This is a genomic window from Bradyrhizobium sp. CCBAU 21365 (genome assembly GCF_015291305.1).
Classification (GTDB): domain Bacteria; phylum Pseudomonadota; class Alphaproteobacteria; order Rhizobiales; family Xanthobacteraceae; genus Bradyrhizobium; species Bradyrhizobium elkanii.
In genome coordinates this window covers 6,062,431-6,117,221 of record NZ_CP030036.1, presented here as the reverse complement: position 1 = coordinate 6,117,221, position 54,791 = coordinate 6,062,431, and the positions used below count along the sequence as shown (strand labels likewise).

Genomic DNA, 54,791 nt, shown 5'->3' with positions numbered 1-54,791 from the left:
TCGACGACGGCAAGAAGCAGATCGGCTCGGGCGTGGTCGCGATCGTCGGCGTCACCGAGGACGGCAAGGCCGGCATCGTGGTCGGCGTCACCGCCGATCTGACCGCGCGGTTCAACGCGGTCGAGCTCGTGCGCAAGGGCTCCGAAGTGCTCGGCGGCAAGGGCGGCGGCGGCCGCCCCGACATGGCGCAGGCCGGCGGCCCCGACGGGGCCAAGGCCAATGCCGCACTGTCGGCGATCGAGCAGGCCATGAGTCAACAGGCATCGGCCGGCGCCTGACGGAGAGGCTGATGGTGGCGACGGCTCCGCTCAAGCCCACGATCAACGATCCCAGGCTGCGCGACCGTCTCTACGATCTGCTCGAACGCCATGACCTGCCGCATTCGGGCGGCTCGCATTTTGTTCGGCTCGTCATCGCGGTCATCGCCGTCGACGTGCTTGCGGCGATCCTGGGGTCGGTGCCAGAGATCGACGCGCAGGTCGGCTGGCTGCTCAGGGCGATCGAAATCGCGGCGGTCATCGCATTCGCGCTGGAATATGCCGCGCGCCTCTGGAGCGTGGTCGGTCACTCGCTGCGCGACATGACGCCGGCGCGGGCGCGGCTGGAATACGCCTTCTCGACGCTCGGCGTGATCGACCTGCTGGCCTTCCTGCCGTCGGCCGTCGCGCTTGCGGTTGGTGACAAGACCGCGCTGGTGCTGTTCGGCATGCTGCCGTTCCTCAAGCTGGTGCGCTATTCGACCGCAATGCGCTCGCTGCTGGCGGCGCTGCATGCCGAGCGGCGCACGCTGTTCGGCTGCGTGGTGATCCTGACCGGCGCGGTGCTGCTGTTCGCCTCGTTGCTCTATGCCATCGAGCACAAGGTGCAGCCGGACAAGTTCGGCACCATGCCGCAGGCGATGTGGTGGGCGATCGTGACGCTCGGCACCGTCGGTTACGGCGACGTCGTCCCGATCACGCCGCTCGGCCGGACCGTCACGGTGGTCGCGATCGTGGTCGGCTTTGCGATGATCGCGCTGCCGGTCGCGATCATCTCGACCGCGTTCGCCGACGAGGTCCGGCGCCGCGACTTCGTCGTGACCTGGGGCATGCTGGCGCGGGTGCCGCTGTTCTCGCATCTCAACGCCGCCGATATTTCCGACATCATGCGCCTGCTGCGGTCGCAAACCATCGAGGCCGGCGAGGTCCTGGTGCGGCGCGGCGATGCGGCGTCATCGATGTATTTCATCACCGCGGGCGAGGTCGAGATCGACCTGCCGAGCCAGCTTGTGCGGCTTTCCGACGGCGCGTTCTTCGGCGAGATCGCGCTGCTGCGGCGGACCAGCCGCTCCGGCACGGTGACGGCGACGCGCAAGACCAAGCTCCTGGTGCTCGATGCGCAGGACTTCCATGCCCTGATCGCGCGCATGCCGGCGCTCGCCGCCCATGTCCGGGAGACCGCCGAGGCGCGGCTCGCCGACCCGATCGCGGCCGGCGGCGACCTGGCCGCCGCAGAGATCGCCCAGGCGCCGTGCGAGACAGACGGCGGCATCCGCGATTAAAGCGGGATCAGTTTTGGTTGAATCGGCTTGGCGCGGCCTCGGTTCACCTCTCCCAAGGGAGAGGTGACCTTTCGACGCCGTTCCAACTCAACCTAATCTCATCAGGCTTTAGGCTCAGTCTCTCCGCAGGAACACGTAATCCGCCGAGTAGGCCGCGCCCTTCAGCGCGCCTGGTTTGTCGCAGGCGCCGCTGAGCTCGCCGCCCGAGGTGTTGATCCGCTGCACGGTTGCGACGCCGGAGAGCAGGCCGTTGCCGCGGTGGGCGATCACATCGAGCTTCAGCCAGGGAATATCGGCGGCGGTGGTGCCGGGCGCGCTGCCGGCGGTGCGGGCGGTCACGGCGCTGCCGTCGACATGCTCCCAGTTCGGACCCGCATAATGCCGGCCGACCGTGCGGTCCTCGGCAATCAGGGTGGCGACCGGTTCGCGGAACGACCAGGCGAGCTTGCCGTCGGTGACCGGCTTGCACTCATAGACCTGCACGCCCTCGGCATGGACCGACAGGACCGGGGACTCGCCGGGCGCCGCGACGGCGTCGGGCAGGGGACCGGCAGCAAATGCCGCCGACCCGGTGAGCGAGAACGATGCGAGCACGACGGCTCTGACAAGGGCCATGGTCATGCTCGCACCTGTCTTCCCAGGATGACGGCCTCAGGCCGCGATCGCCTTCACGAGGTTGTCGGACACCTTGTCGAGGAATCCGGTGGTCGAGAGCCAGCGCTGGTCGGCGCCGACCAGCAGCGCCAGGTCCTTGGTCATGTAGCCCTCTTCGACGGTGGCGACGCAGACCTTCTCCAGGGTGGTGGCGAACTTCGCCAGCGCCTCGTTGTTGTCGAGCTTGGCGCGATGGGCGAGGCCACGGGTCCAGGCGAAGATCGACGCGATCGAGTTGGTCGAGGTCTCCTTGCCCTTCTGGTGCTCGCGGTAGTGGCGGGTCACGGTGCCGTGGGCGGCCTCGGCTTCCACGGTCTTGCCGTCCGGGGTGAGCAGCACCGAGGTCATCAGGCCGAGCGAGCCGTAGCCCTGGGCCACGGTGTCGGACTGCACGTCGCCGTCATAGTTCTTGCAGGCCCAGACATAGCCGCCGGACCATTTCAGCGCCGAGGCCACCATGTCGTCGATCAGGCGGTGCTCGTAGGTCAGGCCCTTGGCGTCGAATTCCTTCTTGAACTCGCGGTCGAAGACGTCCTGGAAGATGTCCTTGAAGCGGCCGTCATAGACCTTCAGAATCGTGTTCTTGGTCGACAGATAGACCGGGTAGTTGCGCATCAGGCCGTAGTTGAACGAGGCGCGGGCGAAATCGGTGATGGAGTCGTCGAGATTGTACATCTCCATCGCGACGCCGGCGCCGGGCGCCTTGAACACTTCCTTCTCGATCACGGTGCCGTCCTCGCCGACGAACTTCAGCGACAGCGTGCCCTTGCCGGGGAACTTGATGTCGGTGGCGCGGTACTGGTCGCCATAGGCATGGCGGCCGATGATGATCGGCTTGGTCCAGCCGGGAACCAGGCGCGGCACGTTCTTGCAGATGATCGGCTCGCGGAAGATGCAGCCGCCGAGGATGTTGCGGATGGTGCCGTTCGGCGACTTCCACATCTGCTTCAGGCCGAACTCCTTCACCCGGGCCTCGTCGGGGGTAATGGTGGCGCATTTGACGCCGACGCCGACCTTCTTGATGGCTTCGGCGGCGTCGATGGTCACCTGGTCGTTGGTCTCATCGCGGTATTCCATGCCCAGATCGAAATAGAGCAGTTCGACATCCAGGAACGGGTTGATCAGCTTGTCCTTGATGTACTGCCAGATGATCCGGGTCATCTCGTCGCCATCGAGCTCGACGACGGGGTTGGATACCTTGATTTTTGCCATGACGGGGAGGCCCTCTTGGGAACGGCGCGCTTTTGACGGCGGGGGTGGAAAATACGCCTGCGCTATAGCACCGCCCGCCGACGGGCGAAAGCGCACCGGTTATGCACTTTCAGCCCATCTTTTCACCGAGAACCGCCATTCTGGACGGACCAGAATGGAGCCTCCCGGCCTGGTTTTTTGACGGGTTTTCTTCATGCGAACCGGTGCCCGCTTCGCTTGAAAACCCTCTAAAATGCGACCTGCGTCGCGGTGCCGGCCACGATGTACCAGGTCACGAACAGGCCCGCGATCAGGGCCCCCGGCAGGCTCGATCCGGTCCGCCGCCAGGTGAAGGTCGCGATCACGGCGACGATCGCGAGCAGCGGCACGAACTGGATCGCGACGATGGTCGAGAGCGGCACGAAACCGGGGTCCGGGACCGGGTTGAACAGCTTCCCCGTCAGCCACAGCGTGCCGTATTGCAGCACCAGCAACACGATGAAACCGAACGTCAGCGCCAGGATGTTGGTCAGGTACAGCGCCCCGCGCGGCGCATCCATGGTCGAGAAATTCCGGTGCAGCACGTGCAGCGCCACGACGAAAAACGCCGTGAACGGAATCAGATAGATCAGGAAGATGAGGAATTGCTTCGCGCTCATCAACTTGAGTGCGACGATCCAGAAGCGGAAGTCGATCTTGAAGGCGAGATCGGCGAGCCACAGCGCGGCGTAGCCGACCGCGACCGAAGCCAGCGCGATCACGACGGATTGACCGACGAGGCCGGTCCGGCTGGTGCGCTTCGGGGCGAACCGCATCAGGGCGAGCGTGATCAGGCCGTTGATGATGGCCCAGACCAGGATCTGGTTGGTGATGCCCTGCGGCAGGAACGCGCTCGGGGTGACGAAAGTGCCGCCCAGCGCAAAGGCCGGGTAATAGGTCAGCGCCGGGATGAAGGCGGACAGGATGAACGCCGTGGTCCAGCGCCGGCCGCTCGCGGCCTGATGTGGCGGCATGGTGCCGTCGGCAACCGCCGGCAGCCGCAGGCGGGAGAACATCCTGGCCTCCAGCAAACCGTCGAACGTCCCGATGACCAGGGCGATGAAACCGACGAGGGCGATGAGCGTGCCGATTTCCTTGCGGAACCAGATCTGGTCGTCGACCGGCCGCGGCGTGCCGCCCTTCAATGTCTTGGCGAACCAGTCGAGGCTGTAGCCGATCGCCTCATGCGAGATGTGCTCGGCCGGATGGGTCAACGCCGGGGTGTACAGCACCCGCGCGGTGCCGTCGGCCGGATCGCCATAGACCTTGCCCGGCTCGACCGCGCCTTGCGTGCCGAACAGCGCCCAGAGCTTTGGGCTCTTGGTGACGTCGCGGGCGAGCTGGACGCTCCACATCAGGTCGGGGAATTCCTCGTACTGCGCGAACACCAGCGCGGTGTTGCGCGGCCAGCTCACGGTGCCCTCGGCAGCGAATGGCTTGCCGGTGGACGAGCCCTCGAGCACCATCGACTTGTAGTCGTTGGGCATTGCTGCCGCGGCGGCGAGCACGGTCCAGCCGCCCATCGAATGGCCCTCGAGCCCGATATTCTCCTTGTCGACGAATTGGAGGCTGCGCAGATAGGCAAGGCCGTCAGGTCCGCCAAAACCGTTGGCGAAGGAGGGCGGGTCGCTATAGCCGTGGCCGGTCTGGTCGAGCGCGAGCACCACGTAGCCGCGGCGGGCGAACTCGATGGCGAAGCCGTCCTGGGTCTCGCGCGAATTGATATAGCCGTGGACGGCGAGGATGCCGGGCGCCGGAATCTGCGGCGTGGCATTCGGTGGGATGTAGAGCAGGGCGCTCATGGTATTGCCCTTGGCGCCCTTGAAGCGCACATCCTCGATCCGGATGCCGCCGGCGGTCTGCGTGAAGTGGGCGAGCAGGCCCCCCGCCACGATCAAGATCAGGCCCAAAATCGCCAGCGTCCATCTGCCCCGCATCGTCGTCCCCCCAAGGTGCCTCGCCGTTCAACCGGCGTCTCAAGCGTGCCTTTACAGCTTCGCTTTGGTTGTGGTTGATAGCCTATCCGAAGGCCAAGTGCGCGCAAGCGGCAGCCTTCGCTTCGTGCGATTGGGACTCCGATTGAGGATTCGCAAACGCCGCTAACCCTGTTATCTCCTTGGAGAAAATGGTCCCGCGCAAAACCGGTGCAAAGCTGGTCGATGCGGTCTTGGGCCCCTGCATGAGATTTTGAATCAGCCTCCTCGGAAGCTGATTCAAAATCTTCAGACGTTGAATCAGAAAGTGAAGTGAGATGTCCGGCACCGACAAGACCAAGGCAGGGCACGACCTTGCCGGTCCCGTCGTCATCCTGGTCGAGCCGCAGCTTGGCGAGAACATCGGCATGGCCGCGCGCGCGATGGGCAACTTCGCGCTGTCGAGGATGCGCATCGTGAACCCGCGCGACGGCTGGCCGAACATTGCCGCCCAGCGCGCCGCCGCCGGCGCCGACCACATCATCGGTTCCGTCGAGCTGTTCGACACCGTCGAGCAGGCGATCGCCGATCTCACGCTGGTGTTTGCAACCACCGCCCGGGCCCACGACCAGGCCAAGCCGGTGGTCGGGCCGGAAGGCGCGGCGAGTGCGATCGTCGGTCATGTCGCATCCGGCGGCGGCGCCGGCATTCTGTTCGGGCGCGAGCGCGCCGGCCTGACCAATGAAGAGGTCGCGCTCGCCAACCGCATCATCACCTTCCCGGTGAATCCGGGCTTCGCCTCGCTCAATCTGGCGCAGGCGGTGCTGTTGATGGGCTACGAGTGGTTCAAGCTCTCGACCGCCGGCGCGCTGCCGTTCGCGATGCCCGAGCGGTCCGAGCCGGCCTCCCAGCACCAGATGCAGGCGTTCTTCGACAACCTCGTCGCCGAGCTCGACAAGGTCGAGTTCCTGCGGCCGGCGGAGAAGCGCGACACCATGCTGGTGAACCTGCGCAACATCTTCACCCGGATGGATCCGACCAAGCAGGACATGCACACGCTGCATGGGGTGGTGATGGCGATCGCCGAGGGCCGCAAGGGCCCCGCCAAGGGCGGGGTGCTCGACGGCGCCCAGGCGACGCGCTTGCGGGCGCTGCTCGCCGAGCAGGGGCAGGGTGGCGCGACCGCCGATAGCAGCAGCACCGTGCGCGGGCTCGCCCGGCTGCTCCGCCGCAACCCGACCGACGCCGAACGGATCCTGTGGCAGGCGCTGACGCGGGACCGCCGCTTCGCCGGCCAGTTCAAGCGCCAGACCCCGGTCGGCCGCCACATCCCCGACTTCGTCTCCTTCGTGCACCGGCTCGCGATCGAACTGGTCAACCCGAACGAGAGCGAGGCGATCGGGGCCGACCGCGCCAAGCGCAGAGCCTGGCTCGAGGCGCGCGACTACCGGGTGGTCGACATGCAGGTGGCCGAAGTCGAGCGCAATCTCGACGGCGAACTCGCGCGGCTGGAGGCGGGGCTGCAGCAGGCGCGGTGAAGATCGCCGCCGCTCTCTCCCCGTCCTACGCGTGGATTTGAGCGCGTAGCCCCCTCCACGCGTCGTCCCTGCGAAAGCAGGGACCCATACGCCGCGGCTTGTGTTGTTGAAGTGACTCGTTGTTCCACCGTCGCAAGACAATCAGCGTTTGGGGTAATGGATCCCTGCTTTCGCAGGGACGACGCATGTGTTGCGCGGCCGGTGAGTCACACATCCGCATTCTCGCGACGCGCTTCGCCCGAGCTTTGCTCGTCGTTTCGCCGCTCTGATTACAGAGGGCGAAGGGAAAGCCGAGTGCCGACCACAGGCGCGGTGTGGCGCGGATGGCGTGATATCTGCCTTCACAATCCAGTAGGCGGCATCTCGCTAGGCTGACGCCGACACGAGCCACAGACCCACATGCAGGTCGCGCCCATCGGCTCCGATGCTTGCGGCGAGCGCGTTGCGTACCGCTTCCATGGCGCGGCGACGTTGATCGTCCGTGGCATTCTCGAGCAGTGCAGGCAGCGGGCCGGCCTGGGTGATGAAGGCCATGCTTTGCGCGATGTCGCCGCCATGGATCGGCACGTCGGTGGCCTTGAGCGTAATCTCGTGAAACCCCGCCTCGGTCAGGATACCGCGAACGCGCTCCTCGCGCGCGAACGAAAACATCCCGGGCGCCAATGGATCGAGCGGCGGCTGAGGCGGCACGTGCGGTCGTGCCGCCTCGATCGGCACGCGAAACCACGGCGACTCCGGCATGGTGCGAAAACAGACGAACACCAGCCGCCCGCCGGCTTTCATTCCGCTGCGGATGTTGGTGAAGGCCTTGATCGGGTCATCGAAGAACATCAGGCCAAAACGCGAATACACCAGATCCGCCCAGCGAGGTTCGAAGCCGTAGATCGTCGCGTCGGCCAGCGCACAAGTCACGTTGCCAAATCCCGTCTCGGCGACACGATGCCTGGCCAGATCCAGCATCGGGGCCGAGATATCGACACCCAACACGGCACCTGACGGACCAACAATCCTGGCGAACGCCAACAGTGTGTCACCGGTGCCGCATCCGATATCGATTACACGCTCACCCCGCTTTGCCGCCGCAGCACCCAAGCTGACGCTGGTGACCGACGTGAAGACATCGCTGATCACCGCTTGCTGCGAAACCCATGAGTGCCCCATGGTGCTGTTCCAAAACTCTGCTCCCCGGGGGTTTGCGGTAGGCGTCTGCATTTGATCAATCTCCTGGTGCTGAAAATCCAACCGAGTGTCGGCTGAAAACAAACTGCAAAAAATTCCAAATGGAATGCGAACTGCAGCCGACGCGCTTCCCATGTCGGCTTCAGGCCCTCAGGACGTCCTTGCACGATCCGCATCTGATCGATGCTGGACGGCGCTCAGGTGGTGGAGTCATTGCCGCCGCCCTTCGGCTTGGATATCGGGGGGATGCAGCTGCCGAAACGTGGATCGAGCGGATCGTAGCGCGACTTCATTCTCGCAACGACGTAGAGCGCCGCCAGTGCGAAGGAGCCGAGCAACAGCAGGCCCCATGCAGGTGGCGGACCTGCAATCAAAAGCACTGCTGCCCCAACGAGGGCTGACGCGAAAATGCCCGAAGACAATTTTGCAGCCATGACCGGCTCCGCAGCTAGCGCAGGGACGGGATACTACCCCTGAAATCGTTCTGTTTGTGAGAGGCCGACTGCGACACGCCGGCGCAGATATCTCCACCTGCGCGGTGATTCAGGGCCAGGACTTCGGGACGGATACCGTGCAGCTGAATGGAGGTTGAGTTGGCCCGGCTCACTTGCTCACTGCCGCGTGGATGGCGCGGCAGTGTTGTACCAGAGCCTCGTGCGAGACCACGAATTGCTTCAACGGCGTGTTGATGTCGTAGAAGTAGATGTTGGCCACGAAGCCATAGATGCCGGCATCGACGGTCGTCGGTTTGTCACCATGCACATAGCCTTGGCTCGGGATCAGGCTCGCCAGTGCGGCGAGATCGGCGAGCCCGCGGGCCATCGCGGCGTCGGGCTCGAAGCGGCCGATGCCCTGATAGTAATAGCGCCGGGCGTTGAACTCCTTGGCCTTCATCAAGCCGTCATCGGTGAGGCCCGGATGCTCGCGCATGAGCGCATCGCGGAACAGGGGCCGGTAGCGCTCGTCCTGCCAGCGCGAATAGGACATTACCCAGTAGAGATCGTCGAGCGTCCGCGTGACGAGGAGATTGGTCGTGCGCTGCGCCGGCGTCAGCGCGGCATCAAGCGCCACGCCATATTTTCCGGTGACATAGGCGAGGATGGTCTCGCTGTCGCCGACAGTGTCACGGCCGTCGACGATATAGGGCAATTGCTGGCGCGGCGCCTTCGACGCATCGAAGATGTGCTCGTGCAGGAACGGCACGCCGGCGAGCTTCAGAAAGGCGAATACCTTCAGGCCATAGCCATTGTTGTCGGCGACGCCGAACAGCGGCGGATAGGAATAGAGCGTGAGCATGGCGGCTCGTCACGTTCGAGTGTGACCACAGGCTATCTCAGAATTGGTCAGCTGGAAACGCCAGGTAGTTAAGCCCGCGTGTTGCGTCGCAGCGCCTGAAACGATTGCCTACAATCCGTAGTTGATGTCTTATTGCAGTCCTCGTCCCGGGTCGGGCGATTTTTAATACAGATATTTTCAGGGAGGAATTGCGATGCTGCGGACGTGCTTCTCATGCCTATTCCTGATGGTCTTTTCGTTGTCGGCAATGGCTGCGGACGGTGATTCCAAGCAAAAGGTCGAAGGGATTGCTTCCGAATATGCGGCGAGCTTCAACAAGCAGGACGGCGCGGGAATTGCCGCGCTGTTCGCGACCGGTGGCATCCACGTGAATCCCGCGGGGCCGCGCTCCGACATTGCGGAGTTTTATCAAGGTGCCTTCAAGGCCGGGTTCGACCACGAGGAAATCACGGTGGACCAGGCATGGCCGATCGGCTCGGACATGGCGCTCGCCATCGGCGGGTATCGCATCTCGGGCAAAAACCAAAGCGGCGCGCCTATCGAGACAGGGGGCATCTGGACGGCAACTTACGTGACCGAGGGAGGCAAGCTTAAAATTCGCCTGCTGTCGGCGATGCCCAAACCGCCGCCTCCGAAGTAGGAGGGGCATCCCCTTGTTCGATCCCGCCGCGCGCTTCGGCGCGCGGTTTCGACGACGTCTATGGGCGCATTTCGCGCCAGCGGTGCACGCTTCGGACGATCAAGCCTTTGAGATGCCGCCGTCGATCACCGGCCCCAGGATCTCGTAGCGTTCGCCGCTGAAGCGCACCAGTTGCAACTGCTCGAGCGGATAGTAGTCGGTCGGCGAGGTGTTGACCTTGATGCCTGACAGCAGGAGGTCGGATTCGAAATCCCTCAGGTTCGCCGCCTGTTTGATGATGCTTTCGGACGAGACATCGTCGCCGCACTGCTTGAGCACCTGAACCATGACCTGGCTGACGACATAGGCGATCGCGGCGTAGATGTCGTTCTTGGCCGCCGCCGGATCGTATTTGTCGAGAAACGCCCGCCACTTCACCACCGCGGGATCGCTGTCCCAAGCGGCGTCGACGGGGTCCTTCATGTAGGCGCTCGAGATGATGCCCTTGGAAATGTCGAAGCCCGCGGCCTTCAGCGTCGAGCCAGCGGAGGAGGCGTTGTTGCCGATATAATGCGTCGGCTGCCAGTTCAGCTCGGCGACCTTCTTGATGCCCTGGGCCGCGAATTTCGGCGTCGTCATGCTCATGAACACGTTGGCGCCGGCGGATTTGCATCGCACCACCTGGCTGTCGATGGTCGGATCCGACGTCTCATAGGACAACTCCGCCACGATCGACGATGTCCTGCCGCCAAGTCCGTCCTTGAACCCCTTCAAGACGTCGCGGCCGAAATCGTCGTTCTGATAGATGATGCCGATCTTGGCATCCGGCTGGGTCGCGAGAACGTGCTGCGCGAAGGTCCGCCCCTCGATCTGATAGCAGGGCATGAAGCCCATCGTGTACGGGAAGTTCTTGTGGTCGCCGAACTTGGTGGCGCCGGAAGCGATGAACAGATGCGGGATCTTCTTCTGGTTCATGTATTTCATGATCGCCGCATTGGTCGGCGCACCGAGCGGCGAGAACAGAACGTCGATCTCGTCGCCTTCGACGAGCTTGCGCGCCTGCTCGACGGTCTTGGCCGGGCTGTAGGCGTCGTCATAGGTGATGTATTTGATCATGCGGCCGTTGATGCCGCCTTGCTCGTTGATCATCTTGAAATAGCCGCCGGGCGTGCGGCCGATCGACGAATAGACTGCAGCCGGTCCCGAATAGGCGTCGATATTGCCGATGACGATCTCGGTCTTGCCCTCCGTCTTACCCTTGGCGATGGCGGGCTTGCCGAGCAGCAGCGTGGCTGACGTGGCGGCAGCGCCCTTGATGAGATGACGGCGGGTTGGCTGGGGTGAACGGGGCCTTGTCATTGTATTCCTCCGCTTCTTCTTGTTGGCCGTTTGGCATTATTGGCCGTCTTGGCAGCCTCTGACGGGCATGTCGGCGTGAAGCATTTCATAGTGCCCAAGCCGGATCAAAACCAGTCTATGAAAGGAGCGCGGTGGAACTTGTGCGCAGTCGCTATCAGCAGAAATATTCGGCAGCCGCCGCGCGGCGTGACGGAATGTTTTTCCACCCTCGGTTACCGAAACGCCGCCCCGAATTGCTATACTGCGGCAGATATCATGGCGATTTCGGCAGGGTGGACCGATGGCGAAAGCACTGGAAGGTAAGGTGGCGGCCGTGACCGGCGCGGCGTCGGGCATTGGACTGGCGAGCAGCGAGGCGATGCTGGCCGCGGGCGCGCGCGTGGTGATGGTCGACCGCGACGCCGCCGCGCTGCAGGCGCTCGGGCGCAAGCACGGCGATGCGGCAATCCCGCTGCTGATCGACCTGCTCGATCCCGGCGATTGCGCGACGCTGCTGCCGAAGGTGCTCGAGAAGGCCGGCCAGCTCGACATCCTGCACGCCAATGCCGGGACCTATGTCGGCGGCGACCTCGTCGATGCCGACACCGCTGCGATCGACCGGATGCTGAACCTCAACGTCAACGTCGTGATGAAGAACGTGCACGATGTGCTGCCGCACATGATCGCGCGCGGCACCGGCGACATCATCGTCACGAGCTCGCTCGCCGCGCATTTCCCGACGCCGTGGGAGCCGGTCTATGCGTCGTCGAAATGGGCGGTCAACTGCTTCGTCCAGACGGTGCGGCGCCAGGTGTTCAAGCACGGCATCCGCGTCGGCTCGATCTCGCCCGGACCCGTCATCAGCGCGCTGCTGGCGGACTGGCCGCCCGAGAAGCTTGAGGAGGCCAAGGCGGCCGGAAGCCTGCTGGAGGCCAGCGACGTCGCCGAGGTCGTGATGTTCATGCTGACCCGGCCGCGCGGCATGACGATCCGCGACGTCGTGATGCTGCCGACCAATTTCGATCTGTAGGATTTGCGTGCCGCCCGGGCCGAGGCCAAATTTTGTCCGGCGCGGCGGGATTATTCCGCGCCGCCCAGTGTTCGAGAGGGCACACAACAACAATTCTCAGGGAGGCTTTTCATGCGTCGTTTCAGTCTGGCTTTGTTCTCGTCCGTCACCGTCCTTACCGCCACGCCTGCACTGGCGCAGGCGCCGCTGGTCGAGAAGAACGTCTCGATGGCAATGTCGCTGGCGATCATGCAGGCGGCGCTCGATCAGTGCACCAAGGACGGCTACAAGGTCTCGGTCGTGATCGTCGACAAGGGCGGCAATGTCGCGGCGTCGGTGCGTGGCGACGGCACCGGTCCGCACACGATGGAATTCGCGCGGATGAAGGCCTACACCGCGCGCACCCGTAGCCAGACCTCGCTTGCCACCATGAAGCAGATGGAAGATCCGGCCAACGCCTTCCTGAAGCAGATCCCGAACGTGGTCGGCGTCGGCGGCGGCGTGCCGATCAAGGCCGGCAACGAGGTGATCGGCGGCGTCGGTGTCTCGGGCGCACCGGGCGGCGAGAAGGATGAGGTCTGCGCCAATGCCGGCCTTGCGAAGGTGGCGGACGCGCTGAAGTAGCGCGGACACCGCGCCTTCAGCCGAAACATGGGACGAGGGTAGGGGCGCCGCCGGTTGCGGCGTCCTCGGCATTACACGGCGAGAAGCTGTTGCTCCGCGGCGCTGCCCGCGCGCTTGGGCTTCTTCACCTTCGCCGGCGCGAACAGATTATCGGCGGCGAGGCCCGCGGTGTCGGCAACGGTCGGATCGCACGACACCATGGCCGCGACGATGGCGCCGTCGATCAGCAGCGCGAGCTGGTGCGCGAGCACGGCCGGCTCGGCCGCGCCCATTTCGCCGGCTAGCTTCTCGATATGCGCAAGCACCACCTTCTTGTGCTTCAGCGCGATGTTGCGGAACTGCTTGGCGTCCTTGTCGTGCTCGGCGACCGCGTTGATGAAGGGGCAACCATAGAAGCGCTCCTCGGCGAACCAGGTCTTCAGGGCAGGGAAGATCCGCGACAGCTTGGTCTGCGGATCGCCGCCGCCGGCCTCGATCGCGCCGATGAACCATTCGCGCCACTGCCGGCCTTCGCTCTCCAGCACCGCATGCACGAGGTTGGTCTTCGAGCCGAACAGCTTGTAGAGCGTCGTCTTCGCGGTTCCGGCCTCGTCGATGATCGCGTCGATGCCGGTGGCGTTGATGCCGTTTTTGCAGAACAGATGGGTTGCGGCGTTGAGCAGGCGCCCGCGCGCCGATTCATCGTCGCCGGCGGTGAACGCCGCGGCAGTTTTTTTCTTCGCAAGCGATTTGGCCATGCGCGGCAGTAAATCGGAGCGCGGCAGAATCATCAAGTCGCATCTTCATGCCCGCATCGATGCGCTGAAAATCATCGCGGTCGCGCGGCATTTGCTTGGCGATTGAGCAGGCCGGCACTGATCAATCCGCAGGCAGCTTCGCTTAAGCACCTGCGGGATTTCGCCTTTTGATTTGCGGCGGGACTGGCACGCTTCGTGCAGGAAACAGACCGTTCGGTATCCTGACCAATTCCATCGCTCCCAGGGAGAAAACTGATGACCGCTGTCGCCCAGAAAACCGCACTGACCGGCTGCCTCGCGCCGATCGACAGAGGCGGGCTCGAGCAGCTGATTGCCAATGGCAAGGCCAACCCGAAGGTGATCAAGACGCTGAAGTGCAAGACGGTGGCCGAGGGCAAGTTCCGCCACGCCAACTACATCCGCAACCTCGCCCCCTACATCGTCGACGAGCCGCCGGGCCTGCTCGGCGACGACACCGCGCCGAATCCCTCCGAGGCCTCGCTCGCCGCGCTCGGCTCCTGCCTCGCTGTCGGCCTGCACGCCAACGCCGTGCATCGCGGCTGGACCGTCAACAAGCTCGAGCTCGAGCTCGAGGGCGATCTCAACATCACCGCGGTGTGGGGCACCGGCGACGTCAGCGAGAAGCCGGTCGGCTTCACCGACGTCCGCGTCAAGGTCGACATGGAGTGCGAGGGAGTCTCGCAGGCCGAGATCGACGCGCTGGTGGCGCATGTGAAGAAGTGGTCGCCGGTCGCCAACACCTTCACCCGTCCCGTCAATCTCGAGGTCAGCGCGTAAACGCCCGACCGGCAATTCAAGGTGCGGAGATCATCCATGGGTTCACTGGCTTTGTCGCGGGTCGCAGCTCAAGATCCCGCACCGACCATTGCGGACGAGGTTGCCCGCCTTGCCCGTCAGGAGCTGGCGCCGATCGCAGCCGCGGTCGATGCCGGCTCGGTCTATCCCGGCGAATTCCTGCACCGGCTCGGCAAGGTCGGCGCCTGGAGCAGCCATGTGCCGCAGGAAGGTCCTGCCGACCTGCGCTGGGCCATCCAGTCGATGGCCGCGCTCGGCGAGGTCTGCGGTGCCACCGCCTTCATGGCGTGGTGCCAGAACACGCTGGTCTGGTACGTCGCCAATTCCACCAACATGAAGCTCGCCGCGCGCTTCGGTGACTGCTTCGCGCGCGGGCGCGTGCTCGGCGGCACCGGGCTCTCCAACCCGATGAAGAGCTTCTTCGGCATCGAGCGGCTGAAGCTGAAGGGCCGCAAGGTCGAGGGCGGCTACATCGTCCGCGGCGCGCTGCCCTGGGTGTCGAACCTCGGGCCCGGCCATTACTTCGGCACGATTTTCGAGCGCGAGGACGAGGGCACCAAGGGCGAGCCGGGCGGCATCGCAAGCGGCGAGCCGGGCAGCACGGTGATGTTTCTCGCCGACTGCTCCGATCCCGCGATCACGCTGACGCCCTCCAAGCCGTTCCTGGCGATGGACGGCACCGGTACCTATGGCGTCCAGTTTCGCGACGTGTTCGTGCCGGACGAACTGATCCTGGCCGAGCCGGCTGCGCCGTTCGTCAAGAAAATCCGCGCCGGCTTCATCCTGTTGCAGGCCGGCATGGGTCTTGGGCTGATGAAGGATTGCATCAACATCATGGACGAGGTCCATGCGCCGCTCGGACACGTCAACCGCTATCTGCCGCAACAGCCGCTGCAATTCCGCGAGCTCTATGCCGAGTTCGAGAAGGAGGCGATGGCGCTGGCAAGCGATCCCTACAATGCCGATGACAGCTACTGGCGCCGCGTCGTCGCACTGCGGCTGCGGATCGGCGATGCCAGCGTCGCATTCGCACATGCCGCGATGCTCCATTGCGGCGCGCGCGGCTATCTGATGAGCCACCGCGCCCAGCGCAGGCTGCGCGAGGCCTATTTCGTCGCCATCGTCACGCCCGCCACCAAGCAGCTGCGCAAGATGCTGGCGGATGGCTGAGGCATGATCCGGAAAAGTGGAAACCGGTTTTCCCTCGCGACAAACGCGGAACGCGTTTGCGCGGAGATCATGCTCAAACGGGTTCCGAACCACCACAACTGCAACCACAGACAGGAGAGGCTGCCATGACGGACGTTCTGATCACCGCCGGCGAACTTGCCGAGCTCGTCAAGAAAGACCCGTGTGTCATCATCGACACGCGGAATCCGGATTCCTATGCGGCCGGCCATTTGCCCGGCGCCGTCAATGTGCACGACATCTTCACGTTCCTTGCGACCTCGACGCCGGAAGGCATCCACGAGCTGAAGACCAAGTTCGCGGATGCGTTCGGTGCCGCCGGTCTTTCCGGCAAGGAGACCGCCGTGATCTACGAGCAGTCGATGAATTCCGGCTTCGGCCAATCCTGCCGCGGCTACTTTCTTCTGACGATGCTGGGCTATCCCATGGTGAAGGTGCTGCATGGCGGCTTCGATGCCTGGAAGGCGGCCGACCTGCCGGTGACCACCGACGTTGCGGCGCCGGCGAAGGCCTCCTTTGCGATCGTGCCGGAGGCCGGCGACATCATGATCGACGCCAAGGCGATGCTGGCGGCGGTCGGCAAGCCCGGCGTTGCGATCCTCGACGTGCGCGACGTCGACGAGTGGATCGGCGAAAGCTCCTCGCCCTACGGCAAGGATTTCTGCCCGCGCAAGGGCCGCATCCCCGGTGCGGTGTGGCTGGAATGGTACCGCATGATGAAGCCGACCGCGGAGGGCCCGCGCTTCAAGTCGAAGGACGAGATCCTGGCGGAGTGCGCCACCGTCGGCATCTCGCAGACCACGCCGGTCTATCTCTACTGCTTCAAGGGGGCACGCGCCTCGAACACCTTCCTGGCGCTGAAGAACGCCGGCGTGAAGGACGTGCGGATGTACTTCGGCTCCTGGAACGAGTGGTCGCGCGACCCGTCGCTGCCGATCGACGAGGGCTTGCCGACCGCGCCCGTCGTCACCGGCAAGGCGGCATAGAACCTGCATGTTTGTCGGCGTTCGGCGGCGCAAAACGCGGCCGGACGCCGATCAATGAACCGGATCGCGGAGCTGTCTGCGTTTCGGTGCGACAATGGGGCGCAGCATGTCCACCTCAGATGATCCCTTCGACGCCGACCGCGTGCTCACGCGATCGGGTTGCGCCTGCGGCGGGCATCGCTCAGCCGCCGAGCATGAGCAGGCCGCGCGCACGCTGCGCTGCGAGCCGGTCGCCGATCTCAGCGAACAGAAGCGCTACGAAGGCATCGTCGCGTCGGCGGTGATGCGGGCGGTGTTTCCGCAGGATGTCGCGCGCCGCGCTTTCCTGAAATCGGTTGGCGCCGCGACGGCGCTCGCCGCGCTGTCGCAGTTCTTCCCGCTGAAGACGGCGACGGAGGCGTTCGCCGACGCCGGACCGCCGGAGAAGAAGGACCTCAAGGTCGGCTTCATCCCGATCACCTGCGCGACCCCGATCATCATGGCGGCGCCGCTCGGCTTCTATGCCAAGCAGGGCCTCAATGTCGAGGTGGTGAAGACCGCCGGCTGGGCGGTCATTCGCGACAAGACCATCAACAAGGAATACGACGCCGCCCACATGCTGGCGCCGATGCCGCTCGCGATCTCGCTCGGCCTTGGCGCCAACGCCATACCGTTCACGGTCCCTGCGATCGAGAACATCAACGGGCAGGGCATCACGCTGGCGACGAAGCACAAGGACAGGCGCGATCCGAAGGACTGGAAGGGCATGAAGTTCGCCATTCCGTTCGACTACTCCATGCACAATTATCTGCTGCGCTATTACCTCGCCGAGCACGGGCTCGATCCGGATACCGACGTGCAGCTCCGCTCGGTGCCGCCGCCGGAGATGGTCGCCAATCTGCGTGCCGACAACATCGACGGCTTCCTCGCGCCCGACAATATCTGCCAGCGCGCGATCTATGACGGCGTCGGCTTCCTGCACATCCTCTCCAAGGAGATCTGGGACGGCCATCCCTGCTGCAGCTTTGCCGCCAGCCGCGAGTTCATCACGACGGCGCCGAATTCGTTCGCGGCGCTGACCCGCGCGATCGTGGATGCCACCGGTTATGCGGCGAAGGCCGAGAACCGCAAGCAGATCGCGGAAGCGATTGCGCCGGCCAATTACATCAACGCGCCGGTGACGGTGCTGGAGCAGGTGCTGACCGGCACCTACGCCGACGGGCTCGGTGGCGTGAAAACCGATCCGAAGCGCGTCGATTTCGATCCGTTCCCCTGGCAGTCCTTTGCGGTGTGGATGCTGACGCAGATGAAGCGCTGGGGCCAGATCAAGGGCGACGTCGACTACAAGGTGGTCGCCGAGCAGGTCTATCTCGCCACCGATACCAAGAAGGTGATGGCCGAGATGGGGCTCGCGCCACCCGCCACCTCGTACAAGTCATTCTCGGTGATGGGCAAGAGCTTCGATCCGGCCAAGCCCGACGATTATCTCGCGAGCTTCAAGATCAGGAAATCGTCGTGAGGGGGCGCGCCGGCCTTTCCACGTCGTCCCGGCGAAGGCCGGGACCCATAACCACAACAGCCAGTGATTGGGCACGGCGTCTCCCCGCGTGCCTCAAGCTGGGGCCGCGGCGTATGGGTCCCGGCTTTCGCCGGGACGACGTGGTGATGGAGCTCGCCACATGACGCTGTCCCTCCGTCTCCGTGCCGCCATCGTCTCGATCGCGCTGCTTGCCGCCTTCCTCGGCGCCTGGCACCTCGCCACCCGCAGCAGCGGCACGACGGCGGCCATGAGCCCCGAATACGCCAGGCTGATGGGGCTGACCGCGACGCAGGGCAAGTCCGCGATGCCCGGGCCGCTCGATGTCGGCGCCAAGCTGTGGGAGCATCTGAAGCGGCCGTTCTACGACAATGGCCCGAACGACAAGGGGCTCGGCATCCAGCTCGCCTATTCGATCGGGCGCGTCGGGCTCGGCTATCTGATCGCGGTCGTCGTCGCGATTCCGCTCGGCTTCATGATCGGCATGTCGCCCCTGATCAGCAGGGCGCTCGATCCCTTCATCCAGGTGCTGAAGCCGATCTCGCCGCTGGCCTGGATGCCGCTCGCGCTCTACACGATCAAGGATTCCTCGATCTCCGCGATCTTCGTCATCTTCATCTGCTCGGTGTGGCCGATGCTGCTCAACACCGCGTTCGGGGTCGCCGGCGTGCGCAAGGAGTGGATCAACGTCGCTCGCACGCTCGAGGTCGGCACCATCAGGCGCGCCTTCACCGTGATCCTGCCGGCGGCGGCGCCGACGATCCTGACGGGCATGCGGATCTCGATCGGGATCGCCTGGCTCGTGATCGTCGCCGCCGAGATGCTCGTCGGTGGCACCGGCATCGGCTACTTCGTCTGGAATGAGTGGAATAACCTGTCGATCACCAATGTGATCATCGCGATCCTCTTGATCGGCCTCGTCGGCATGTTGCTCGACCAGGTGCTGGCGCGGTTCACCCGCATGGTGACGTTTCCGGAGTAGCGATGACCGACAAGTTCATCTCGATCGAGGGCATCGCGCGGCGCTATCCCGGCGCCGGCGGCGGCACCACCACGGTGTTCGAGAATTTCTGGCTGTCGATGGCGCGCGGCGAGTTCGGCTGCGTGATCGGCCATTCCGGCTGCGGCAAGACCACGGTGCTGAACATCCTCGCCGGCCTCGACGAGCCGAGCGAAGGGACTGTCATCGTCGACGGCCAGGGGATCGAGGGCACCAGCCTCGACCGCGCCGTGATCTTTCAAAGCCATGCGCTGCTGCCGTGGCGCACGGTGCTCGGCAACGTCGCCTATGCCGTCAGCTCGAAATGGCGCAAATGGGATCGCGCGCGGGTGAAGGCGCACGCGCAGAAGTTCATCGATCTCGTCGGGCTCACCGGCTCCGAGCACAAGCATCCGTCCGAGCTCTCCGGCGGCATGAAACAGCGCGTCGGCATCGCGCGGGCGCTGTCGATCACCCCGAAGATCATGCTGATGGACGAGCCGTTCTCGGCGCTGGACGCGCTGACCCGCGGCACGCTGCAGGACGAGGTGCGGCGGATCTGCCTGGAGACCGGGCAGACCACCTTCATGATCACCCATGACGTCGATGAGGCGATCTTCCTCGCCGACAAGATCTTCCTGATGACCAACGGTCCCGGCGCGGTGCTGGCCGAGATCGTCGAGAACCCGCTGCCGAAGGAGCGCGGCCGCATCGACCTCCACCGCCATCCCTATTACTATGCGCTGCGCAACCATATCGTCGATTTCCTGGTCAGCCGCAGCAAGGGCTTTGCCGCCGAGGTGACCGGTCACGATCCACGCCACGTGCTGACGGTGCGGCCCGGCGTCGGCGAGCCCGTGATCGTCTCGCCGCCGCGCGTCGTCGAACCCAATCCCGCGCAGAGCGCTGCGCGCTGAAGCCTGAGGAGGAAACCTGATGAAACGCGAAGACCTCACCGAGAAGCTGCTCGACATCAAGCGCGAGAAGGGCTGGAGCTGGAAATACATCTGCGAGAAGATCGGCGGCTATTCCGAGGTGCTGATCACGGGCGCGATCCTCGGCCAGATGAAACTGACGAAGCCGCAGGCCGCCAATGCCGGCGAATTGTTCGGGCTGTCGAAGGCCGAGATCGCGATGCTCAACGAGGTGCCGATGCGCGGCACCGGCACGCCGATGCCGCCGACCGATCCCTTGATCTACCGCTTCTACGAGATGGTGATGGTCAACGGCCCGGCCTGGAAGGCCCTGATCGAAGAGGAATTCGGCGACGGCATCATGTCGGCGATCGACTTCGACATGGCGCTGGAGCGCGTCGCCAATCCGAAGGGCGACCGGGTCAAGATCACCATGAGCGGCAAATTCCTGCCATACAAATATTACGGCGCCAGCGGCAACGTGCCGGAATACGGCTTCAAGGAGGAGTGAGGCGGGGGGCGAATGGCTTGTTGTCCACTTGCTATTCGCACCTCACCATTCGCTACAGGATCGTTCCCGGCGTGTAGCGCGCCGCCTCAGGCTTGGCCTTGGCCAGCGCCTCGACCTGCTCGGCGAAGTGATCGACCTGGGCGGCGGCGTCGCCGGAGTTGGCGCGACCCTGGTCGAGCACAAGCTGCAGTTCGGCTGCGCTCAAGCCGAGACGCTTGTCGGCGGCGAGGCGTTGCAGCAGATCGTTCTGCACGATCTTGCCGGTGCGCAGGTCGCCGATGGCTGCGACGGCATGCTCCTTGATCGCCTCGTGGGCGCCTTCACGGCCCGCGCCCTTCTTGACCGCTTCCATCATCACCGTGGTGGTCAGCAGGAAGGGCAGATAGCGGTTGAGCTCGGTCTCGACGACGGCTTCGAACACCTCCATCTGGTCAAGCACCGTGAGCAGGGTTTCGAGCAGGCCATCCATGGCGAGGAAGGCATCGGGCAGCATGACGCGGCGGACGACCGAGCAGGAGACGTCGCCTTCGTTCCACTGATCGCCGGCAAGGCCTGCGGCCATCGCCAGATAGCCCTTCAGGATCACATGCAGGCCGTTGATGCGCTCGCAGGAGCGGCTGTTCATCTTGTGCGGCATCGCCGAGGAGCCGACCTGGCCCTTGGCGAAACCTTCGCTGGCGAGTTCGTGGCCTGCCATCAAGCGGATGGTCTTGGCGAAATTGCCGGGTCCGCTGGCGAGCTCGGTGAGCACGCTGACCGCACGGAAGTCGAGGCTGCGCGGATAGACCTGGCCGACGGCATCGAGCACCTTCGGCAGGCCGAGGTGAACGAGGACGCGTTGCTCGAGCGCGCGCGCCTTGCCGGCATCGCCGTTGAACAGGGTGATCTGGTCGAGACGGGTGCCCACCGCGCCCTTCAGGCCGCGCGCGGGATAGGTTTGCAGCACGTTGACCAGGCTCTGATGCGCCAGCAGCATCTCCTCGCCGGACATGGCGATGCGCTTGCCGAGCGTCGTGACCTGCGCGGCGACGTTGTGGGTGCGCGCGGTGAACGGGATGTCGCGCAATTGCTTCGCGCGCCTGGCAAAGCGGATGAGGGCGGCGACGCTCTTGGTCTCGATGAGCTGCAGCGCGCGGTAGACCTGCAATTGCTCGACGTTCTCGGTGAGGTCGCGGCTGGTCATGCCCTTGTGCAGGTGCTCGTGACCGGCAAGCTCGCAGAACTCCTCGATGCGGGCCTTGACGTCGTGGCGGGTGACGCGCTCCCGCTTCATGATGGAGGCCAGGTTGATCTGGTCCTTGACGCGCTCGTAGCTTTCGATCACGCCATCCGGCACCGCGATGCCGAGATCGCGCTGGGCCTTCAGCACGGCGATCCAGTAGTCGCGTTCGAGGCGGACCTTGCCTTCGCCACTCCAGATGGCGCGCATGGCGGGCGAGGCGTAACGTTCGGCGAGGACGTTGGAAATGTGATCTTGGGACATCCCGCTCTCTTGGCATTGCCTGAGGCTGGCTGCAAGCCGCGACCTGCGATGAATCGTCAGGTCTGGTAACGCCTCGGCCGGGCTTGCGGTGCCGGCGCCAGCATACCAGATTCCAGAAGGCGCCGCCTCGGGCAATCCGGGGCGGCGCCGGCATGCGCCGCGCTAGCCGGCGGCACACCTCGCGATGAGGGGGCGATCAGTTGAACGCGGCGCGGACCTCCTTCACCGGCGCCATGTCGCGGACGAAGCTGAACGCGCCGTCGGCCTTCATCTCGCGGGCACAGCGCAGGAACGCAGCCAGCGCGTGGCGCTGCATCGCGCCGCCGACGCTGATGCGCTTGACCCCGGCGGCCGACAGCTGCTCGACCGTCAGGGTCGGATCGGCAAAGCCCATCACCAGGTTGAACGGCTTCTTGACCGACGACACCACGGCCTTGATGGTGGCGAGATCGTAGAGGCCCGGCGAATACACCACGTCGGCGCCGGCGGCCTCGAACGCCTGCAGCCGCTTGATGGTGTCGTCGAGATCCTTGCGGCCGTGCAGGAAGTTCTCCGCCCGCGCCGTCAGCGTGAACGGGAAGGGCAGCGCCCGCGCGGCCTCGACCGCGGCCTGCACCCGCTCGACGGCGAGCGTGAAATCGTAGATCGGGCGCTGCGGGTCGCCGGTCGAATCCTCGATCGAGCCGCCGACCGCGCCGGCTTCGGCGGCGAACCGGATCGCCTCGGCCGCGAGCTTCGGCATGTCGGCGCCGCAATTCTCCAGATCGGCGTTGACGGGCAGGTCGGTGGCCTCGGCGATCACCCGGCAATTCTCGATGATCTCGTCGAGGCTGACGGTCGAACGGCCGAGCGTGTTGGCGAGCCCGAGGCTGGTGGTCGCCAGCGCCTCGAAGCCCATGGATGCGAGCAGCTTCGCCGTCCCGGCGTCCCACGGATTTGGAATGATGAAGGCGCCGGGCCGCTGATGCAGCTCGCGAAACCGTGCTGCCTTGTCCGCCTGGGTGCGCATGTGAACTCCTGCTGTTGTCAAAAGCGACTGGCAGCAGCGATAGGGCGGTTTCGCCCATCAGACAAATTTGTTATTTCTCTCGATATCATCAGCTTTTTGCATAAGGTTCGGCATGGACAGCGACGCGCTCAACACGTTCCTGGTGGTGCATCGGCGCGGCGGGATCTCGCATGCCGCCAAGGCGCTGCATCGCTCGCAGCCGGCGATTTCCCGGCGCATCGCGCTGCTCGAGCAGGAGCTCGGGGTGCCCCTGTTCGAGCGGATCGCGGGCAAGACGCGGCTGAGCGATGCCGGGCGGGTGATGGTGCCCTATGCCGAACGGGCGGTGGCGGCGGCGCAGGATGCCGAGAACGCCGTGCGCGCGCTGCTGCGCGACAATTCCGGCCCGGTGGCGCTGGCGGTGACCGGCACGCTCGCCGGCGAGCGGCTCTCGAACGTGTTGAAGCGCTTTGCCCGCCGGCATCCGGACGTTGCGCTGACGCTGCGCACCGCGACCAGCGCCGAGGTCAGCGACCTGATCCGGCGCGGCGAGGCGACGATCGGGTTGCGTTACGACTGCGATCGCTCGCGCGACCTCGATTGCGAGGTGCTGTTTGCCGAGCCGCTCGGGGTGGTCTGCGCGCCGGACCATCCGCTGGCGGGACGCCGGGTCGGCAAGCTTGCCGATCTCAGGGATGAGCGGTGGATCGCATTTCCCGAGGTGCCGGGACGCCGCGAAATCACCGCCTCGCACGTCTTCGCCCTGTTCCTGACGCACGGGCTCGGCGAGGTCGGCTGGACGCCGGTCGACAGCCTGACGGCGCAGAAGCGTCTGGTCGAGGCCGGGCTCGGGATCGCGCTGCTGTCACAAAGCAATGCGGCGGAGGAATTGGCTAGCTCCAGGATCGCGATGATCCGCGTCGGCGATCTCGCTGCAAGTCACGAGGTCGTCGCCGTGACGCGGCATGGCGGCTTCCTCAGCGCCGCCTCACGCCGTCTGCTCGACGTCCTCCGTGCCGACTTCACCAAGACGAGGGGCACAAACACGTCGCGCCGGAACGGCGTCCGGCGCGCGTAAAAGCCGAGTTGGCCCGTGTCCCGGGAACTCAGCTTCCCGCCTTCACCTGCGCCGCGGCCACCGCCAGCAGCTCGTCCATCTTGGCGCGGATATCGCGCTCGGTGACGGCCTGGCCCTTGGCGGTGAGGTCCTTCAGAACCTTGTGCAGCACGTCGTTATCGCCGGCTTCCTCGAAGTCGGCGGCGACCACTTCCTTGGCATAGGCGCTGGCGGCATCGCCTGTGATGCCGAGTTTCTCGGCGGCCCACAGGCCGAGCAGCTTGTTCCGGCGGGCTTCAGCCTTGAACTTCTGCTCCTCGTCGAGGGCGAACTTCTTCTCGAAACCTTCCTCGCGCTTGTTGAATTCGCTCATGGCTGAAGTTCCAATTCCCTTGCTGAATGAGGGCCGCCGCGCGTTGCGGCAGCCCCGATGCCTGCCTAGATAGGTAGGAGGAATCGGCAAGACAACGAGCCGTTAAGCCGCAGGCAAAACTGGCAGAATCGGCCCCTTATGATTGGGCGGTATAAGTGCCCTCGAGGGGGCACTATCGATTGTGCCGGATGAGCCAATCGGATAGGTTGCCAACAGGCATGGTTCTTGTTCTGTTTCCAGTTGGATTACCCAGGTTCCAGGCCTCCGCGGCAGCTCCGTCGTGGGTCGTAACCCCAAGTCATCCGGAGCACCCAAATCCATGGATTTCAACAAAACACGGTACATCCCAATGAGCCGTCGACGCCGTATTTATGAAGGCAAGGCCAAGGTGCTTTACGAAGGCCCCGAGCCGGGAACCCTGATCCAGCACTTCAAGGACGACGCGACCGCGTTCAACGCCAAGAAACACCAGGTAATCGAGGGCAAGGGCGTCCTCAACAACCGGATTTCGGAGTACCTGTTTCAGCACCTCAACGACATCGGGGTGCCGACCCACTTCATCCGCCGCCTCAACATGCGCGAGCAGCTGATTCGCGAAGTCGAGATCGTGCCGCTCGAGGTGGTGGTGCGGAACGTCGCCGCCGGCTCGCTGTCGCAGCGGCTCGGGATCGAGGAGGGCACCCAGCTGCCGCGCTCGATCATCGAGTTCTATTACAAGAACGACCAGCTCAACGATCCCATGGTGTCGGAAGAGCACATCACCGCCTTCGGCTGGGCGACGCCCCAGGAGATCGACGACATCATGGCGCTGGCGATCCGCGTCAACGACTTCCTGACCGGCCTCTTCCTCGGCATCGGCATCCGCCTCGTCGACTTCAAGATGGAGTGCGGGCGGCTGTTCGAGAACGAGATGATGCGGATCATCGTTGCCGACGAGATCTCGCCGGACTCGTGCCGGCTGTGGGACATCAAGTCGAACGAGAAGCTCGACAAGGACCGTTTCCGCCGGGATCTGGGTGGCCTGCTCGAGGCCTATACCGAGGTCGCGAAGCGGCTCGGCATTCTGATTGAAAACGAGCGGCCGGCCGGCAGCGGCCCGGTGCTGGTGAAGAGCTAAGCTGAAGGGGCGACCGTGAAGGCACGTGTGACTGTGACATTGAAGTCGGGCATCCTCGATCCGCAGGGCAAGGCGATCGAGGGCGCGCTGAAATCGCTCGGCGTCGACGGCGTCGCCAGCGTTCGCCAGGGCAAGGTGTTCGACATCGAGCTCGCCGCGACCGACAAGGCCAAGGCGGAGGCGGCGCTGAAGGCCGCCGCCGACAAGCTGTTGGCGAATACCGTGATCGAGAACTACGCGATCGAATTGAAGGCTTGAGGGCAAGCAATATGGCCGACGTGACGATGGAGCTGATGTTCGAAGTGATGAAATCGGTCCAGGCGCGTTTGGCTCAAGTCGACGGCAAGATCGATGAGTTGAAGCAGGAAATGCAGGCATCGCGAACGTCTCAGAATGGTATCCGCCAGGAAATTACCGGGGTGTTCCAGGAGATTTCCGGTATTCACGCAACGCTGGTTCGCCACGAAGGGCGTCTTGACCGCATAGAGACACGTCTCGAATTGAACGAAGTACCAACTCCATGAAATCAGCCGTCCTCGTCTTCCCCGGCATCAACCGCGAGCGCGACATGGCGCGCGCGCTCAAGCTCGCATCCGGCAATGAGACCGCGATGGTCTGGCATGCCGAGACCGCGCTGCCCAAAGGCACCGACCTCGTGGTGGTGCCGGGCGGCTTCTCGTATGGCGACTATCTGCGCTGCGGCGCGATCGCGGCGCGTGCGCCCGTGATGGACGCGGTGCGGGACTTCGCAGCCTCGGGCGGGCTCGTGCTCGGCGTCTGCAACGGCTTCCAGATCCTCTGCGAGTCCGGGCTGTTGCCGGGCGTGCTGATGCGCAATGCCGGGCTGAAGTTCATCTGCCGCGACGTGCATATGCGCGTCGAGCGCTCCGACACCCCGTTCACCCGCGGCTACAATGCCGGCCAGGTGATCCGCGTGCCGGTGGCGCACGGCGAAGGCAATTACGAGGCGGACGAAGAGACCCTGAAGCGGCTCGAAGGCGACGGGCGGGTGCTCTACCGCTACTGTTCGCCGGAGGGTGTGGTCGACGAGGCCTCCAATCTGAACGGCGCCGCGCATTCGATCGCCGGCATCGTCAACGAGCGCGGCAACGTGCTCGGCATGATGCCGCATCCGGAAAACCACGTCGAAGAGATCATGGGCTGCACCGACGGCCGCGGCCTGTTCGCAGGGCTGGTCCAGCAGTTCGAAAAGGCGGCGTAACGATCATGCTGCGGCGGTGGTGCGTTGCCGCGGCTGCGGCGCTTGTGCTTGCGACGTCGGCCTACGCCCAGGACTTCCCGAAGCGTCCGATCACGATGATCGTGCCGTTCACGGCCGGCGGCACCTCCGACGTCATCGCCCGCGCAGTCGCCGACCAGATGGGCGCTGCGCTCGGCCAGAGCATCATCATCGAGAATGTCGGCGGCGCCGGCGGCTCGACCGCACTCGCTCGCGCTGCGCGCGCCGAGCCGGACGGCTACACCATCGCGATCGGCAATGCCGGCACCAACGCCGCGACCTACACGATCTATCCGAAGCTGCCGTTCACGCCCGAGTCCTTCGCGCCGATCGCCGTGGTCGCCAAGACCTTCGGCATCGTCGCGCTGCGCAAAGATTTTCCGGCCAAGGACCTCAAGGAATTCATCGACTACGCCAGGAAGAATCCGGGCAAGGTCAATCTCGGCCATGCCGGCGTCGGCTCGTCGAATTACCTGATCTGCAAGAGCTTCGTCCATGCCGCCGGCATCGACGTGCAATTGGTCGGCTATCGCGGCGCGGCGCTCGCGCTGACGGATGCGATCGGCAGCCAGATCGACGGGGTCTGCGATGCCGCCGCCTCGGTGTCGCAGGCGATCGACGACAGACTGGTGAAAGCGGTCGTGGTCGGCTCGACGGTACGCCTTGCGTCGTTGCCCGAACTGCCGACCTCGGCCGAGGCCGGACTGCCCGAGTTCGAGGCGCAAGGCTGGAACGGCCTGTTCGCGCCGAAGGGCACACCGCCCGAGATCATCGCCAAGCTCAACGCCGCCGCGCGCGCCGCGGTCGCGAGCGAGGCGGTGAAGAAGCGCTTCGCCGACCTGTCGACCGTCGCCCCCGACGCCGATGAGCTCGCGCCCGAGGTGCTGCAGCAGCTGGTGACTCGTGACGTCGCGAAATACCGCACGCTGCTGGCGGACGACAAGAAGTAGCGGCTTCGCGGTGCGGCCGGACGCGCGCAGCAGAAGCGGCTGTCGGCTTGAGCTGCGATAGATGTATGTGACTCGTCATTGCGAGCGGAGCGAAGCAATCCATCGTGCCGCAAGTGGAGATATGGATTGCTTCGTCGCTGTCGCTCCTCGCAATGACGTCGGCGGGCTGTGTACAAGTACCCGCTTCTACCGCCTGCGCAGCCAGCGCTTGACCGCTTCGGCGGGCACCGTCATCGCGGCGACGCCGGCCATGACGAGCAAGAGGCCGAGCGCGAGATTCGACGGCACGGATTCCCCGAGCAGGATGACCGACAGCGCGACGCCGATCGGAATGCGAAGATAACCTTGCGCATTCGTCGTCAGCGTGCCGAGCCGCGTCAGGCACATGTAGAACAGCATCAGGCCGAACGCGCTGGAGAAGATGCCCATGACGACGGTGGCGACCAGCGCCTGCGGCGTCGGGTGCAGCGTCCAGGGATGGTCGACGATCAGGGCGACCGGCAGCAGCACGGTGCCGCCGAACAACAGCGAGCCCGCCGCGACCACCATCGGATCATAGTCCGACAGCCGAAGTCCGAAGATGGTGGCGCAGGCGAACGAGACGGTGGCGAGCAGGATCGCGATCTCGGCGAAGATCTCCTTGCCGAAGCCCGAGAGCGCGTCGAGGCCGATGATCGCGACCGTGCCGGCGAGGCCGAGGATCGCGCCGAGCAGCTTGAGCAGCGAGGCCGGCTCGTGCCGCGTGATCGCCCAGGTGATCAGGAAGGCGAAGATCGGCGTCGTCGAGGCCAGCACCACGGTGTTGGATGCCGGCACGTAAAGCTGCGCCCAGGTGATCACCAAAAACGGGATCGTGGAGTTGATGGTCTGCTGGAAGGCGAACAGCTTCCAGGCCTTGAGGTCGGTCGGGATGCGGATGTGGCGCATGCGCAGCACGATGAGCAGGAAGGCGGCGGCCACCAGCGAGCGCGCGGAAATGAAGGTGACCGGCGGGATCGAGCCGAGCCCGATCTTGGTCAGCGGGTAGGTCGAGCTCCAGCAGCACGCAAGCGCCAGCAGCAGCGCATAGTCGCGCCAGCCGCGCGCGCCCGGCGCCGACGGAGCGGGCATTCTCGCGGGAGCCGTCACGCCCGTCCTGGCTCTTGGTCTGAGCATGATCTCCGCGTCAACGCGTTCCGCGTTTGTCGCGAGAGAAAGCCGTTTCGAACTTTTCCGGATGATTCTCTGACTGTGCTCTGCGGCACCTTGATTGGCTCCCTTCGCGCATTGGCGCGCGATGGAGCGAATGTAGCTTGGCGATGGGACGAAAGGCTAGGGGCGACGGATCAGGCGCGCAATCCCGAGCCGGATTTGTGCAAGCTGGAAAAATCGACGGACGCGGTCTAGCGTCCGTCGCGCGGAATTTAAATCCTAGCGCAGGACCTGGCCCAGCACCTCGCCGTCGACCTGCTGCGGTGCCGAACCGAGGATCCGCATGATGGTCGGCGCCACGTCGATATTGCGCATGTGCCGCACCACGGTGTCCTTGCGGATCTGCGGCCCCGCGGCGATGAACGTCGCGCTCATCACCGGAAGTTCGGGGTCGTGACCGTGGGCGCCATAGAAGTTCGGCATCGACAGCATGGTGGTTGCCGCGTTGAACGGCGCGTCGCCCTGGCGCGCGACGCCGGGGTTCTGGATGCCGTCGAAATTGTAGCCGGGCGCCATCAGCGCGAACACGTCGCCATAGTCCTGGCCGATGGTCTTGCTGATGCATTGTCCGGTTCCGGCGTCGCATTGCAGCGGCCGGGTCTCGACGACGGTGAAGATGCGCTGCTCCTTGAGTGAGTAGTTGAAGCGGGCATTGGGATCGACCGCGTTCTTCACCGCGTCGGTGATCTGCGCCACCAGTGTGCGGTAGGTCGCGAGATCGACGGTGCCGCCGAGCTCGCGGTTCTGCAGGTTGATGTAGATGTCGGCGGCGGGGCCGGACGTGCGGATCCCGACCTTGCTGGTGTCGATACCGGCGTTGCGCAGGATGTTGGTGAGATTGACCGAGGTGTGGAACGGCGCGAAGCCGTGGTCCGACACCACGATCACGTTGCTGTCGCGGCCCGCCGCGTCGGCGATCTGCTTCACCGCTCTGTCGGCCGTCTGGTAGGCGAAACGGATGTAGGACGCGTAGCGCTTGACCTTGGCGGCATCCTGGTTGGCGCCGATCGAATTCGGGTCGGTCGGGTTGGTGCCCTGGCGGGGATCGGTGAGCAGGAACTGGTGCTCGGAGCCGTCGGGCTGCTCGATATAGACCATGACTAGGTCGGCGTCCGGATGGGTCTTGATCGCGCGCTCGCCGATATTGGCCTGGTAGCGCACGAAGGTCTTCACCATGTCCTCGAACATCGTCTCGATCTCGACGTCGGGGAAATTGGTGAAGCCCGGGCTCAGGCGCTCCGGAATGCGGAAGTCGGCCTGCGGACGCCAGAACCCGATGTTGTTGTTGATGTCGTCGACGTCGGCGAGAACCGGCGTGTTGCGCGGGATGTAGTTGGCGCCGTAGCGGGCGAAGCGTACTATCGAGAGATCGGGAGACAGCGCAGAGACGAAGTACGCGGCACCAACCTTCGCCCCGCTGCCTTCGAAGAAGAACGGTGCGTTCTCGCCGCCAAACTTGACATAGGCCGGCCCGGTCGACGGCGCGTGGAACGGGCCTGCGGTGATGCCGCGGTTGGCATCGAAGAACACCAGCGTGTCGTAGTTCACCTTGCGATCGTTGGTGGTGTCGATCGCGGCCACGCGGATCGAATATTTGATGTCGAGCGTCGAGGCGTTGGTGCAGGTCGCGGTTGCCGCGGCGGAGCAGGAGAACGTCTCGATCGGTGCCGAGGTCACCAGCACCGGGCTGAATGAGAAATGGCCGGCAGCCTGCAGCGCCGCCACGATGCTCGGGTCGGCCGTGAAGTCGCCTCGCGACAGCGAGAAGCCCTGGGCCCCGATGCCGCCGAACGCGCCGAACGGGACCGTGAAGTCGGTGATGCGGGTCGGCTGGGCCGGCTGCACCACGGTCTTGTTGATGGAGATGTCGGCGCCGTCGCCGCCGGGCCAGGTCGCCGTGACAACCTTCTTGCCCTGCTGGCGCAGCTGCACCCACAACGGCACCGCCGTCGGATGCGGCGATGGCCCGAGCGGGTTCTCGCTGTAGCCGCCGATCGGGGCCGCAAAGCCGCTGATGCTGCCGGAGATCGGCCCGACGATCGGCTCGAACGTGTTCGAGGGGATGTCGTTGTGGACCGCCGTCGAACCGGTCGCGATCGCAATATGCGACACCGCGGTGAGCGACGGTGACGCCGTGACGTTCTGCAACGCCACTGCGCCGCGCCGGCTGAGCCGGGCGAGGCCGCCGTCGCGCGGCAGCACGCCTTCCTCGATGAATTTCTGGATGAAATCTGGCTTGGCACCGTCGAGCGAGATCATCACCACGCGCGGCTTGCGGCCATGATGACCACCGTCATGGTCCTGATCCTGATCGGCATCGTGACCGCGAGAATCGCCAACGCCGCGATCGCCATTGTCGCCGTCTTGACCGGCGCGCGCCGCAGTTGCAGTCCATGCCAGCGACGCGACAAGCGACATCGCCGTCGTAACGGAAACGAAAGTCTTCAATTTCATGAGGATGCCCCAACATCGCTGCGCGAACGCACAAACGGAAACCGTTCAGCAATCTTCGAGGGCTTGCCTGACGCGCATGTGACGCGCGCGCGACGACGCAACGACAGTGCGTCGATGCGTCACAACGGCAGTTCGTATTGCCTCACGCGAAGAACGTGCGTGAACACAACGCGCTAGAGCTGTGCCGTCGATTCAATCCATGCCGATGTAACGGCTGGACGACGGCGTGCGTCCACAGACGTCACACGCTTTACGCCGTTGCCTCCGCCGGCGCCCTGCGCTTCACCCGCTTGATGGTGCCGGAGAAGGAGAACAGCGGCCGCTCCGCCGATGTCAGCATGCCCCGCACGAAGATCAGCGACATGCCGGCACGGGTGACCTCGCCGGTGCACTCGATCAGATCGCCCTCGCGGGCGGCGTCGAGGAATTCCGAGGCGAACGACACCGTGACGCCGGGGCCCTGGAGCACCGAGCCGGCGAGCGCGAACAGGCAGTAATCGGCGAAGGTCATGAAGCAGCCGCCATGGACGTTGCCGGAGCCGTTGAGGTGCTTCTTGCCGACCCGGAACGCGCAGGTGATGCGGCCGTTCTCGTCCATGCGGTGGTAGAACGGCCCGGTATGGGTCTCGAAATTGTCCCGGGTCCAGGTTCGCCAGCCGGCGAATTCGCCCTCGGTTTCGACGTGCAGGTCGGGGCGGCGGTTGAATGCGGTTTTGGCGAGCTCGTTCACGAAATATGGCCTTCAATTATCGGGTTCGGGTCCTTAAATCCGATCCATCCCCATTGTGCAAATCCCGGGACCAAATCCCAGGCCGCGGCCAGCTGCCGCAAAACTCTGGACAGGCCGGAAATGGGCCCTAAAAGGCCTTTTCGCCCCCGTTCTATCTACCTATTAAGGGTCCCATGAACGCGCCCAAGAACGACCCCAGGAACGAGCCCCAAATCACCCCCGAACTCGTCGCCGCCCACGGGCTGAAGCCGGACGAGTACGAGCGGATCCTGAAGCTGATCGGGCGGGTTCCGACCTTCACCGAGCTCGGCATCTTCTCGGCGATGTGGAACGAACATTGCTCGTACAAATCGTCGCGCATCCATCTGCGCGGGCTGCCGACCAAGGCCCCCTGGGTGATCCAGGGTCCCGGCGAGAATGCCGGCGTGATCGACATCGGCGACGGGCAGGCCGTGGTCTTCAAGATGGAGAGCCACAACCACCCGAGCTATATCGAGCCCTACCAGGGCGCGACCACCGGCGTCGGCGGCATCCTGCGCGACGTCTTCACCATGGGCGCGCGGCCGATCGCCTGCCTGAACGCGCTGAGCTTCGGTGCGCCAGAGCACCCCAAGACCCGGCATCTGGTGTCCGGCGTGGTCGCGGGCGTCGGCGGCTACGGCAATTCCTTCGGCGTGCCGACGGTCGGCGGCCAGGTGCGTTTCCACACTCGCTACGACGGCAACATCCTGGTCAACGCGATGGCGGTCGGCCTCGCCGACGCCGACAAGATCTTCTACGCGGCGGCCTCCGGCGTGAACATGCCGATCGTCTATCTCGGCTCCAAGACCGGGCGAGACGGCATTCACGGCGCCTCGATGGCCTCGGCCGAATTCGACGACGCCTCAGAGGAGAAGCGGCCGACCGTGCAGGTCGGCGATCCCTTCGCCGAGAAGCTCTTGCTGGAAGCCTGCCTCGAGATCATGGAAAAGGGTTGCGTGATCGCGATCCAGGACATGGGGGCGGCGGGCCTGACCTGCTCGGCGGTCGAGATGGGCGCCAAGGGCGATCTCGGCGTCGAGCTCGACCTCAGCGCGGTGCCGACCCGCGAGACCGGCATGAGCGCCTACGAGATGATGCTCTCGGAGAGCCAGGAGCGCATGCTCATGGTGCTCAAGCCCGAGAAGGAAAAAGAGGCCGAGGCGATCTTCCGCAAATGGGGGCTCGATTTCGCTATCGTCGGCTACACCACGCCGACCAAGCGCTTCGTCGTCAAGCATGCCGGCGACGTGATGGCCGACCTGCCGATCAAGGAGCTCGGTGACGAGGCGCCGGTCTATGACCGTCCGCACGTCGCCTCGAATGCGCTGCCGGTGATCCGCGGCCAGGACGTCAAGCCGCCGCTCGGCATCGCGGACGCGCTGGAAAAGCTGATCGGCACGCCCGAATTGTGCTCGAAGCGCTGGGTGTGGGAGCAGTACGACCACGTCATTCTCGGCAATACCATGCAGCGCCCCGGCGGCGATGCCGCGGTGGTTCGCGTCGAGGACGGGCCGAAGGGCCTTGCGCTCACCGTCGACGTCACGCCGCGCTATTGCGAGGCCGATCCGTTCGAGGGCGGCAAGCAGGCGGTGGCGGAAGCCTGGCGCAACATCACCGCGGTCGGCGGCCGGCCGCTCGCGATCACCGACAATCTCAACTTCGGCAATCCTGAACGGCCCGAGATCATGGGCCAGTTCGTCGGCTGCCTGAAGGGCATTTCGGAGGCCTGCCGCACGCTGGATTTCCCGGTCGTGTCCGGCAACGTCTCGCTCTACAACGAGACCAACGGCCGCGGCATCCTGCCGACGCCTTCGATCGGCGGCGTCGGCCTGCTCGACGACTTCACCAAGTCCGCGACCCTGGCATTCAAGGCGGCCGGCGAGGCGATCCTCCTGGTTGGCGAAACCCAGGGCTGGCTCGGCCAGTCGGTCTATCTGCGCGACGTCTGCGGCCGCGAGGAGGGCGCTCCGCCGCCGGTCGATCTCGCTGCCGAGAAGCGCAATGGCGACGTGGTGCGCGGCATGATCCATGCCGGCACCGCGACCGCGGTGCACGACGTCTCCGACGGCGGTCTTTTGATCGCGCTCGCCGAGATGGCGATCGCGAGCGGCATCGGCGCGCAGCTGCTGGCCGCGCCGTCCTCGATCGTGCCGCATGCCTATTGGTACGGCGAGGATCAGGCCCGCTACGTCGTCACCGTGCCAGCCGCCGACGCAGGCCTCGTGCTGGCCAAGATGAAGGGTGCCGGCGTGCCCTGCGCGCGCATCGGCACCACCGGCGGAGATGCGATCGCCGTCGCCGGCGAGGCGCAGGCATCGATCGAGAGCCTGTCGCGCGCCTTCGAGCACTGGCTGCCGAACTATATGCGCGGTACCGCCGCCTGATCCGAGCGAATCGGGCGCTGCGGCGCATAGCAAAGATCTCAATGGCGCGATGAACCCTTCATCGCGCTATTTCTTTTCCGGGCATGATCCGGATCAGGCCTTACGTCGCGCCGCGGACCGCGCGCCAGGCAAAGATGATGATGCAGGCGCCGATGAAGCCGGCGACGAGATAGCTGAGCCAGCCTCCGCCGAGCGACACGCCGAGCAGACCCAATAGCCAGTTCGCCAGCGCGGCGCCGACGATGCCGAGGATGATGTTCATGAAGATGCCGGTTCCGGACTTCATGAACATCTCGGCGAGCCAGCCCGCCAGCCCGCCGACGATGATGGCGGCGATCCATCCAACTTGTGGGTCGTTCATCTCAGGACTCCCTAGGGTCAAGCAGTCCGGCCAGCATACCCGAGAATCACCTGGCGGGATGTGACCAAAGGCAGGTTGTGCGCAACTTGTCGGCCGCGAAAATGCCGTCAGCTCTGCCGCTTGCGTCGCGCCCGGCGTTCGGCCGCGGTGATCAGGATGCGCGGGCCCGGCCCCTGGGCGCCGAGCTTGTCGTCGCAATTGCGCAGCGGGCAGTCGGTCACCGACAGGCAGCCGCAGCCGATGCAGTTGAACAGCTTGTCGCGGAGGTCGGTGAGATCGTTGATGCGCTGCTCCAGCGTCTCGGTCCAGGCGCGCATCGCGCGCTCCCATTCGCGCACGGTCGGCGCGCGATCGAGCGGTATCGCGGCGAAGGTCTGCCTGATCTCTTCCAGCGGGATCCCGGCGCGCTGCGCGATCCTGATCACCGCGATCCGCCGCAGCACGCCGCGCATGTAGCGGCGCTGGTTGCCGCCGGTGCGCCGGCTCGCGATCAGCCCTTTGCTCTCGTAGAAGTGAAGGGTGGAGACGGCAAGTCCGCTGCGCCGCGCCACCTCGCCGACTGAAAGCTCCTGCGCAAGCGTCATTGACTGGCAATCCCGGATTGGAAGTCCTGCATTGCAGGTCTTGCGTTAGAAGTCTTGCAAGCTGCCAGCCTTGACCTCAACCATACTTGAGGTTCTATATCAGTTGCGGGCTTGCAGGGGCAAGCTTCCGGCCGACACGCCGGGGTTCGTTCTTGGAAGTGATATGCCGTCCGCATCATTGTCGTCGCGCCGCTGGCTCGGGCTTCGTGCCAAGCCGTTCGGCATTGCCGTTCTGTTGCTCGTCTGTGCCGCGGCCGGCTTGTTTGCCTGGCGCGCAGGGGGATCCAGCGCCTCGGCCAAGCCCACCGCCGAAGCCCCGCCGACGCCGGTGGCGGCGATGGTGGTGCGGGCCGAAACCTTGCCGCGGTCGATCGAGGCGATCGGCTCGCTGCAGGCGGTACGGCAGGTGATTCTGGCGCCGGAGGTTGCCGGCCGCGTCACCGCGATCAATTTCGATGCCGGCACCGATGTCGCCGAGGGCGCGCCGCTGGTGCAGCTCTATGACGCGCCGCTGCGCGCCGCGCGCACAGTCGCGGTCTCCAAGGGACGCTTTGCACAGCTGCAGGAGAAGCGCTCGCAGGGCCTCGCGCCGTCCGGCTTCGTGACCCAGGAGACGCTGCAGCAGCGGCAGGAAGATCTGAAGCAGGCCGACGCCTCGCTCGACCAGCTCGATGCGCAGATCGCGCAGATGACGATCCGCGCGCCGTTCGCGGGCCAGGTCGGACTGCGCAAGGTCAATCTCGGCCAATACGTCAATGCCGGCGATGCGCTCGCGACGCTGACCGCGCTCGACCAGCTCTATGCCAATTTCACCGTTCCGCAGCAGCGCCTGTCAAATCTGAGGGTGGGAGGCGCGGTGACGATCCGTACCGACGCTTTCCCCGATCGGGTGTTCGAGGCCAAGATCAACGCCATCGAGCCGCAGGTCGCCGAGGACACCCGCAATGTCCTCGTGCAAGCCCTGTTTTCCAATCCCGACCGGCTGCTGCGGCCGGGCCTCTTCGTGATGGTGAACGTCGTGCTGCCGCCGCAGCCGGACGCCATCGTGGTGCCGGTCACCGCGATCCAGACCAGCGCATCCGGCGAGAGCGTGCTTGTCGTGCGCGACAACAAGGCGGTCGGCGTCGCCGTCAAGACCGGGCAACGGATCGGCGAGCGTGTCGTGGTGGAGCAGGGCCTTGCACCCGGCGATCACATCGTCACCGCGGGCCAGCTCCGCGTCATGCCAGGCGCGGCCGTCCAGACGACCATGGCGGAGACGCCGGAGAAGGGACGCTAGCCCCGCGAGCGGCGCCCGAGGAATCAATATGCATTTCACCGACATCTTCATCCGCCGGCCGATTCTGGCGACGGTCGTGAGCCTTCTGATCCTGTTGATCGGCACCGCGGCCATGGTCTCGCTGCCGGTGCGGCAATATCCCAGCATGGAGAGCGCGACGATCCAGGTCGACGTCTCGTTCCCCGGCGCGACCCAGGACGTCATGCAGGGCTTCGTGACGTCCGTCATCGCGCAATCGATCGCGACTGCCAACGGCATCGAGTACATGACCTCGAACTCGACGCTCGGCCTCAGCCAGATCAAAGCCAAGCTGGTGCTCAACGCCAATGCCGACCGCGCCATGACCGAGGTGCTCGCCAAGGTGCAGCAGGTCAAGTACCGGATGCCGGCCGGCGTGTTCGATCCTGTCATCACCAAGATCACCGACGGCGCGTCGGCGGTGCAGTACATCGCCTTCACCAGCGACACGCTGACGCCGGCGCAGATTACCGACTTCGCGACCCGCGTGGCGCAGCCGCTGCTCACCTCGGTGCCCGGCGTCGCGTCGGCCGACACCTCGGGCGGATCGTCGCTGGCGATGCGGGTGTGGATCGATCCGTTCAAGCTCGCGGCGCGCGGGCTGACCGCGGCCGATATCTCCGCCGCGCTGCGGTCCAACAACGTGCAGGCGGCGCCGGGACGGTTGCGCGGCGAGATGACCGTCACCAACATCACCGCGGCGACCGATCTGCGCAATCTCGACGATTTCCGCAAGATGGTGATCAAGACCGGCGCCGGCGGCGGGGGCCTGGTGCGGCTCGGCGACGTCGCGACGCTCGAGATCGGCGGCGAGAATTACGATTCCAATGCGCGCGACAGTGGCAGGCCCACCGTCTACATCGCGGTGCAGCCGACCCCCGACGGCAACCCCTTGGAGATCGTCGCCGCCACCGCCAAGGTGATCGAGGACCTCAACCGCGTGGCACCGCCTGGTTTGAAGGTCGCCGACGTCTTCAACATCGTGCACTTCGTCAAGGCCTCGATATCGGAGGTGCAGCATTCGCTGGCCGAGGCGATCGCGATCGTGGTGGTGGTGATCCTGCTGTTCCTGGGCTCGTTCCGCTCCGTGCTGATCCCGGTCGTCACCGTGCCGTTGTCGCTGGTCGGCACCGCCGCGATGATGCTGGCGCTCGGCTTCTCGATCAATCTCCTGACCCTGCTCGCGATGGTGCTGGCGATCGGGCTCGTGGTCGACGATGCCATCGTCGTCGTGGAGAACATTCATCGTCACATCGAGGAAGGGCGGAGCCCCGGCGACGCGGCCCTGATCGGCGCACGCGAGATCATCGGTCCCGTGATCGCGATGACGATCACGCTCGCCGCGGTCTATGCGCCGATCGGCCTGATGGGCGGCCTGACCGGCAGCCTGTTCCGCGAATTCGCCTTCACGCTGGCGGGCGCGGTGGTGGTCTCGGGCGTCATCGCCCTGACCTTGTCGCCGATGATGAGCGCGCAGCTGCTCGGCGAAGCCACTTCGCACGGCCGGTTTGCCCGCTTCGTCGAGCATCAGTTCTCAAAGCTGTCGCGCGGCTACGGCCGGCTGCTGGCCGCGACGCTCAAGATGCGCGCTGCAGTGCTGCTGGTGGCATTCGGCGTGCTGGCGGCGATCGTGGTGCTGTTCCTCGGCAGCCAGCGCGAGCTAGCGCCCTCCGAGGACCAAGGCTATGTGTTCACCGTGCTTCGCGCGCCGCAATATGCCAGCGTCGACTTCACCACGCGCTCCTCCGACCAGATCGAGAAGCTGTTTCGCTCGTTTCCCGAATATCACGCGAGTTGGTTCATCAACGGTACCGACGGGCAGAACCACGCCTTCGGCGGCATCACCCTGACCGATTGGGACAAGCGCAAGCGCTCGGCCAACGACATCCAGAACCAGCTCTACGGCATGTCCTACGGCGTGCTCGGCGCCAGCGTGACGCCGTTCCAGCCGGCAGCGCTGCCGGCGGCGACCGGCGGCCTGCCGTTCCAGATGGTGGTGCGCTCGGCCGGCGATTTCGCCACCATCTATCGGGAGGTCGAGACGCTGAAGCAGGCTGCATGGAAGAGCGGGCTGTTCGCCTTCGTCGACAGCGATCTCGCCTTCGACAGCCCGACCGCGCGGATCACCATCGACCACGCCAAGGCGGCCGAGGCCGGTGTCAGCATGCAGACCATCGCCGAGACGCTCGCGGTGCTGGTCGGCGAGAACTATGTCAACCGCTTCAATTTCTTCGAACGCTCCTACGAGGTGATCCCGCAGGTGCGCCAGGCCGACCGGGTCACGCCCGAAGGGCTCGGAAACTTCAACGTCCGCTCGAGTTCGGGGCAGATGTTCCCGCTGTCGACGGTGATCAAGGTCAACGTCAAGCCGGAGCCGAACCGGCTGCCGCAGTTCAATCAGATGAACGCGGCGACGATCTCGGCGGTGCTCAAGCCCGGCGTGACCATGGGGCAGGCGGTGTCGTTCATGCAGGTGCAGAAGCTGTCGCCGGGCATGACGGTCGACTGGCTGTCGGACAGCCGGCAATATGTGCAGGAGGGCAACCGCCTGATCGTCACCTTCGGCATGGCGCTGATCGTGATCTTCCTGGTGCTGGCGGCGCAGTTCGAAAGTTTTCGCGATCCGCTGGTGATCATGGTGACAGTGCCGCTCGCGGTCTGCGGCGCGCTGCTGCCGCTGTATTTCGGCTTCACCACGCTGAACATCTACACCCAGATCGGCCTCGTCACCCTGATCGGGCTGATCTCCAAGCACGGCATCCTGATGGTGAGCTTCGCCAACGAGATCCAGCATCATGAAGGGCTCGACCGGGTCGCCGCGATCCAGAAGGCGGCCGCGGTGCGGATGCGGCCGGTGCTGATGACGACCGCCGCGATGGTCGCGGGCCTTGCGCCGCTGCTCTATGCCGACGGCGCCGGCGCGGCGAGTCGCTTCGCCATCGGCATCGTGGTGGTGATGGGCATGCTGATCGGCACACTGTTCACGCTGTTCGTGCTGCCGACCTTCTACATCCTGATCGCCCGCGACCATCGCGCGGCGGCCGCCCCGCGGCTGGAAAGCGTGGCGGCGAGGGGCGAGATCGCGGCGTGATTAGAGCACGTATCTCGAGCCGGGAATCTTGCGCAGCACGGCCGTGACCGCCCAGCTCAGCGCCACGGTGGCCAGGAAGGCGATCGCGGCCTTGGCGAAGGCCGGCAGCTCCATATCGAACAGCCAGTATTGCAGCCACAGCACGATCGGATAGTGCACCAGGAACATGCCGTAGGCGTCGCCCTGCATGCGGTCGAGCAGCGTCGGCCCCGACGATTTCGATTGCAGGAAGTAGGCCAGGATCGCGAACAGGATCGAGGCGCTGAACAGCACATAGAAGCTGCCGTAGATCCCGAGATACCAGCCGGGCAGCGGATCGGGGTTACCGATGATCATGCGCTTGATGTAGATCATCACCCACATCAAACAGTAGGGGATCAGCGTGATGCCGGTCCAGAACCAGCGCCTTTCGGTCAGCCGTCCATGCGCGCTGAGCAGGCCGCCCTCGAGGTTCGCCGCCCCGATTCCCGCGCCGATGAAGAAATAGGACGCATACAGCAGCACGCGGCTCGCCTGCACCGAAAACGGTCCGAACTCGAACCAGTAGTTCTGGCCGTAATGGATCAGCATCGGCAGGTAGGCGGCGGCACTGACGATGACGAGGAACAGCCAGAACTTCGAGGGACGTTGAAAACCCTTGATCGACAGACGGTTGATCGGATCGAGCAGACGCGGCGACACCCGGTACAGCAGACTCGCGGTGAGGTCGAAGGCCATCAGGACATAGACGAACCAGATCGGACCGCTCGGCCATGGTCCGACCGTCATGGTTTTCCACCAGAACTCGGAGAAGGTCAGCCCCGGCGTCTGACGCAGCGCGATCGCGTAATAGGCGAGCGGAATCACGCTGACCGCGCAGATCACGAACGGCAGGCCGAGCCGCAGCAGCCGGTCGCGCAGGAAGATCAGCCATGGCTTGTTGCCGAGCCCCGGCCAGACGAACAGCCCCGACAGGAAAAAGAACATCGCCATGAAGAAGCTGTCGGTGGCGAGCACCACGCAGTCGAAGCCGATCCACGATGTGGGATCGGTGTGCCCGAAATAGGTGTAGGGGATCACCGCGTGGTGCAGCAGCACGACCAGGGTCAGGAAGGTGCGCGCGCGGTCCAGCGCGACATTGCGCTTGTGGAGCTTCGGTGCTGCCTGGATGTCGACGGCCGGAGCCGCGTGAGCAATCGATTTCATGGTGCCACCAGCCGGGTCTGCAGCCTGATGTTGCAATCGGGAACCTGATTCAGCAAGGCCCAATCCGCCGGATCGGGGAGTATCGAGGTCGGTCATCTCGGCAAATCTGTTTCGTTTTTGGAACTGCGGTCGGGTGCGGGTGTTCTCGTCCGAACCGGCGGACGCGCGCGGTTATCAGGAGCGAGCAATGACAATTCTGAAATGGGCGCTGATCTTCCTTGTCGTGTCGATCATCGCGGGCTTGTTCGGCTTCACCGGCATTTCCGCCGCCTCCGCCGACATCGCGCGCTTTCTGTTCTATGTATTCGTCGTGATCTTCCTGGTGCTCCTGATCCTCGGGCTCACGATATTCAGGATCTAGCGGGGATCGGGCCGAACGCTCCCGACGGCAATGCCCGGGCCTCGCCCGGGCATTGCCGTTTTGCAGGCTGGGTCAGCGCGCGACGGAAGCCCGGGCGCGAGACCCGGCGCTTGCGGCAGGCGACGATTCCCCTAGGCGACTTCCTCGATCTTCACCTTGTCCGGATAGAAGGCGAGGTGGCCGGCGATCTCGGTCATGGCCGGGAAGGGCTCCTCATAGGTCCAGATCGCGTTGTCCAGCGTCTTGCCGTTGGCCTTGATGCTGAAGTAGCTCGCATCCCCCTTGTACGGGCAATGCGTGGTCCGCTCGGTGCGGGTCAACAGCTCCATGTTGGCGTCCTGCCGGGGGACATATTGCACGGCCGGATAGCTCGCTTCCTTCAAGGTCAGCGCATGGGTGGTCTCGGCGATCACGACGCCGTCGGCGCTGACGCGGACGCGCTTGGCATTGGGCGTGATCGTGATCGGATGGTCGGGGCCGGGGAGCTTCATGGTTCTGCGCCTCTTCTGGTCATTTCGGCGTGATGGCTTGTGACCGATTGATGCAGGTTTAAATCGCTGGGAATGGGAATATAGTGTGCCCGGGATGACCTAGAAGACCCCAAGCGCTAGGTTTTATCCTTAGGTTTATCTGGCCGAGTCGGCCTGATTCGAACGACCTGACGGAGGTGGACTGGGATGCCGATGGACGCCCGTGATATCGAATCGATGATCAAGGCAGCGATCCCCGATGCCGAGGTGACGATCCGCGATCTGGCCGGCGACGGCGACCACTACGCGGCCACTGTTATTTCCGAGTCCTTCCGCGGCAAGTCCCGCGTCCAGCAGCACCAGATCGTCTACCAGTCGCTGAAGGGCCAGATGGGCGGTGTGCTGCACGCGTTGGCCCTGCAGACCGGCGTGCCGGAAGGCTAGGGCCCCGGCGGCCAGCGGGCGGGGGCCTCGAGCGATGGTGGACAATCCACGCGGTGCGATGTTTCGCGTCATCGTGCCGAACCAGCACAGCCGCGTCACCAATGCCGAGCTGTTCTTCGACCTCGTCTTCGTCTTCGCCGTCACGCAGCTGTCGCATACGCTGCTGCACCACTTCACCCCGCTTGGCGCGGTGCAGGTCACGCTGCTGTTCCTCGCGGTGTGGTGGGTGTGGGTCTACACCACCTGGGTCACCAACTGGCTCAATCCCGAGCTGACGCCGGTCCGCCTGCTGCTGTTCGTGCTGATGCTGGGCGGGCTGTTGCTGTCGACCTCCATACCGACCGCCTTCGAGGGCCGCGGGCTGTGGTTCGCCGGGACCTATGCGGCAATGCAGGTCGGCCGCACCGCGTTCTGGCTGCTGGCGACGCCGCGGCGCCGGACGGCGGTGCGCCATAACGCCATCCGCATCCTGACCTGGCTCTCCTGCTCGGCCGTGCTGTGGATCCTCGGCGGCTTCGCCGAGCACGAGACGCGGATGTGGCTCTGGATCGCGGCGCTGACCATCGAATATGTCGCGCCGGCCGCGCGGTTCTGGACCCCTGGGCTCGGCTTTTCCTCGATCGAGGCGTGGTCGGTCGAGGGCGGCCACATGGCCGAACGTTGCGCGGGCTTCATCATCATCGCGCTCGGCGAGGCCATCGTGGTCGACGGCGCGACCTTTGCCGAGCTGACCTGGACGCCGGAGAACATGGCGGCGTTCGTCTCGGCGCTGGTCGGCAGCATCGCGATGTGGTGGATCTATTTCCACAAGGGAGCCGAGGCCGGTTCGGACATGATCTCCAAGTCCGAGGAATCCGGCCGCGTGGCGCGGATCGCCTATACCTATCTGCACATGCCGATCGTCGGCGGCATCATCCTCACCGCGGTCGCCGACGAACTGGTGCTGAAGCACCCGTCCGGTCATTCCGATCTGAACACGATTGTCAGCTCGGTGGGCGGGCCCATGCTGTTCCTGGTCGGGACCATCCTGTTCAAATACGTGATCTGCAACTTCCTGCAGCTGTCGCACGGCGTCGGCATCGTCGCGCTGGCGATCACGGCTTATTTCGCGCGCGAGATGTCGCCGCTGGTGCTCTCGATCGTCACCACCGCGATCATGATCGTGGTTGCGGCGTGGGAGTCGATCTCGCTGCGGTCGACGGGGGAAGAGGAATAGCGGCCGCCGTTACTTGCGGCCGGCCTTTGCGACCAGGTGCTGCCAATAGACGAACAGCGGTGCGCCGATCACTTCGAGCGCGGTGAAGCCCACGAAGGGCAGCGGCGGCAAGCCGACCATCAGCATCGACAGCAGCCTGCCGATGCCGCCGAGGAAGATGCCGCCCCACACCACCCGGAACAGCACGCCCTCGCTCTCGATGCGCGGCACCAGCCAGATCAGCGCGAGACCGAGACCGAGCCAGACCCCGCCGAAGAAGCGCAGATTGCTGTCGAGCACCGGCAGCGCCGGAACGCCCGAGGAGGCGTAGAGCGGATCGCTGACGCCGAGCATGGTGATGATGCCGGTGAGGATCGGGACCAGGGCGAGCAAGGCAGTTGCGATCTGCAGCGCACGCCGGCCCATGCCCCGTCCCCTTGGTTTGAGTGCTAGTCCGCGACCAGCGCGTGCACCGAGAACATCGTGTCGGCGTCGGTCCAGCTCTCGCGCACCGTCCAGCCCCCGCTGCGGGCGAGCGCGGTGAAACGCTCGAGCGAGTATTTGTAGCTGTTCTCGGTGTGAATGCTCTCGCCGGGCCGGAACGCGAAGGTATTGCCGAGGATGCGCACGGTCTGCGCCTTGCGGCTGATCAGGTGCATCTCGATGCGATGGCGGTCGCGGTTGTAGATCGAGCGGTGCGTGAAGCCCGACAGATCGAAATTGCCGCCGAGCTCGCGGTTGATGCGAACCAGCACATTGAGGTTGAACCGCGCGGTGACGCCGGCCGCGTCGTTATAGGCGTCGTACAGCACGCGCTCGTCCTTCTCGAGGTCGACGCCGATGATCATCTGCGCGCCGTGGCCGAGGATATTGCGCGCACTGCGCAGGAAGGCCAAGGCCTCGCTCGGCTCGAAATTGCCGAGCGTCGAGCCGGGGAAGAAGCCGACCTTCGGCATTGCGGCGACGGCCTCGGGCAGCGTGAACGGCGTGGTGAAATCGGCCGCGACCGGGTAGATGCCGAGACCGGGAAAATCCTTCCGCAACCCGTCGGCCTGGGCTTTGAGGAAATCGCCCGAGATATCGACCGGCACATAGGCTGCGAATTCGCAATGCTCGAGCAGCAGGCGCACCTTGGTGGTCGCGCCGGCGCCGAACTCGACCAGCGCCGCGCCGTCAGGGATGATCGCGGCGATCTCGTCGCCGCGGTCGCGCAGGATGCCAAGCTCGGTGCGCGTCGGATAATATTCCGGCAGCACCGTGATTTGCTCGAACAGCTCGGAGCCGGTGGCGTCGTAGAAATATTTCGGCGACAGCCGCTTCGGGTGACGGGCGAGATTGCCGATCACATCGCCGGCGAACGCCGAAGTCGCTTCGTCGAACGGATACGCTTTGGCCAAAGCAGCGGCATGCACATTCATGATACTCTCCCGAACGCGCTTACCGGCGCGCCATTGATGTCGACAGTGCTTGATCAGGCATAGTCGGCGAGGCGTAACCCCGTGAATTGCCAGCGATGGTGCGGATAGAAGAAGTTGCGGTAGGTGACACGGCTGTGACCTGCGGGCGTCGCCAGCGACGAGCCACGCAGCACGAGCTGGTTGACCATGAACTTGCCGTTGTACTCACCGAGCGCGCCCTCGATCGCGCGGTAGCCCGGGTAGGGCGAATAGGAGCTGCGGGTCCATTGCCAGACGATGCCATAGGCGTCGTTGAGCAGGCCGGCGCGCGCGGCGATCTCCCATTCCATCTCGGTCGGCAGGTGCTTGCCGGCCCAGCGGGCGAAGGCGTCGGCCTCGTAATAGCTGACGTGGCAGACCGCTGCTGACGGATCGATCGGCTGCAGGCCGCCGAGCGTCATGATCGTCCATTCGCCGTCGATCTCGCGCCAATGGCCGGGCGCCTGCCAGCCCTCGTTGCTCACGGTGCCAAAGCCATCCATCAGCCACAGCGTGGCGGTGGAATAGCCGCCGTCCTTCATGAAGGCGAGCCAGTCGGCATTGGTGACGAGGTTCTTTGCGAGCTTGACCGGGCCGACCAGCGCGCGATGCGCGGGCTTCTCGTTGTCGAAATGGAAGCTGTCGTCGGCGTGGCCGACGGTGTGGATGCCTTCGTTGAGCGTCACCCATTCCTCAGGCCCGCGATGCGACGCCGGGAAACGCCACGCCGGATCGTAGGCCGGCGGGATCGGGTTCTGCGCGAAGGCATGCAGGATGTCGCTGTACATCAGCTCCTGATGCTGCTGCTCGTGATTGAGGCCGACCTCGACCAGCGGCACCAGCGCCTCGAGCTTGTCGGCTCCGGCAGTCTGGAAGAATTTCACCACCTCGGCATCGACATGGCGGCGGTAGGCGGTGACTTCGTCGGCGGTCGGGCGGGTCAGATGGCCGCGCTGGTGGCGGGCGTGCCGCGGACCAGCGCTGACGTAATAGGAATTGAACAGATAAGCGTAGTCCGGATGGAATGGCGCGTAGCCCTTGACGTGCTCGCCGAGCAGAAACTGCTCGAAGAACCAGGTGGTATGGGCGCGGTGCCATTTGGCGGGGCTCGCATCCGGCATCGACTGGATCAGCTGGTCTTCGGGCGACAGCGGTGCAGCCCGGCGCTCGGTCTCGTCGCGGACGGCGCGATAGGCGTCCACCAGGCGCTGGGCGAGCGGTCCGGATTCGGAGGACGGTGACGGGGGGACGGCGGGAAGGGCGGCCGCGGCAGAGGCTGGTTTCGTCACAGGGGTCTCCGATTCAAGGGAGAGAACGTTGCTTCGGCAAACTGGTTCCCAACGGACAGTTCGTCCTAGATAGGGGCTCCGTTACGGGAAAAAAGCCTCCCCCCGCCATGATATTGGGGCCGTCAGATAATCCCGGCTTCTTTCGGGGCGCCCCGGCGCCCGCCGCATGCCAGATTTCCGCCATTTTGCTTTGGATGCACAATGGTTTGAGCTACATATATAGTCAGTCACGGGTTAGAAGGGCGGGCCGGCCCGTTAAGGCCTGAGAGCGCCGCCCCCGAAGGAAGCGAAAATGAGCATCGAGCAATTCATCGACAACGAAGTGAAGTCGAACGACGTCGTGCTGTTCATGAAGGGCACGCCGCAATTCCCGCAGTGCGGGTTTTCCGGTCAGGTCGTGCAGATCCTCGACCACATCGGCGTCGGCTACAAAGGCCTCAACGTTCTCGAGTCCGCCGAACTGCGCAACGGCATCAAGGTCTATTCGAACTGGCCGACGATTCCGCAGCTCTATGTGAAGGGCGAGTTCGTCGGCGGTTGCGACATCATCCGCGAGATGTTCCAGGCCGGCGAATTGCAGCAGCTGTTTGCCGACAAGGGCATCCCGGTCGACGTGGCTGCCTGACCTTGACGGCGCGCCAGATCGGCAAGGCGCGGCTCGAAGTCATCGTCAACGACATCACGACCCTGCGCGTTGACGCCATCGTCAACGCGGCCAATTCATCGCTGCTCGGAGGCGGCGGCGTCGATGGCGCGATCCATCGCGCCGCGGGCCCCGAGCTGCTCGCCGAGTGCCGGGCCCTGCACGGCTGCAAGACCGGCGACGCCAAGATCACCAAAGGCTATCGGCTCCCGGCCAAGCACGTGATCCACGCCGTCGGCCCGATCTGGCATGGCGGCACCCAGAACGAGGATGCGCTGCTCGCATCCTGCTATCGCCGCGGCATCGAGCTGTGCCACGCCAATCAGCTTGGCTCCATTGCATTTCCCGCTATCTCGACCGGCGTCTATCACTTCCCGCCGGACCGCGCCGCCGGCATTGCGGTCAAGGCCGTCGTCGATGCCCTGGCCGCCGCACCCGGCCTCACGCAGGTGATCTTCTGCTGCTTCTCGCCCCAAAGCGGCCAGCTTCATCAGGAGGTCCTGGAGGCCTTTGGCAGCCCTTGTGCCTGATGATACCGCCGCTACACTTCCCCGTGATTTCCGGGGAGGGATAGTTCAAATGCATTCATTTCGTTTGACGTGCGCCGCCGTAGTCGCCGCGGTGGTGCTGGCGGCGCCGGCGTTCTCGCACACCGAGGGCACCTACGAGATTCCGGCGGGAGCGCATTTCAATTCCGCCAAGCTCGCCAGGATCAGCGAGTTCTTCAAGAACGAGGTCGCGACGGGAAAGATTCCCGGCGCCATCGTCCTGATCCAGCAGCACGGCAAGCCGGTGTATCACGAGGCCTTCGGCGTGCAGGACGTGGTCAGCAAGGTGCCGATCACGGACAAGACCATCTTCCGCCTGGCCTCGATGTCCAAGTCGATCACCGCCGTGGTGTCGATGCAGTTGCTGCAGGAAGGGAAATACAAGCTCGACGATCCCGTCTCGAAATACATCCCGTCCTTTGCCAACGTGAAGGTCGGCGTCGAGAAGAAGGCCGAGGACGGCACCAAGACGCTGGAGCTGGTGCCGCCAAAGCGGCCGATCACGATCCTCGATCTGATGACGCATACGTCGGGTATCACCTATGGCTTCTATGGCGACAGCCTGGTCCGCAAGACCTACAAGGAAGCCAATATCTACGGCGGAGATTTCGACCTCGCCGAATTCGCCGAGCGGATCGCCAAACTGCCGCTGCACAACCAGCCCGGCGCGCTCTGGCAGTACGGCCATTCCACCGACATTCTGGCGCGCGTGATGGAGGTGACCACCGGCGAGAAGCTCTCGACGATCGAGCGCGAAAGGCTGCTCGACCCGCTCGGCATGAAGGACACCGGCTTCTTCGTCACCGATCCCGAGAAGCAGAAGCTGATGGCCGAGCCGATGCCGAACGACAGCGACTTCCGCGTCGGCCGGGTCAACGATCCGACCAAGGTCAAGAAATGGGAGTCCGCCAGCGGCGGCATGGTCTCGACCATGGCGGATTATTCGCGCTTCGCGCAGATGCTGCTCAACGGCGGCACCTTCGACGGCAAGACCATCCTGAAGCCGGAGACGTTCAAGGAGCTGACGACCGACCGTGTCGGGCCGGGCTCCGGCGTCGAGCGCGACTTTTTCTACTTCCCCGGCGACGGCTTCGGCTTCGGGCTTGGCATCGCGGTGCGCACCGATCCCGGCACGGCGAAGCCGCCGCCGCCCGGCGATCTCGGCGAGCTGAAATGGGACGGCGCCAGCGGCTGCTATTATGTCATCGACCGCAAGCAGGACTTCTTCTTCGTTCTGCTGGAGCAGACGCCGACCGAGCGTCAGCGCATCCAGCGGACGCTGAAGCAGCTCGTCTATGAAGCCATGGAAAACTAGAGCGTTTTCGAGCGAAGTGGATACCGGTTCGCGTGAAGCAACGCGTTGAAAAGAAGGGAATGACGGCATGATCCGATTCAGGCGGATCGGCTCATGCGCTTGCATGCGTGGGGGCCGCGCGCTCGTCGCGGCACTCGCGTTCGCGTTGGTCGCAACAGTTGCGAAGGCCGGCTCCGCGGGGCCGGCCGCGCACAGCTTCTCGGCGGAGGGCCTCGCCAAGGTCTCCGACTATGTCCGGAACGAGGTGGCGACCGGAAAGATCCCGGGCGCGATCCTGCTGCTGCAGCAGCATGGCAGGCCGGTCTACTACGAGAAGTTCGGGGTTCGCGACGTCGCCACCGAGTTCTCGATGAGCGCGGATACCATCTTCCGCCTCTATTCGATGTCGAAGCCGATCACCACGGTCATCGCGATGATGCTGGTCGAGGAAGGCAAGCTCGCCCTCGGCGATCCGGTGTCGAAATACATCCCGGCCTTTGCCGACATGAGGGTCGGGGTGGAAAAGCGCGGCGATGAGGGCAAGATGGCGATGACGCTGGAGCCGCTGAGGCGCCCCATCACCATCGAAGACCTGATGCGCCACACCGCCGGCCTGCCTTACGGCTATTACGGCGGTGGTATCGTGAACAAGACCTACGCCGACGCCGGCCTGTTCAACAACGATCCCGACAATGCCGAATTCGTGGCGCGGCTTGCGGCATTGCCGCTTGCCGAACAACCCGGCACGGAATGGGACTACGGCCATTCCACCGACGTGCTCGGCCGCATCATCGAGGTGATAACAGGCAAATCGCTGTTTCAGGTCGAGAAGGAGCGGCTGCTCGGCCCGCTCGGGATGAACGAGACCGCGTTCTATGTCGCCGACCGGGCGAAATGGCCGCTGATCGCCGAGCCGATGCCGAAGGATCGTACCATCAGTCCGGTCGCCGACGTCCGCAATCCGCGCAAGCCGCTGCGATGGGAATCCGGGGGCGGCGGCATGGTCGGCACCATCGGCGACTATGCGCGCTTTTCGCAGATGCTGCTGAACGGCGGCAGCTATGAGGGCAGGCGCTATCTGAAGCCGGAGACCATCGCGTTGATGGCGAGGGACCATATCGGTCCGGAGACCGGCGTCATGCGCGACCAGAACTACTATCCCGGTCCGAACTCCGGCTTCGGCCTCGGCTTCGCGGTCCGCACTTCGGTGCCGCCGAGCACCGACTGGCCGCTGGGCGAGTATCGCTGGGACGGTGTCGGAGGCACCTTCTTCTTCATCGATCCCGCGGACGACCTGTTCGGCATCTTCATGGTGCAGACGCCGTCGCAGCGCGGCCGGATCCAGCACGAGCTGAAGACGCTGATCTACCAGGCGATGGGACGCTAATTTTGAGACAAGACTGGTCCTCGTCATTGCGAGCGAAGCGAGGCAATCCATCTCGCCGCTTGCCGAGAGATGGATTGCTTCCAGCGCAAAATTGCTTTGCAATTTTGTCGCGAGCTCCTCGCAATGAGGGTGTGCGCGCTACGCCGCGCGCACGATGTCCCTGACGTGCCCGACCGCTTCCTCGATCATCGCCGCGGTGACGTCGAGATGCGTGCAGGCCCTGATCCGGCCGTCCATCATCGCCAGTGTCACGCCGCGCTTGCGCAGCTCAGCGACCATCTTGTCGCCCGAGACGCCGGCGCCGTCGGGCTTGAAGAAGACGAGGTTGGTCTCGGGTGCCTGCACGGCGATGCCGTTGATCTGCGACAGGCCGCGCGCCAGCGCCCGCGCATTGGCGTGGTCGTCGGCGAGGCGGTCGACATGGTGATCGAGCGCATGGATGCAGGCGGCGGCGCAGACGCCGGACTGCCGCATCGAGCCGCCGAGCCGCTGCTTCCAGCGCCAGACATCGTCGATGAACGCCCGGGTGCCGGCGATCACGCCGCCGATCGGCGCGCCGAGGCCCTTGGAGAAATCGATCCAGGCGGAATCCCAGCCCGCCGTCATGTCGCGCGGCGAGATGCCGGAGGCGACGGTCGCATTGAGCAGCCGCGCGCCGTCCATGTGGGTGACAAGGCCGTGAGTCTTGGCGATGCGCACGACCTCGTCGAGCGCCGCCTTCTTCCAGATCGTGCCGCCGCCGATATTGGCGGTCTGCTCGACGCTGACGAGCACCTGCGGCGGCTGGTAGCGGGTGCGCGGATGCAGCGCGGCCTGGAAGGTGTCCGGCGTGAACTGGCCGTCATCGCCCGGCAGCTGCGTGATCTGGAAACCGCCGAGCGCGGCATGGGCGCCGCCCTCGCGCGCGATGATATGCGCGGTCGCATGCGCCAGGATCTCGTCGCCGGGACGGCAATAGGCCAGCGTCGCCGCGACGTTGCACATGGTGCCCGACGGCATGAAGACGGCGGCTTCCTTGCCGAGCAGATCGGCGACGCGGGCGCAGAGCTCGTTGGTGGTCGGATCGTCCCCGACCTGCTCGTCGCCGACCTCCGCCTTCGCCATCGCCTCGCGCATCGCCGGCGTCGGCCTGGTCTGCGTATCGGACAGAAGGTTGATGCGAACGGGCGGGGCCTTGGGATCGGGCCGGGCAGGGGTGTAGTGCATGGCTTTCCTCATCGCTCCGCACTGAGGCGGATTCGCTGCTGAAACGCGATGAGATAAGATGGATCGTCATCGCGCCCTGGCTTCTTGTTTGAGCATGATCGTATCCGGAAAAACCGCTTCGCGCTTTTCCGGATCATGCTTTAGCGTATAGGCCTCCGGGCGGCGTGACGAAACCGCATAATGATGATCTCGGTGGGCGTCACGCGATAGTCGATCAGGTAGGGATACGGTGTCGCCGAAAGCCGGCGGACGCCTGGGCGGCTTGTCGGGCGCCCCGCACGCGGCTGCTCTTGCAGCAGCGTGACAAGTGCCAAGATGCGGTCGCGCACATGGACCGCGCCCTGGGGCGATCGTGTTTCGATATAGGAAAGTGCCCGATCAATCTGAACAACAGCGCGTCGCGTGTAACGGACGTTCACAGCCCGTGCTTTGCCCACATCGCACGGACTTCCTCGGGCGTTGCCAGCTCGCCGCGTGCAATCTCGGCGTCGGCTTCAGCCAGATCGGCGTCTTCTTCCGGCGTGAGCTGGAGCGGTGGTTGGTCGACCCCGGCAAGCTGCAGCATGATGCGCGCGAGTTCGTCCTGCTCTTTGTCAGGCAAGTTTGAAACTGTCTCGAAGGCCTGTTCGAGTAACCGGGTCATCGGCAAGAAACCTCAGCGAGCAGCCATCTCCAAGTCCCGGATATAATAGTCGTCTTGTCGGCAAACAAAAAGGCCCCGGCAAAACCGGGGCCTTTCGGATCTCGCATGCGTGCCGTGATCAGCGCGAATAGAATTCGACGATCAGATGCGGCTCCATCTGCACCGGGAACGGCACGTCCGAGAGGCCGGGGGTGCGCGCGAACTTCGCGGTCATCTTGGAGTGATCGACCTCGATGAAGTCGGGCACGTCGCGCTCGGGGAGCTGGGCCGCTTCCAGCACCGGGGTCAGCTGCTTGGAGGATTCCTTGACCTCGATGAGGTCGCCGACCTTCAGCTTGTAGCTGCCGATGTTGACCTTGCGGCCGTTCACCTTGATGTGGCCGTGGTTGATGAACTGGCGCGCGGCGAACATCGTGGAGACGAACTTGGAGCGATAGACCACGGTGTCGAGACGGCGCTCCAGGAGGCCGATCAGGTTCTCGCCGGTGTCGCCCTTCAGGCGGCTGGCTTCGACATAGATGCCGTGGAACTGGCGCTCGGAAATGTTGGCGTAGTAGCCCTTGAGCTTCTGCTTGGCGCGCAGCTGCACGCCGAAGTCGGAGAGCTTGCCCTTGCGGCGCTGGCCGTGCTGGCCGGGGCCGTATTCGCGGCGGTTCACGGGGCTCTTCGGGCGGCCCCAGATATTCTGGCCCATGCGGCGATCGATCTTGTACTTCGCCTCACTGCGCTTTGTCATCGCGTCCTCTTTTGCATAGCCGTCGCTACCCAGCGGCCGGCGTTTGTCAGTTTCAGGTTTGAGGAGACGCGCCCTCCTGTGTACCGGCCAAAAGGCCTGTACCGACAGGTCCGCCTCGAAAGCTCGGGGAGGACCACGGGTCGCGAAACGCATCGCGGGCCGAAACCGGCCCGCGAGCAAGGGTGGTCTTAAGGAGAAAGTCCGGTTCTGTCAAACAAAACGCAGGGCATTTTGGGCCGAATCGGCGTCAAAATTGGCCAATTTCGTCCCTCAGAGGCGGCTTCCGGCCGCCCGGACCAGCCGGGCATCGGCTTGCGGCCGGCCCGCGCCCAGTTCCGCGGCGATTTCGCCGGCCAGCACCTGCTCGAGGCGGGTCAAGGTCTGGGCGATCAGGGCGGCGTCGCAGACCAGATGGTCCCAGCGCAGCACCACGTCGACAGTGTGGTCCGGCCTGATCACGCCATAGCTCAACAGGAATGGCCCCGGGCTCAGCGCGTGCAACTCGCCGGGGCCATAGGCCGCGACCGAGGTCACGCCAAAGCTGCCGCAGAAATTGGCGCGCTGCCGGCCAAAATTCATCCCGATCGCCCACGCCAGCCGGCGCAGCGGAAGCGGCAGGCGCGTCACGCAGAGCATTTTGCGGAACGAGGGGATTTCGTGCAGCGGCGCGGTCTTGGCGCGGCGGATCAGCGCGTCGACCTCGGCGAGCGGCATCTCGTCGGCGGCACAGACGCGCTCGAACAGCACGCAGTCCTCGCCTTTCTCAACGCGCGCAATCGCCACCATGCCGACGCTGCGCGGCAGCTCGTAGAGGCAAGGCCACGGCCATTTGACGTGCAGCGTGCGCAGGGTCGGCTCGGTCCTGGCGACCAGCGCGAATGCCTTGACGAAGATGGCGGCCCAGCCCGGTACCTGCGCCGCACGTGCACGGGCCTCGACGATTGCACGGACGTTCAGGGTGCGCTTCAGGGAGACCAGCGGCACGCCAGCCGATGCATGCATCAGATCGGCGACGAGACGGCGCGGCAATGAAATCTGACGAAATTTACCGCGCATTCGTTCGGTTCAGTTCCTTAGCAAACAGGCAAAAATCAAAGGCCCGGCGAGCTCAAATGGTTGCTCGCCGCACCTGAAGCTCAGATGAACCAGCTGGCCGGAGACCAAGGGGTTCTGCTCACGGCGCTGGTTTTGCCAAAGGCTCGCCGGCCTTGACCACGTAGACGCCGAGCACCTTGAGCGGCTTGTCGCCGGACGTCTTGGCGTCGTGCACCGCGCCTTCCGGGATCTGGTAGGACTCGCCCGCCTTCAGCTTCAACGGTGGCTTGCCGTCGATCAGAAGCTCGAGCTCGCCTTCGAGCACATAGCCGGTTTCGGCGCCGGGATGGGTGTGACGCCCCGACGCACCCCCGGCCGGAACCTCGGCGATCGCGGTGACCGTGTTGAAGCCCGGCGGAAAATCGACCTTCTGCAGCGGCGTCCGCTTGATGCCGCTCTGCTGCGCAAAGGCAGCGCCGGCACCGGCAAGGGCAATCACGGCAAGACCAATCAGTAATTTCCTGAACATGCATTTTCCTCCCAACCCGCAAAACTCTAGCAGCGCGGAATCGCGGCGGAAAGCGGGCGGTGCGTGATGTGCAGGTTCGACGTTGGGATTAGTCCGTTCATCCAACAGTGCGGGTTTGCGCCGCTTATTCATGAGCTACTCAGGCGAACGAGCTGTCTCGGCGACACGCAGCGTTCGCTCCGTCCCAGGCGCGATGCCGGAAGTTGCGCCGCGGTTCCTGCTTCGACGTGACCGGAACCTGCTCGCCGGAAGCTGTGAACGAGCGGAGCGCCGCGCGGCCGCGTTTGACGTCTACCGCTTGATCCCCGTGAACGCAGCCGCAATGCCGCGCTGGAACAGCGACCAGTCGAAGCCGAGCGCGAGCGCGAGGTAGCCGCGGTCGATCATCGCATTGGCCTGTTCGGCGGTGCGCGCGACGCCGCCGATCGGCACGCCGCTCTTCATGATGCCTTGTTCGGCGCGCTGCATCAGCGCGACCACTT

57 protein-coding genes (2 of these 57 only partly in view) are annotated in these 54,791 nt (G+C 64.9%); 29 read left to right on the top strand and 28 right to left on the bottom strand.

The features are described 5' to 3' along the window. A protein-coding gene (gene alaS, locus XI02_RS28820; RefSeq protein WP_026192991.1) for an alanine--tRNA ligase crosses the window boundary here: on the top strand, nt 1–278 show its final stretch. Its footprint begins 2,410 nt before the window's first position; the window shows 278 of its 2,688 coding nt (coding positions 2,411–2,688); the start codon falls outside the window, past its left edge; the stop codon is at nt 276–278. Nucleotides 279–289: 11 nt separating this feature from the next. Continuing rightward, nucleotides 290–1,540, top strand: a complete 1,251-nt coding sequence (locus tag XI02_RS28815; protein ID WP_018272438.1) for a cyclic nucleotide-gated ion channel — start codon at nt 290–292, stop codon at nt 1,538–1,540. 114 nt (nt 1,541–1,654) lie between these two features. On the opposite strand, the gene XI02_RS28810 is transcribed toward XI02_RS28815, so the two are convergent. The 3 genes from XI02_RS28810 to XI02_RS28800 all read right to left on the bottom strand — a co-directional run bounded on the left by XI02_RS28810 (nt 1,655) and on the right by XI02_RS28800 (nt 5,361). After that, on the bottom strand, nt 1,655–2,155 hold the full coding sequence (locus XI02_RS28810) for a DUF3455 domain-containing protein (protein WP_050994324.1): 501 nt from the start codon (nt 2,153–2,155) through the stop codon (nt 1,655–1,657). A 36-nt stretch (nt 2,156–2,191) separates the two neighbouring features. Then, the gene (locus XI02_RS28805; RefSeq protein ID WP_016848511.1) at nt 2,192–3,406 is read right to left on the bottom strand and encodes an NADP-dependent isocitrate dehydrogenase; all 1,215 of its coding nucleotides are present in this window, start codon (nt 3,404–3,406) and stop codon (nt 2,192–2,194) included. A 227-nt stretch (nt 3,407–3,633) separates the two neighbouring features. Then, the gene (locus tag XI02_RS28800; RefSeq protein ID WP_244981090.1) at nt 3,634–5,361 is read right to left on the bottom strand and encodes a S9 family peptidase; all 1,728 of its coding nucleotides are present in this window, start codon (nt 5,359–5,361) and stop codon (nt 3,634–3,636) included. Nucleotides 5,362–5,675: 314 nt separating this feature from the next. Here XI02_RS28800 and XI02_RS28795 point away from each other — a divergent pair, with 314 nt between their 5' ends. Then, complete coding sequence (locus XI02_RS28795; RefSeq protein ID WP_018272436.1) at nt 5,676–6,875, top strand: TrmJ/YjtD family RNA methyltransferase; 1,200 nt, start codon at nt 5,676–5,678, stop codon at nt 6,873–6,875. A 366-nt stretch (nt 6,876–7,241) separates the two neighbouring features. On the opposite strand, the gene XI02_RS28790 is transcribed toward XI02_RS28795, so the two are convergent. From XI02_RS28790 to XI02_RS28780, 3 genes are all read right to left on the bottom strand, one after another. Continuing rightward, complete coding sequence (locus XI02_RS28790; protein WP_026192990.1) at nt 7,242–8,087, bottom strand: class I SAM-dependent methyltransferase; 846 nt, start codon at nt 8,085–8,087, stop codon at nt 7,242–7,244. Between the two features lie 164 nt (nt 8,088–8,251). After that, the gene (locus XI02_RS28785; protein ID WP_125459147.1) at nt 8,252–8,488 is read right to left on the bottom strand and encodes a hypothetical protein; all 237 of its coding nucleotides are present in this window, start codon (nt 8,486–8,488) and stop codon (nt 8,252–8,254) included. A 169-nt stretch (nt 8,489–8,657) separates the two neighbouring features. After that, nucleotides 8,658–9,350, bottom strand: coding sequence for a glutathione S-transferase C-terminal domain-containing protein (locus XI02_RS28780; protein WP_016845021.1), 693 nt, complete (start codon nt 9,348–9,350; stop codon nt 8,658–8,660). 193 nt (nt 9,351–9,543) lie between these two features. Between XI02_RS28780 and XI02_RS28775 the strand changes: the two genes are divergently transcribed. Further along, nucleotides 9,544–9,990: a DUF4440 domain-containing protein gene (locus XI02_RS28775; RefSeq protein ID WP_085964840.1), complete on the top strand. Its 447-nt coding sequence runs from the start codon at nt 9,544–9,546 to the stop codon at nt 9,988–9,990. Nucleotides 9,991–10,089: 99 nt separating this feature from the next. On the opposite strand, the gene XI02_RS28770 is transcribed toward XI02_RS28775, so the two are convergent. Further along, nucleotides 10,090–11,328: an ABC transporter substrate-binding protein gene (locus tag XI02_RS28770; protein WP_038380644.1), complete on the bottom strand. Its 1,239-nt coding sequence runs from the start codon at nt 11,326–11,328 to the stop codon at nt 10,090–10,092. A gap of 280 nt (nt 11,329–11,608) precedes the next feature. Here XI02_RS28770 and XI02_RS28765 point away from each other — a divergent pair, with 280 nt between their 5' ends. Both XI02_RS28765 and XI02_RS28760 read left to right on the top strand, forming a co-directional pair. Continuing rightward, complete coding sequence (locus XI02_RS28765; protein ID WP_018272434.1) at nt 11,609–12,337, top strand: SDR family oxidoreductase; 729 nt, start codon at nt 11,609–11,611, stop codon at nt 12,335–12,337. 111 nt (nt 12,338–12,448) lie between these two features. Continuing rightward, nucleotides 12,449–12,940, top strand: coding sequence for a heme-binding protein (locus tag XI02_RS28760; RefSeq protein WP_018272433.1), 492 nt, complete (start codon nt 12,449–12,451; stop codon nt 12,938–12,940). 71 nt (nt 12,941–13,011) lie between these two features. Here XI02_RS28760 and XI02_RS28755 read toward each other — a convergent pair whose 3' ends face one another. Next, a complete protein-coding gene (locus XI02_RS28755) occupies nt 13,012–13,677 on the bottom strand; it encodes a TetR/AcrR family transcriptional regulator (protein WP_018272432.1) in 666 nt (221 codons plus the stop codon). A 255-nt stretch (nt 13,678–13,932) separates the two neighbouring features. Between XI02_RS28755 and XI02_RS28750 the strand changes: the two genes are divergently transcribed. The 7 genes from XI02_RS28750 (at nt 13,933) to cynS (ending at nt 20,587) form a co-directional block, all read left to right on the top strand. After that, entirely contained in the window at nt 13,933–14,475 is a 543-nt protein-coding gene (locus tag XI02_RS28750) for an OsmC family protein (RefSeq protein ID WP_172647670.1), read from the top strand. A gap of 36 nt (nt 14,476–14,511) precedes the next feature. Then, on the top strand, nt 14,512–15,663 hold the full coding sequence (locus XI02_RS28745) for an acyl-CoA dehydrogenase family protein (protein ID WP_172647671.1): 1,152 nt from the start codon (nt 14,512–14,514) through the stop codon (nt 15,661–15,663). Nucleotides 15,664–15,788: 125 nt separating this feature from the next. Next, the gene (locus XI02_RS28740; protein WP_172647672.1) at nt 15,789–16,667 is read left to right on the top strand and encodes a sulfurtransferase; all 879 of its coding nucleotides are present in this window, start codon (nt 15,789–15,791) and stop codon (nt 16,665–16,667) included. Between the two features lie 106 nt (nt 16,668–16,773). Then, on the top strand, nt 16,774–18,165 hold the full coding sequence (locus XI02_RS28735; RefSeq protein WP_172647673.1) for a CmpA/NrtA family ABC transporter substrate-binding protein: 1,392 nt from the start codon (nt 16,774–16,776) through the stop codon (nt 18,163–18,165). Nucleotides 18,166–18,325: 160 nt separating this feature from the next. After that, nucleotides 18,326–19,165 (top strand): nitrate ABC transporter permease, encoded by an 840-nt coding sequence (gene ntrB / locus XI02_RS28730; RefSeq protein WP_018272428.1) that lies wholly within the window; start codon nt 18,326–18,328, stop codon nt 19,163–19,165. A gap of 2 nt (nt 19,166–19,167) precedes the next feature. Then, nucleotides 19,168–20,079 (top strand): ABC transporter ATP-binding protein, encoded by a 912-nt coding sequence (locus tag XI02_RS28725; protein ID WP_172647674.1) that lies wholly within the window; start codon nt 19,168–19,170, stop codon nt 20,077–20,079. 19 nt (nt 20,080–20,098) lie between these two features. Further along, nucleotides 20,099–20,587, top strand: coding sequence for a cyanase (cynS, locus tag XI02_RS28720; RefSeq protein WP_050999587.1), 489 nt, complete (start codon nt 20,099–20,101; stop codon nt 20,585–20,587). Between the two features lie 52 nt (nt 20,588–20,639). Here the strand turns inward: cynS and purB are convergent, their stop codons facing one another. Next, complete coding sequence (gene purB / locus XI02_RS28715; RefSeq protein WP_081334781.1) at nt 20,640–22,070, bottom strand: adenylosuccinate lyase; 1,431 nt, start codon at nt 22,068–22,070, stop codon at nt 20,640–20,642. 196 nt (nt 22,071–22,266) lie between these two features. Then, the gene (locus XI02_RS28710; protein ID WP_172647675.1) at nt 22,267–23,079 is read right to left on the bottom strand and encodes an oxaloacetate decarboxylase; all 813 of its coding nucleotides are present in this window, start codon (nt 23,077–23,079) and stop codon (nt 22,267–22,269) included. Nucleotides 23,080–23,191: 112 nt separating this feature from the next. Here XI02_RS28710 and XI02_RS28705 point away from each other — a divergent pair, with 112 nt between their 5' ends. After that, entirely contained in the window at nt 23,192–24,136 is a 945-nt protein-coding gene (locus XI02_RS28705; protein ID WP_069279641.1) for a LysR family transcriptional regulator, read from the top strand. A gap of 28 nt (nt 24,137–24,164) precedes the next feature. On the opposite strand, the gene XI02_RS28700 is transcribed toward XI02_RS28705, so the two are convergent. Further along, on the bottom strand, nt 24,165–24,488 hold the full coding sequence (locus XI02_RS28700; RefSeq protein WP_016843453.1) for a DUF1476 domain-containing protein: 324 nt from the start codon (nt 24,486–24,488) through the stop codon (nt 24,165–24,167). Between the two features lie 349 nt (nt 24,489–24,837). Between XI02_RS28700 and purC the strand changes: the two genes are divergently transcribed. Genes purC through XI02_RS28675 form a run of 5 tightly spaced genes read left to right on the top strand, consistent with a single transcriptional unit; the run spans nt 24,838 to nt 27,795 of the window. After that, on the top strand, nt 24,838–25,605 hold the full coding sequence (gene purC, locus XI02_RS28695; RefSeq protein ID WP_016843454.1) for a phosphoribosylaminoimidazolesuccinocarboxamide synthase: 768 nt from the start codon (nt 24,838–24,840) through the stop codon (nt 25,603–25,605). 15 nt (nt 25,606–25,620) lie between these two features. Beyond that, the gene (gene purS, locus XI02_RS28690; protein ID WP_057018386.1) at nt 25,621–25,863 is read left to right on the top strand and encodes a phosphoribosylformylglycinamidine synthase subunit PurS; all 243 of its coding nucleotides are present in this window, start codon (nt 25,621–25,623) and stop codon (nt 25,861–25,863) included. An 11-nt stretch (nt 25,864–25,874) separates the two neighbouring features. Then, nucleotides 25,875–26,129: a hypothetical protein gene (locus XI02_RS28685; RefSeq protein WP_057018387.1), complete on the top strand. Its 255-nt coding sequence runs from the start codon at nt 25,875–25,877 to the stop codon at nt 26,127–26,129. After that, nucleotides 26,126–26,827, top strand: coding sequence for a phosphoribosylformylglycinamidine synthase subunit PurQ (gene purQ, locus XI02_RS28680; RefSeq protein WP_016843456.1), 702 nt, complete (start codon nt 26,126–26,128; stop codon nt 26,825–26,827). Before XI02_RS28685 ends, purQ begins: the two co-directional genes overlap by 4 nt. Before the next feature lie 5 nt (nt 26,828–26,832). Next, nucleotides 26,833–27,795, top strand: coding sequence for a tripartite tricarboxylate transporter substrate-binding protein (locus XI02_RS28675; protein WP_172647676.1), 963 nt, complete (start codon nt 26,833–26,835; stop codon nt 27,793–27,795). Between the two features lie 186 nt (nt 27,796–27,981). Here XI02_RS28675 and XI02_RS28670 read toward each other — a convergent pair whose 3' ends face one another. From XI02_RS28670 to XI02_RS28660, 3 genes are all read right to left on the bottom strand, one after another. Further along, nucleotides 27,982–28,905, bottom strand: coding sequence for a DMT family transporter (locus XI02_RS28670; protein ID WP_194483237.1), 924 nt, complete (start codon nt 28,903–28,905; stop codon nt 27,982–27,984). Between the two features lie 300 nt (nt 28,906–29,205). Then, nucleotides 29,206–31,440 (bottom strand): alkaline phosphatase family protein, encoded by a 2,235-nt coding sequence (locus tag XI02_RS28665; RefSeq protein ID WP_038380634.1) that lies wholly within the window; start codon nt 31,438–31,440, stop codon nt 29,206–29,208. Between the two features lie 250 nt (nt 31,441–31,690). Then, nucleotides 31,691–32,170, bottom strand: coding sequence for a PaaI family thioesterase (locus XI02_RS28660; protein WP_172647678.1), 480 nt, complete (start codon nt 32,168–32,170; stop codon nt 31,691–31,693). A gap of 173 nt (nt 32,171–32,343) precedes the next feature. Between XI02_RS28660 and purL the strand changes: the two genes are divergently transcribed. After that, a complete protein-coding gene (purL, locus tag XI02_RS28655; RefSeq protein WP_172647679.1) occupies nt 32,344–34,575 on the top strand; it encodes a phosphoribosylformylglycinamidine synthase subunit PurL in 2,232 nt (743 codons plus the stop codon). 100 nt (nt 34,576–34,675) lie between these two features. Here purL and XI02_RS28650 read toward each other — a convergent pair whose 3' ends face one another. Beyond that, nucleotides 34,676–34,936: a GlsB/YeaQ/YmgE family stress response membrane protein gene (locus XI02_RS28650; protein WP_016843463.1), complete on the bottom strand. Its 261-nt coding sequence runs from the start codon at nt 34,934–34,936 to the stop codon at nt 34,676–34,678. A gap of 107 nt (nt 34,937–35,043) precedes the next feature. Continuing rightward, nucleotides 35,044–35,520: a redox-sensitive transcriptional activator SoxR gene (soxR, locus tag XI02_RS28645; RefSeq protein WP_172647680.1), complete on the bottom strand. Its 477-nt coding sequence runs from the start codon at nt 35,518–35,520 to the stop codon at nt 35,044–35,046. 163 nt (nt 35,521–35,683) lie between these two features. Between soxR and XI02_RS28640 the strand changes: the two genes are divergently transcribed. Continuing rightward, nucleotides 35,684–36,799, top strand: coding sequence for an efflux RND transporter periplasmic adaptor subunit (locus XI02_RS28640; protein WP_172647681.1), 1,116 nt, complete (start codon nt 35,684–35,686; stop codon nt 36,797–36,799). Nucleotides 36,800–36,827: 28 nt separating this feature from the next. Beyond that, nucleotides 36,828–39,908, top strand: a complete 3,081-nt coding sequence (locus XI02_RS28635) for an efflux RND transporter permease subunit (protein ID WP_172647682.1) — start codon at nt 36,828–36,830, stop codon at nt 39,906–39,908. Here the strand turns inward: XI02_RS28635 and XI02_RS28630 are convergent, their stop codons facing one another. Beyond that, nucleotides 39,909–41,093, bottom strand: coding sequence for an acyltransferase (locus XI02_RS28630; protein ID WP_172647683.1), 1,185 nt, complete (start codon nt 41,091–41,093; stop codon nt 39,909–39,911). A 187-nt stretch (nt 41,094–41,280) separates the two neighbouring features. Here XI02_RS28630 and XI02_RS28625 point away from each other — a divergent pair, with 187 nt between their 5' ends. Beyond that, nucleotides 41,281–41,454: a DUF1328 domain-containing protein gene (locus XI02_RS28625; protein ID WP_172647684.1), complete on the top strand. Its 174-nt coding sequence runs from the start codon at nt 41,281–41,283 to the stop codon at nt 41,452–41,454. Nucleotides 41,455–41,585: 131 nt separating this feature from the next. Here XI02_RS28625 and XI02_RS28620 read toward each other — a convergent pair whose 3' ends face one another. Next, entirely contained in the window at nt 41,586–41,945 is a 360-nt protein-coding gene (locus tag XI02_RS28620; RefSeq protein WP_038380623.1) for a DUF427 domain-containing protein, read from the bottom strand. 186 nt (nt 41,946–42,131) lie between these two features. Between XI02_RS28620 and XI02_RS28615 the strand changes: the two genes are divergently transcribed. Together XI02_RS28615 and XI02_RS28610 are read left to right on the top strand one after the other, a co-directional pair. Further along, the gene (locus XI02_RS28615; RefSeq protein WP_016843470.1) at nt 42,132–42,368 is read left to right on the top strand and encodes a BolA family protein; all 237 of its coding nucleotides are present in this window, start codon (nt 42,132–42,134) and stop codon (nt 42,366–42,368) included. A 34-nt stretch (nt 42,369–42,402) separates the two neighbouring features. Continuing rightward, nucleotides 42,403–43,584, top strand: a complete 1,182-nt coding sequence (locus XI02_RS28610) for a low temperature requirement protein A (protein WP_172647685.1) — start codon at nt 42,403–42,405, stop codon at nt 43,582–43,584. Between the two features lie 9 nt (nt 43,585–43,593). Here the strand turns inward: XI02_RS28610 and XI02_RS28605 are convergent, their stop codons facing one another. The 3 genes from XI02_RS28605 to egtB are packed head-to-tail and all read right to left on the bottom strand — an operon-like array spanning nt 43,594 to nt 46,288. Next, entirely contained in the window at nt 43,594–43,989 is a 396-nt protein-coding gene (locus XI02_RS28605) for a DUF4345 domain-containing protein (RefSeq protein ID WP_038380622.1), read from the bottom strand. 23 nt (nt 43,990–44,012) lie between these two features. Then, complete coding sequence (gene egtD / locus XI02_RS28600) at nt 44,013–44,981, bottom strand: L-histidine N(alpha)-methyltransferase (RefSeq protein ID WP_038380621.1); 969 nt, start codon at nt 44,979–44,981, stop codon at nt 44,013–44,015. A 53-nt stretch (nt 44,982–45,034) separates the two neighbouring features. After that, nucleotides 45,035–46,288, bottom strand: a complete 1,254-nt coding sequence (gene egtB / locus XI02_RS28595) for an ergothioneine biosynthesis protein EgtB (RefSeq protein WP_050999586.1) — start codon at nt 46,286–46,288, stop codon at nt 45,035–45,037. Between the two features lie 292 nt (nt 46,289–46,580). Between egtB and grxD the strand changes: the two genes are divergently transcribed. The 4 genes from grxD (at nt 46,581) to XI02_RS28575 (ending at nt 50,160) form a co-directional block, all read left to right on the top strand. After that, entirely contained in the window at nt 46,581–46,913 is a 333-nt protein-coding gene (gene grxD / locus XI02_RS28590; protein WP_016843475.1) for a Grx4 family monothiol glutaredoxin, read from the top strand. Further along, on the top strand, nt 46,910–47,461 hold the full coding sequence (locus XI02_RS28585) for an O-acetyl-ADP-ribose deacetylase (RefSeq protein WP_026192981.1): 552 nt from the start codon (nt 46,910–46,912) through the stop codon (nt 47,459–47,461). The genes grxD and XI02_RS28585 overlap by 4 nt, the downstream gene beginning before the upstream one ends. A 49-nt stretch (nt 47,462–47,510) precedes the next feature. Next, nucleotides 47,511–48,794 carry a serine hydrolase gene (locus XI02_RS28580; RefSeq protein ID WP_018272419.1) on the top strand — a complete coding sequence of 428 codons (1,284 nt, stop codon included), beginning with the start codon at nt 47,511–47,513 and terminating at the stop codon, nt 48,792–48,794. 103 nt (nt 48,795–48,897) lie between these two features. Next, complete coding sequence (locus XI02_RS28575) at nt 48,898–50,160, top strand: serine hydrolase (RefSeq protein WP_069279655.1); 1,263 nt, start codon at nt 48,898–48,900, stop codon at nt 50,158–50,160. A gap of 138 nt (nt 50,161–50,298) precedes the next feature. Here XI02_RS28575 and XI02_RS28570 read toward each other — a convergent pair whose 3' ends face one another. The 7 genes from XI02_RS28570 to XI02_RS28540 all read right to left on the bottom strand — a co-directional run. Beyond that, nucleotides 50,299–51,366 (bottom strand): low specificity L-threonine aldolase, encoded by a 1,068-nt coding sequence (locus XI02_RS28570; protein ID WP_038380628.1) that lies wholly within the window; start codon nt 51,364–51,366, stop codon nt 50,299–50,301. A gap of 140 nt (nt 51,367–51,506) precedes the next feature. Continuing rightward, nucleotides 51,507–51,785 carry a type II toxin-antitoxin system RelE/ParE family toxin gene (locus tag XI02_RS28565; RefSeq protein ID WP_307724579.1) on the bottom strand — a complete coding sequence of 93 codons (279 nt, stop codon included), beginning with the start codon at nt 51,783–51,785 and terminating at the stop codon, nt 51,507–51,509. Then, on the bottom strand, nt 51,782–52,009 hold the full coding sequence (locus XI02_RS28560; RefSeq protein ID WP_038380618.1) for a hypothetical protein: 228 nt from the start codon (nt 52,007–52,009) through the stop codon (nt 51,782–51,784). Before XI02_RS28560 ends, XI02_RS28565 begins: the two co-directional genes overlap by 4 nt. Before the next feature lie 118 nt (nt 52,010–52,127). Then, nucleotides 52,128–52,745 (bottom strand): 30S ribosomal protein S4, encoded by a 618-nt coding sequence (rpsD, locus tag XI02_RS28555; RefSeq protein ID WP_016843156.1) that lies wholly within the window; start codon nt 52,743–52,745, stop codon nt 52,128–52,130. A 270-nt stretch (nt 52,746–53,015) separates the two neighbouring features. After that, nucleotides 53,016–53,801: an acyltransferase gene (locus XI02_RS28550; protein ID WP_172647686.1), complete on the bottom strand. Its 786-nt coding sequence runs from the start codon at nt 53,799–53,801 to the stop codon at nt 53,016–53,018. Between the two features lie 118 nt (nt 53,802–53,919). Then, a complete protein-coding gene (locus tag XI02_RS28545) occupies nt 53,920–54,309 on the bottom strand; it encodes a cupin domain-containing protein (protein WP_016843154.1) in 390 nt (129 codons plus the stop codon). Between the two features lie 291 nt (nt 54,310–54,600). Beyond that, on the bottom strand, nt 54,601–54,791 hold the 3' portion of the coding sequence (locus XI02_RS28540; protein ID WP_172647687.1) for an HpcH/HpaI aldolase/citrate lyase family protein. Its footprint extends 586 nt past the window's final position; the window shows 191 of its 777 coding nt (coding positions 587–777); its start codon lies beyond the right edge, outside the window — the gene reads right to left on this strand; the stop codon is at nt 54,601–54,603.

What these genes read in the sequence shown, in the direction of transcription:
- XI02_RS28815 (WP_018272438.1), top strand. Translation starts at nt 290, where the DNA reads ATGGTGGCGACGGCTCCGCTCAAGCCCACGATCAACGATCCCAGGCTG.
- XI02_RS28810 (WP_050994324.1), bottom strand. Translation starts at nt 2,155, where the DNA reads ATGGCCCTTGTCAGAGCCGTCGTGCTCGCATCGTTCTCGCTCACCGGG.
- XI02_RS28805 (WP_016848511.1), bottom strand. Translation starts at nt 3,406, where the DNA reads ATGGCAAAAATCAAGGTATCCAACCCCGTCGTCGAGCTCGATGGCGAC.
- XI02_RS28800 (WP_244981090.1), bottom strand. Translation starts at nt 5,361, where the DNA reads ATGCGGGGCAGATGGACGCTGGCGATTTTGGGCCTGATCTTGATCGTG.
- XI02_RS28795 (WP_018272436.1), top strand. Translation starts at nt 5,676, where the DNA reads ATGTCCGGCACCGACAAGACCAAGGCAGGGCACGACCTTGCCGGTCCC.
- XI02_RS28790 (WP_026192990.1), bottom strand. Translation starts at nt 8,087, where the DNA reads ATGCAGACGCCTACCGCAAACCCCCGGGGAGCAGAGTTTTGGAACAGC.
- XI02_RS28785 (WP_125459147.1), bottom strand. Translation starts at nt 8,488, where the DNA reads ATGGCTGCAAAATTGTCTTCGGGCATTTTCGCGTCAGCCCTCGTTGGG.
- XI02_RS28780 (WP_016845021.1), bottom strand. Translation starts at nt 9,350, where the DNA reads ATGCTCACGCTCTATTCCTATCCGCCGCTGTTCGGCGTCGCCGACAAC.
- XI02_RS28775 (WP_085964840.1), top strand. Translation starts at nt 9,544, where the DNA reads ATGCTGCGGACGTGCTTCTCATGCCTATTCCTGATGGTCTTTTCGTTG.
- XI02_RS28770 (WP_038380644.1), bottom strand. Translation starts at nt 11,328, where the DNA reads ATGACAAGGCCCCGTTCACCCCAGCCAACCCGCCGTCATCTCATCAAG.
- XI02_RS28765 (WP_018272434.1), top strand. Translation starts at nt 11,609, where the DNA reads ATGGCGAAAGCACTGGAAGGTAAGGTGGCGGCCGTGACCGGCGCGGCG.
- XI02_RS28760 (WP_018272433.1), top strand. Translation starts at nt 12,449, where the DNA reads ATGCGTCGTTTCAGTCTGGCTTTGTTCTCGTCCGTCACCGTCCTTACC.
- XI02_RS28755 (WP_018272432.1), bottom strand. Translation starts at nt 13,677, where the DNA reads ATGGCCAAATCGCTTGCGAAGAAAAAAACTGCCGCGGCGTTCACCGCC.
- XI02_RS28750 (WP_172647670.1), top strand. Translation starts at nt 13,933, where the DNA reads ATGACCGCTGTCGCCCAGAAAACCGCACTGACCGGCTGCCTCGCGCCG.
- XI02_RS28745 (WP_172647671.1), top strand. Translation starts at nt 14,512, where the DNA reads ATGGGTTCACTGGCTTTGTCGCGGGTCGCAGCTCAAGATCCCGCACCG.
- XI02_RS28740 (WP_172647672.1), top strand. Translation starts at nt 15,789, where the DNA reads ATGACGGACGTTCTGATCACCGCCGGCGAACTTGCCGAGCTCGTCAAG.
- XI02_RS28735 (WP_172647673.1), top strand. Translation starts at nt 16,774, where the DNA reads ATGTCCACCTCAGATGATCCCTTCGACGCCGACCGCGTGCTCACGCGA.
- ntrB (WP_018272428.1), top strand. Translation starts at nt 18,326, where the DNA reads ATGACGCTGTCCCTCCGTCTCCGTGCCGCCATCGTCTCGATCGCGCTG.
- XI02_RS28725 (WP_172647674.1), top strand. Translation starts at nt 19,168, where the DNA reads ATGACCGACAAGTTCATCTCGATCGAGGGCATCGCGCGGCGCTATCCC.
- cynS (WP_050999587.1), top strand. Translation starts at nt 20,099, where the DNA reads ATGAAACGCGAAGACCTCACCGAGAAGCTGCTCGACATCAAGCGCGAG.
- purB (WP_081334781.1), bottom strand. Translation starts at nt 22,070, where the DNA reads ATGTCCCAAGATCACATTTCCAACGTCCTCGCCGAACGTTACGCCTCG.
- XI02_RS28710 (WP_172647675.1), bottom strand. Translation starts at nt 23,079, where the DNA reads ATGCGCACCCAGGCGGACAAGGCAGCACGGTTTCGCGAGCTGCATCAG.
- XI02_RS28705 (WP_069279641.1), top strand. Translation starts at nt 23,192, where the DNA reads ATGGACAGCGACGCGCTCAACACGTTCCTGGTGGTGCATCGGCGCGGC.
- XI02_RS28700 (WP_016843453.1), bottom strand. Translation starts at nt 24,488, where the DNA reads ATGAGCGAATTCAACAAGCGCGAGGAAGGTTTCGAGAAGAAGTTCGCC.
- purC (WP_016843454.1), top strand. Translation starts at nt 24,838, where the DNA reads ATGAGCCGTCGACGCCGTATTTATGAAGGCAAGGCCAAGGTGCTTTAC.
- XI02_RS28685 (WP_057018387.1), top strand. Translation starts at nt 25,875, where the DNA reads ATGGCCGACGTGACGATGGAGCTGATGTTCGAAGTGATGAAATCGGTC.
- purQ (WP_016843456.1), top strand. Translation starts at nt 26,126, where the DNA reads ATGAAATCAGCCGTCCTCGTCTTCCCCGGCATCAACCGCGAGCGCGAC.
- XI02_RS28675 (WP_172647676.1), top strand. Translation starts at nt 26,833, where the DNA reads ATGCTGCGGCGGTGGTGCGTTGCCGCGGCTGCGGCGCTTGTGCTTGCG.
- XI02_RS28670 (WP_194483237.1), bottom strand. Translation starts at nt 28,905, where the DNA reads ATGCCCGCTCCGTCGGCGCCGGGCGCGCGCGGCTGGCGCGACTATGCG.
- XI02_RS28665 (WP_038380634.1), bottom strand. Translation starts at nt 31,440, where the DNA reads ATGAAATTGAAGACTTTCGTTTCCGTTACGACGGCGATGTCGCTTGTC.
- purL (WP_172647679.1), top strand. Translation starts at nt 32,344, where the DNA reads ATGAACGCGCCCAAGAACGACCCCAGGAACGAGCCCCAAATCACCCCC.
- XI02_RS28650 (WP_016843463.1), bottom strand. Translation starts at nt 34,936, where the DNA reads ATGAACGACCCACAAGTTGGATGGATCGCCGCCATCATCGTCGGCGGG.
- soxR (WP_172647680.1), bottom strand. Translation starts at nt 35,520, where the DNA reads ATGACGCTTGCGCAGGAGCTTTCAGTCGGCGAGGTGGCGCGGCGCAGC.
- XI02_RS28640 (WP_172647681.1), top strand. Translation starts at nt 35,684, where the DNA reads ATGCCGTCCGCATCATTGTCGTCGCGCCGCTGGCTCGGGCTTCGTGCC.
- XI02_RS28635 (WP_172647682.1), top strand. Translation starts at nt 36,828, where the DNA reads ATGCATTTCACCGACATCTTCATCCGCCGGCCGATTCTGGCGACGGTC.
- XI02_RS28630 (WP_172647683.1), bottom strand. Translation starts at nt 41,093, where the DNA reads ATGAAATCGATTGCTCACGCGGCTCCGGCCGTCGACATCCAGGCAGCA.
- XI02_RS28625 (WP_172647684.1), top strand. Translation starts at nt 41,281, where the DNA reads ATGACAATTCTGAAATGGGCGCTGATCTTCCTTGTCGTGTCGATCATC.
- XI02_RS28620 (WP_038380623.1), bottom strand. Translation starts at nt 41,945, where the DNA reads ATGAAGCTCCCCGGCCCCGACCATCCGATCACGATCACGCCCAATGCC.
- XI02_RS28615 (WP_016843470.1), top strand. Translation starts at nt 42,132, where the DNA reads ATGCCGATGGACGCCCGTGATATCGAATCGATGATCAAGGCAGCGATC.
- XI02_RS28610 (WP_172647685.1), top strand. Translation starts at nt 42,403, where the DNA reads ATGGTGGACAATCCACGCGGTGCGATGTTTCGCGTCATCGTGCCGAAC.
- XI02_RS28605 (WP_038380622.1), bottom strand. Translation starts at nt 43,989, where the DNA reads ATGGGCCGGCGTGCGCTGCAGATCGCAACTGCCTTGCTCGCCCTGGTC.
- egtD (WP_038380621.1), bottom strand. Translation starts at nt 44,981, where the DNA reads ATGAATGTGCATGCCGCTGCTTTGGCCAAAGCGTATCCGTTCGACGAA.
- grxD (WP_016843475.1), top strand. Translation starts at nt 46,581, where the DNA reads ATGAGCATCGAGCAATTCATCGACAACGAAGTGAAGTCGAACGACGTC.
- XI02_RS28580 (WP_018272419.1), top strand. Translation starts at nt 47,511, where the DNA reads ATGCATTCATTTCGTTTGACGTGCGCCGCCGTAGTCGCCGCGGTGGTG.
- XI02_RS28575 (WP_069279655.1), top strand. Translation starts at nt 48,898, where the DNA reads ATGCGTGGGGGCCGCGCGCTCGTCGCGGCACTCGCGTTCGCGTTGGTC.
- XI02_RS28570 (WP_038380628.1), bottom strand. Translation starts at nt 51,366, where the DNA reads ATGCACTACACCCCTGCCCGGCCCGATCCCAAGGCCCCGCCCGTTCGC.
- XI02_RS28560 (WP_038380618.1), bottom strand. Translation starts at nt 52,009, where the DNA reads ATGACCCGGTTACTCGAACAGGCCTTCGAGACAGTTTCAAACTTGCCT.
- rpsD (WP_016843156.1), bottom strand. Translation starts at nt 52,745, where the DNA reads ATGACAAAGCGCAGTGAGGCGAAGTACAAGATCGATCGCCGCATGGGC.
- XI02_RS28550 (WP_172647686.1), bottom strand. Translation starts at nt 53,801, where the DNA reads ATGCGCGGTAAATTTCGTCAGATTTCATTGCCGCGCCGTCTCGTCGCC.
- XI02_RS28545 (WP_016843154.1), bottom strand. Translation starts at nt 54,309, where the DNA reads ATGTTCAGGAAATTACTGATTGGTCTTGCCGTGATTGCCCTTGCCGGT.